The 57,671-nt window shown below is 38.2% G+C and carries 40 protein-coding genes (2 of these 40 cut by a window edge); 21 read left to right on the top strand and 19 right to left on the bottom strand.

From position 1 onward, the window contains the following. Positions 1-125, bottom strand: partial view of an ISAs1 family transposase gene (locus tag QX565_RS04635; RefSeq protein ID WP_007482973.1) — the beginning only. Its footprint begins 1,027 nt before the window's first position; only the first 125 of its 1,152 coding nucleotides appear in the window; it begins with the start codon at positions 123-125; its stop codon lies beyond the left edge, outside the window. A gap of 801 nt (positions 126-926) precedes the next feature. Here QX565_RS04635 and QX565_RS04640 point away from each other — a divergent pair. The 5 genes from QX565_RS04640 (at position 927) to QX565_RS04660 (ending at position 10,330) form a co-directional block, all read left to right on the top strand. After that, positions 927-2,099, top strand: a complete 1,173-nt coding sequence (locus QX565_RS04640; RefSeq protein ID WP_289291567.1) for a T9SS type A sorting domain-containing protein — start codon at positions 927-929, stop codon at positions 2,097-2,099. 20 nt (positions 2,100-2,119) lie between these two features. Continuing rightward, positions 2,120-5,521, top strand: coding sequence for a hypothetical protein (locus QX565_RS04645; protein WP_289291569.1), 3,402 nt, complete (start codon positions 2,120-2,122; stop codon positions 5,519-5,521). A 35-nt stretch (positions 5,522-5,556) separates the two neighbouring features. Beyond that, complete coding sequence (locus tag QX565_RS04650) at positions 5,557-8,787, top strand: DUF6443 domain-containing protein (protein ID WP_289291571.1); 3,231 nt, start codon at positions 5,557-5,559, stop codon at positions 8,785-8,787. Further along, the gene (locus tag QX565_RS04655) at positions 8,787-9,155 is read left to right on the top strand and encodes a hypothetical protein (protein ID WP_195351111.1); all 369 of its coding nucleotides are present in this window, start codon (positions 8,787-8,789) and stop codon (positions 9,153-9,155) included. The genes QX565_RS04650 and QX565_RS04655 overlap by 1 nt, the downstream gene beginning before the upstream one ends. A gap of 65 nt (positions 9,156-9,220) precedes the next feature. Beyond that, the gene (locus QX565_RS04660; protein WP_289291572.1) at positions 9,221-10,330 is read left to right on the top strand and encodes a hypothetical protein; all 1,110 of its coding nucleotides are present in this window, start codon (positions 9,221-9,223) and stop codon (positions 10,328-10,330) included. 63 nt (positions 10,331-10,393) lie between these two features. On the opposite strand, the gene QX565_RS04665 is transcribed toward QX565_RS04660, so the two are convergent. Further along, complete coding sequence (locus tag QX565_RS04665) at positions 10,394-10,957, bottom strand: RNA polymerase sigma-70 factor (RefSeq protein WP_002558789.1); 564 nt, start codon at positions 10,955-10,957, stop codon at positions 10,394-10,396. Positions 10,958-11,318: 361 nt separating this feature from the next. Between QX565_RS04665 and QX565_RS04670 the strand changes: the two genes are divergently transcribed. The 10 genes from QX565_RS04670 to QX565_RS04715 all read left to right on the top strand — a co-directional run bounded on the left by QX565_RS04670 (position 11,319) and on the right by QX565_RS04715 (position 25,369). Beyond that, positions 11,319-12,341 (top strand): FecR family protein, encoded by a 1,023-nt coding sequence (locus QX565_RS04670; RefSeq protein ID WP_289291573.1) that lies wholly within the window; start codon positions 11,319-11,321, stop codon positions 12,339-12,341. A 328-nt stretch (positions 12,342-12,669) separates the two neighbouring features. Then, positions 12,670-15,942, top strand: a complete 3,273-nt coding sequence (locus QX565_RS04675) for an RHS repeat domain-containing protein (protein ID WP_289291574.1) — start codon at positions 12,670-12,672, stop codon at positions 15,940-15,942. A gap of 12 nt (positions 15,943-15,954) precedes the next feature. Continuing rightward, the gene (locus QX565_RS04680; protein ID WP_289291575.1) at positions 15,955-17,130 is read left to right on the top strand and encodes a T9SS type A sorting domain-containing protein; all 1,176 of its coding nucleotides are present in this window, start codon (positions 15,955-15,957) and stop codon (positions 17,128-17,130) included. 43 nt (positions 17,131-17,173) lie between these two features. Continuing rightward, complete coding sequence (locus tag QX565_RS04685) at positions 17,174-20,569, top strand: DUF6443 domain-containing protein (protein WP_289291576.1); 3,396 nt, start codon at positions 17,174-17,176, stop codon at positions 20,567-20,569. Position 20,570: 1 nt separating this feature from the next. Further along, positions 20,571-21,113, top strand: a complete 543-nt coding sequence (locus tag QX565_RS04690) for a hypothetical protein (protein WP_289291577.1) — start codon at positions 20,571-20,573, stop codon at positions 21,111-21,113. A 262-nt stretch (positions 21,114-21,375) separates the two neighbouring features. Next, positions 21,376-22,404 carry a hypothetical protein gene (locus QX565_RS04695; RefSeq protein ID WP_289291579.1) on the top strand — a complete coding sequence of 343 codons (1,029 nt, stop codon included), beginning with the start codon at positions 21,376-21,378 and terminating at the stop codon, positions 22,402-22,404. A gap of 133 nt (positions 22,405-22,537) precedes the next feature. Further along, entirely contained in the window at positions 22,538-22,951 is a 414-nt protein-coding gene (locus QX565_RS04700; RefSeq protein WP_289291580.1) for a hypothetical protein, read from the top strand. 311 nt (positions 22,952-23,262) lie between these two features. Further along, positions 23,263-23,922, top strand: coding sequence for a hypothetical protein (locus QX565_RS04705; protein WP_289291581.1), 660 nt, complete (start codon positions 23,263-23,265; stop codon positions 23,920-23,922). 243 nt (positions 23,923-24,165) lie between these two features. Next, positions 24,166-24,747: a hypothetical protein gene (locus tag QX565_RS04710; RefSeq protein ID WP_289291582.1), complete on the top strand. Its 582-nt coding sequence runs from the start codon at positions 24,166-24,168 to the stop codon at positions 24,745-24,747. After that, positions 24,725-25,369, top strand: coding sequence for a hypothetical protein (locus QX565_RS04715; RefSeq protein ID WP_289291583.1), 645 nt, complete (start codon positions 24,725-24,727; stop codon positions 25,367-25,369). The genes QX565_RS04710 and QX565_RS04715 overlap by 23 nt, the downstream gene beginning before the upstream one ends. 754 nt (positions 25,370-26,123) lie before the next feature. Here the strand turns inward: QX565_RS04715 and QX565_RS04720 are convergent. From QX565_RS04720 to QX565_RS04775, 12 genes are all read right to left on the bottom strand, one after another. After that, positions 26,124-27,011: a beta-propeller domain-containing protein gene (locus QX565_RS04720; protein ID WP_289291584.1), complete on the bottom strand. Its 888-nt coding sequence runs from the start codon at positions 27,009-27,011 to the stop codon at positions 26,124-26,126. 66 nt (positions 27,012-27,077) lie between these two features. Then, complete coding sequence (lsrF, locus tag QX565_RS04725; RefSeq protein WP_025867106.1) at positions 27,078-27,950, bottom strand: 3-hydroxy-5-phosphonooxypentane-2,4-dione thiolase; 873 nt, start codon at positions 27,948-27,950, stop codon at positions 27,078-27,080. 34 nt (positions 27,951-27,984) lie between these two features. Next, positions 27,985-28,602, bottom strand: coding sequence for a DAK2 domain-containing protein (locus QX565_RS04730; RefSeq protein ID WP_289291585.1), 618 nt, complete (start codon positions 28,600-28,602; stop codon positions 27,985-27,987). Between the two features lie 12 nt (positions 28,603-28,614). Continuing rightward, positions 28,615-29,631 (bottom strand): dihydroxyacetone kinase subunit DhaK, encoded by a 1,017-nt coding sequence (locus QX565_RS04735; RefSeq protein WP_289291586.1) that lies wholly within the window; start codon positions 29,629-29,631, stop codon positions 28,615-28,617. Between the two features lie 31 nt (positions 29,632-29,662). Next, complete coding sequence (locus QX565_RS04740) at positions 29,663-29,977, bottom strand: hypothetical protein (RefSeq protein ID WP_002558803.1); 315 nt, start codon at positions 29,975-29,977, stop codon at positions 29,663-29,665. 37 nt (positions 29,978-30,014) lie between these two features. Then, complete coding sequence (locus tag QX565_RS04745) at positions 30,015-32,474, bottom strand: cytochrome c biogenesis protein CcsA (RefSeq protein WP_289291587.1); 2,460 nt, start codon at positions 32,472-32,474, stop codon at positions 30,015-30,017. 140 nt (positions 32,475-32,614) lie between these two features. Beyond that, on the bottom strand, positions 32,615-36,607 hold the full coding sequence (locus tag QX565_RS04750; RefSeq protein ID WP_289291589.1) for an SUMF1/EgtB/PvdO family nonheme iron enzyme: 3,993 nt from the start codon (positions 36,605-36,607) through the stop codon (positions 32,615-32,617). Positions 36,608-36,641: 34 nt separating this feature from the next. Beyond that, on the bottom strand, positions 36,642-37,379 hold the full coding sequence (locus QX565_RS04755; RefSeq protein ID WP_221650753.1) for a cupin domain-containing protein: 738 nt from the start codon (positions 37,377-37,379) through the stop codon (positions 36,642-36,644). Positions 37,380-37,440: 61 nt separating this feature from the next. Then, complete coding sequence (locus tag QX565_RS04760; RefSeq protein ID WP_221650771.1) at positions 37,441-38,535, bottom strand: chorismate transformation FkbO/Hyg5 family protein; 1,095 nt, start codon at positions 38,533-38,535, stop codon at positions 37,441-37,443. A gap of 23 nt (positions 38,536-38,558) precedes the next feature. Further along, positions 38,559-40,334 carry a YncE family protein gene (locus QX565_RS04765; RefSeq protein WP_221650752.1) on the bottom strand — a complete coding sequence of 592 codons (1,776 nt, stop codon included), beginning with the start codon at positions 40,332-40,334 and terminating at the stop codon, positions 38,559-38,561. Positions 40,335-40,354: 20 nt separating this feature from the next. Beyond that, a complete protein-coding gene (locus tag QX565_RS04770; RefSeq protein WP_370634154.1) occupies positions 40,355-41,155 on the bottom strand; it encodes an IclR family transcriptional regulator in 801 nt (266 codons plus the stop codon). Between the two features lie 254 nt (positions 41,156-41,409). Continuing rightward, entirely contained in the window at positions 41,410-41,913 is a 504-nt protein-coding gene (locus QX565_RS04775; RefSeq protein WP_002558810.1) for an RNA polymerase sigma factor, read from the bottom strand. 257 nt (positions 41,914-42,170) lie between these two features. On the opposite strand from QX565_RS04775, the gene glsA reads away from it, so the two are divergent. Further along, complete coding sequence (gene glsA, locus QX565_RS04780; RefSeq protein WP_289291590.1) at positions 42,171-42,989, top strand: lyso-glycine lipid O-acyltransferase GlsA; 819 nt, start codon at positions 42,171-42,173, stop codon at positions 42,987-42,989. A 35-nt stretch (positions 42,990-43,024) separates the two neighbouring features. After that, the gene (gene glsB / locus QX565_RS04785; RefSeq protein ID WP_221650750.1) at positions 43,025-44,023 is read left to right on the top strand and encodes a glycine N(alpha)-acyltransferase GlsB; all 999 of its coding nucleotides are present in this window, start codon (positions 43,025-43,027) and stop codon (positions 44,021-44,023) included. Here the strand turns inward: glsB and QX565_RS04790 are convergent. After that, the gene (locus tag QX565_RS04790; protein ID WP_289291591.1) at positions 43,995-45,323 is read right to left on the bottom strand and encodes a deoxyguanosinetriphosphate triphosphohydrolase; all 1,329 of its coding nucleotides are present in this window, start codon (positions 45,321-45,323) and stop codon (positions 43,995-43,997) included. The two genes, glsB and QX565_RS04790, sit on opposite strands and share 29 nt — an antisense overlap. Positions 45,324-45,463: 140 nt before the next feature. On the opposite strand from QX565_RS04790, the gene dut reads away from it, so the two are divergent. From dut to QX565_RS04810, 4 genes are read left to right on the top strand one after another with little or no spacing between them, the layout of a single operon-like run. Beyond that, positions 45,464-45,898 carry a dUTP diphosphatase gene (gene dut, locus QX565_RS04795; protein ID WP_289291592.1) on the top strand — a complete coding sequence of 145 codons (435 nt, stop codon included), beginning with the start codon at positions 45,464-45,466 and terminating at the stop codon, positions 45,896-45,898. Positions 45,899-45,926: 28 nt separating this feature from the next. Further along, on the top strand, positions 45,927-47,681 hold the full coding sequence (locus QX565_RS04800) for a tetratricopeptide repeat protein (protein WP_289291593.1): 1,755 nt from the start codon (positions 45,927-45,929) through the stop codon (positions 47,679-47,681). After that, positions 47,678-48,238, top strand: coding sequence for a lipoprotein insertase outer membrane protein LolB1 (lolB1, locus tag QX565_RS04805; RefSeq protein ID WP_221650746.1), 561 nt, complete (start codon positions 47,678-47,680; stop codon positions 48,236-48,238). Before QX565_RS04800 ends, lolB1 begins: the two co-directional genes overlap by 4 nt. Continuing rightward, on the top strand, positions 48,235-49,548 hold the full coding sequence (locus tag QX565_RS04810; RefSeq protein ID WP_289291594.1) for a murein hydrolase activator EnvC family protein: 1,314 nt from the start codon (positions 48,235-48,237) through the stop codon (positions 49,546-49,548). The genes lolB1 and QX565_RS04810 overlap by 4 nt, the downstream gene beginning before the upstream one ends. A gap of 411 nt (positions 49,549-49,959) precedes the next feature. Here QX565_RS04810 and QX565_RS04815 read toward each other — a convergent pair whose 3' ends face one another. The 4 genes in view from QX565_RS04815 to QX565_RS04830 are tightly spaced (at most 28 nt apart) and all read right to left on the bottom strand, a layout consistent with a single transcriptional unit that may run on beyond the window. Then, the gene (locus QX565_RS04815; RefSeq protein ID WP_289291595.1) at positions 49,960-53,574 is read right to left on the bottom strand and encodes a beta-sandwich domain-containing protein; all 3,615 of its coding nucleotides are present in this window, start codon (positions 53,572-53,574) and stop codon (positions 49,960-49,962) included. Between the two features lie 28 nt (positions 53,575-53,602). After that, positions 53,603-54,778, bottom strand: coding sequence for a glycoside hydrolase family 76 protein (locus QX565_RS04820; RefSeq protein ID WP_289291596.1), 1,176 nt, complete (start codon positions 54,776-54,778; stop codon positions 53,603-53,605). A 21-nt stretch (positions 54,779-54,799) separates the two neighbouring features. Further along, positions 54,800-56,599, bottom strand: a complete 1,800-nt coding sequence (locus QX565_RS04825) for a glycoside hydrolase family 2 protein (RefSeq protein ID WP_289291597.1) — start codon at positions 56,597-56,599, stop codon at positions 54,800-54,802. Between the two features lie 26 nt (positions 56,600-56,625). Then, a protein-coding gene (locus tag QX565_RS04830) for a beta-L-arabinofuranosidase domain-containing protein (protein WP_289291598.1) crosses the window boundary here: on the bottom strand, positions 56,626-57,671 show its 3' portion. It continues 1,018 nt past the right edge of the window; 1,046 of the gene's 2,064 nt are visible here — the last part of the coding sequence; its start codon lies off the right edge, out of view; its stop codon occupies positions 56,626-56,628.

Raw genomic sequence — 57,671 nt, forward strand, 5'->3', positions numbered from 1 at the left:
GACTGAGCACCACAGATGACAGCAGCAATGGATACATATATGATCGTTTCCATTTTATGTAACTTTTTACGATCCATCCGAGGGTCCTCTATTTGCTTACAAATGTCAATTATACCTATTTTCATGTCAATTACTGTTTAATATTACCATGTAAATATACGAAATATAAACGAAATAAAATAATACTAAATAATTAATATTCAATTAAATAACAATAAGAAAAGTACATATGCAATAGTAAATTATTTAATGCGTCGTTGTCTTGTGATATTTATTATTAAAACATCCGGATGTTCTGAATAAAAACATGCGGATGTTTTATATAAGAACATCCGGGTGTTTTGGTAGAAAACATGGGGATGTTTTTAGTCTTAAATTATGTAGCAAAGATATGCTAAAGTCAGTAGATATGCAAATAAAGAATAGCTGCTTTAGGAGGTCTAAAGTATATTGTTTTATATAGCTCTCATAATGAATGAATTTATAGAGAAAGATTATTTAGGGGAGGCTAAAGTGTTTCTTGTTTTTCAATCTTTTTCTAATTTAAAGAATAACCAGGCTAATATACACTGGAATGTTTATGACTGAACGGTAAGTCTTAGTACATCTTCGTAATGTGTCTTTAGGTTCGTTTTTCTGTAGAAATTGTTTTATATATGGCAAACATGGGATAGTAATTTATGTGATATGTTTTTTCGCAAATAGACATTCCTTTGGGCTTTTATAGTCCTTTTTCATAGAATAATTGTGAAACTTTTTTTTCAATTGTCCGGGTAACTTTCTGTTATTGTAACAGTTTTCTAAGATACTTTTCTGATTTATAATAGTTTACTGCATTCTTCTTTTGCTCTAATTTGTCCGGGTCAAATATTTGGTACTATTGTTCAATGCTCTTTACCTTTGTAAATAAAATAAGCTATCTATCTATGAGACTACTATTATTACCTTTTTTGCTACTATTTATTTCTGTTCAGGTGTCAGCCCAATCCTCTTTAAGAGCCTTCTCTAATTTGCCAAGATCAGGAGATTGTCTTGTTAAGCAACAAATCAAATACAAATCACCAGGGATGAAAGGTGTGGGAGTTTTGTGGGATTTTAGTGAGCAAGATATTGTCAATGACGAGTATAAGCTGAAGTATATTGCTCGTACTATGAGCTTAGATACTATTATAGGTGTAGAGCATAGAACCATGTATTATTATCAATCTACAGCAGATTCTCTTTTGTTGTTAGGATATGAAAATCCAACAACTTTGATTAACTATCGCAAACCTGAAACTTTACTTTGTTTTCCTTTTTCATATGGACGCTCTTTTACTGATTACTTCGATGGAATGGGGGATTATTGTAATAAACAGGCTATTCATGTACAAGGGAAATCTACAGTGATAGCTGATGCGATAGGGATGATGATTCTTCCGGGAGGAGATACCCTGAATAATGTTTTGCGAATACATACTTTTAAAAAGATGGTTGAAACAACGATTCCCTTCCTTACTGACAAAACCGTTAATGTTGATTCGATCCCTTTTTTTCTTAATCGGGATAGTGTCGATCTATATTTATCTAAGGATTCTGATCATTTAGAAATAAATACTTGGCGTTGGTATGCTGATGGTTATCGTTATCCTGTATTCGAAACGATAGAAAGTATGGTATGTAGAGGTGGTCAATTTTATGAACGTTTTTCGACTTCATTTTATTATCCTCCACATGAACAATATTATTGTTTGGATGATGATCCGGAAAATCAGATTAGAAGAGATCTAACTGATGAAGAACGGAAAAATCGTTTATGGGAAACTGTTAAAGAAGGAAAAAAAGAAGAGAATACTTATAAGGATGACTATGTGGCTTATAGCTTTTATATGGATGAAACAGGTAATTTGCATTTGAATTATTCACTCTCAGAAAATGCAAAAGTTACAATAATGCTTTATGACTTTCAAGGGCGGCAACTGATGAAGTCTGATACCGGATTGTTGCAGATGGGAGACTACCAGAACCAACTGTCGCTAAATAATTATCCTATTGGTGAATATCTATTGCAGATATTAGTTGGTGAAAAAATGTATGGTGAAAAAATATTAAAACGCTGACAAGTAAATACAATCAAAACATGAAACTACTATTAAGTAATAATATTAAAGTCTATTTAAGGCTTTGCTTTATGTTTACCTTTATTATAAGTGCAATTTCTTTGAAAGGTGAAAATCCACCAGTTGTACAAATAATCCCTGTATCACCCACAGCTGCATCTTTAGGTACTTTTGGGAATATTCCTATAGGCTACTATACCGGTACGGCTGAAATTTCGGTTCCTCTTTATGAGATTGAACTGGATGGAAAGAAATTTCCAATAAATATAGCTTATCATTCATCGGGTATAAAAGTTGCTCAGGAAGCTGGCTGTGTTGGATTAGGATGGGCTTTACAGGGATATGGATGTATAACAAAAGAAGTGCGTGGTTGGGATGATTTTGAATCATATCCTTTCGGATATTATTTTAATGAAAGTCTTCCTATTCCGGATGAAGAAAATAACTATGATACTTATAAAGGTTCTGCTCATGAATGTAAAGCTTACGCTTCTGGTACTAAAGACGGAGAACCAGATATGTTTCATTTTAGCTTTGGAGATTATAGTGGTACTATGTTTTTTCAGCGTATTGGTATTAATAATAATACGAAAACAAGGGCTTATCCTTTACTTACGAAGATTAAGGATAATCTTTATGTTGAGTATAATATTTCAGATAAAACTTGGAAGATTATTGACGGAGATGGGTATGCTTACTATTTTGGTACATATGAAACGACTGAATATTTTCAATATTCGTCTAATACAAATACTGAACTATCTAAAATAGGGCGAAACTTGATATTGGATTCCCCTAGATTTCCTCAACCAGAAACGGTGACTGCCTGGTATTTAGATTCTATAGTATCACCTCGGAAAAATAAGATAAAATTCGAGTATGGTGAAGATTATATTTATACGTTAAATCAAAGGCAAGAAACAATATATCATCTTTTAGAAGCTTCTCCGTATGTGTTTACGAGTTATCTAGCTCATGATATAGAGAACTATGTTTATTCATGTTCTAAAATAAATCAGAAGATTTTAAAGAAAATAGAAACAGAACTTTTGACTGCAGAAATTATAACTGATGACAGAATGGATATCGAATCAGCTAAATTTAGTGCGATTCCGAAGAAGGTAGCAGGGATACAAATCAAGGATAAGTTGAATACTCTATTGAAGGACATAATTCTTGAATATAAGTATACAGGGGTTTTGTCGGATTATAAAAGTTGTCGTCTTTTTCTTAAGAAAATTATCGATAGGGTTGATAATGAGCGGCATATGTATGAGTTCGATTACGATAGGGCATCTTCTCTTCCGGATAAATATTCGAATGCAATAGATTCTTGGGGATATTATAATGGGAAATCTGCTTCAGGAACGAAATGGGGGACTGCATCGCAACAATCATCATCACCTTACGTAAATAATATAACATATGTGCCAGAATTCAGGTTAAAGCAAAATAATCCGTTTTCATCGGATAGGGCGCCTTTTGATTTATCTTTTTTAGGTAGAAGTTTAGTTGTGAGTGATAAAGATATAACTTGTGGCATGTTGTCATCAATAAAGTATCCTACGGGGTTAATAACTCATTTTGAATATGAACCTCATGCTCTGTCTAATGGAAGTAACGTTACTGTTGAACCAAAGATGGTGGAATTAGGAACAGCCTATTATCGAAATTTTGTTTGGGAAGATCCAGAAGAAAATGAAGGACTCGAGGATTTATCAACCTATTTTTCTTTTGAATTAACAGAGAAAACGACTGTGACTCTTACGTGGATGGCTATTGTTTATGAATCTGTAGATGAGGACTATACATCTTTTTATAGATGTGCATTTTTGAAGGACGAATCAGGTAAAATAGTCAAGGAAATATCTCTTGAGAAAGACCAATTTAGTAAGGTATTTAAATTCGAATTAAGCCTTCCTATCGGGAAGTATACCGTTCATATTGAAGATGGGAATATTATAACAGGGCATAAATTTGGATTAACAGTCAAAGCTTATAAAAATATTTTAGTACCTAAAGAGTATGAGTTTGTTTCTAAAGGAGGAGGAGTTAGGGTAAAAAGGATTTATAGTACATTTGATCAGAAACAAGTCTTGGATAAAAAAATAATTTATTCTAGACAAGGTAAAAGCACAGGGATTTTAATGAGTAATCCCATTTTTACATACCCTTTTATTACTCGAAGTGTCGACTTTGAGGGTGGGTATAATCCGGGAAGCGTACCTCCACATATTGTTCCCATAACGGCTTTTTATGTATGTGGTCTGTCCTATCCATATACTCCTTTCAGTTTTTCGGCAATGGGCGCTCCAGTAGGCTATGATATGGTAAGAGTACGTGAGGCTGTAGTTGAAGGGTATACTGATTATTACTATTATAACACTCAAGATGAACCATTGTCAAGTACAGAAATGTATATACCTGGTTTTCCTACAAAAGGAGATCTTAGAAATGGGCTCTTGAAGTCTAAAATTGTATATAATGATGATGATTGGAAAGTGGAAAAAACTGATTATCAATATGCTTGTGATAAAAAAGAAATAACTAAAGCTTTTAAGGCATATACTCCTTTGGTTTTTTCAACGCTTGCTACTACTGATTATGAATATATGTATATGAAATTCTATGATGTGCCATCTGAAAGATGGGCTTTAAAAGAAGAGGTTATTACTACTTTTGCTGATAATGAGGCATCATCTGGGATGAAATCTAAAGTATATATATATTCGTATTCTAATGATTTACCTTCTTTTGTGGAGTATATAAATAGTGATAAAACGAAGAAACAGATTCGTTATAAATATGCAACAGATTATACTGATCCTCTATCATTAAAAATGAGATCTTGTAATCTGAAAAATATTTCTATCGAAACTCTCGATTTGAGAAATGAATTAGTTACAAAGGCAGAAAAAACTATTTATATTGATACTTTAGGAATGATTTTGCCTAAGACAATCTATAATTTACAACCATCTTCTCCTTTACCTTTGTCTAATTATAGCTCATATTACAAAAAAAAGTATTCGATAGATCTATATAATAAATATGGTAAAATATTGCAGCTTACAGGAGGGGATAATATATCTGTTGCTTATTTATGGAGCTATAAGGGCGTGTACCCCATAGCGGAGATACGTAATGCAACTTATGAAGAAGTCATCTCGTATCTTGGCAATGTAAATGAATTAGAGAATTCTCTTTCTCCGGTGATGGCTCCTGTTGAAAATTTACGTTCATTGTTAAAAAAATCTTTAGTTACAACTTATAATTATAAAGTACCATGGGGAATACAAATGATAATATCCCCTTCAGGAATGAAAATGACTTATAACTATGATCTATTTGGAAGACTGATGTCAATACAAGATCACGATGGAAAGATTGTTCAAAGTTTTATTTATAATTATAGGCAGTGATTCTTGATAGATAACTTTTATTGAATAAAATAAGTATGAAAATTATATATATATTGTTGCTTTTGGGGCTTTGTTTTTCTATGAATTCTTTTTCACAGGATAAGAGCCAGAACTATATTCTCTCTCGGACGATGATTGATGATACTGGTAAGTATATAGAGAGTATTCAATATTATGATGGATTGGGACGTCCATCGGTGGGTATTCAAAAGGGAATCACTCCTTTAAAATCTAATCTGATAACTTTGCAGGAATATGATGAGGCAGGGCGTCTTTTGTATAGCTGGCTTCCTTGTGTGAGTAAGAAAGAATTTTTGACTGCAATAGAATTTCCTGCAGCAGCTCATACGACTTATGATGATGATCAAGAACCTTATGAAGAGTTTACTTATGACTCTTCACCTCTAAATAGGCTCATTGCAAAAGCTGGTGCAGGTGAGAGACTGAAGAAACCTGTCGTAACCCGGCATTTGTTTAATGTTGCTACAGGTAATCTATGTTGTAAACTGTATCAAGTTTCATCAACAGGTGTTTTATTTCAAAATGGGAATTACGCTGAAGGAGAGTTGTCTATAACAGAAAATATAGATGAAGATGGCAACGAATCATATGTATTTATCGATAAGTTAAATCGTAAAATATTGAGTAGACAAATGCAGAAAACGGTACCACATGATACTTATTTTGTTTATGATTCTTGTGACAATTTGGTTCTTGTTCTTCCGCCAAGTTATCAAGATGAACCTGATTTGAATCTGTATGCTTATCAGTATAAGTATGATAATTGGGGACATTGTATTGAGAAGAAACTCCCAGGTTGCCAATCTATAAAGTATATATATGATCAGGCTGACAATTTAATCTTTTCACAAGATGGGGCACAGAGGGAAAAATTAGAATGGACTTTTTATCTATATGATAGTTTTCGCCGGTTGACCGTAAAAGGGATATGCAAGAATACAAATACCTCTTTGGCGAGTGAGGATATTGTGGTATGTTCGTTGGCAAAAAGTGGTGGCGAAATTGTAGCTTCTGGAATTGAAAATAGTGGATATAGTTCCAGCTTTGAACTTTCTTCTCCAGCTGTTCATCAAATAAACTATTATGATGATTACTCTTTTATATCACTTCCCGGTTTTCAAAATCGTAGCAAATTTCCTGTTCAAACTGTAGCTGCAAACGGCTTTCTGACGGGGGGAATAACTTTTGTTTTGAATAGTAATGTTAAATTATATTCTGCAACTTATTATGATATAAAGGGACGCCCTATCCGGGTTACTCAGGAAGATCATCTTGGAGGACATAAAATAACTGCTACTATTTACACTTTTACAGGTAAACCTTTGCAAGTTGTTAGTGCTAATCAATATTTAAAGAAGCCAACAAAAGCTGAAATTTATAAATATACTTATGATCATGCAGACCGATTGATAAAAGTAACCCATCAATTGGCACCTAATGCGCCTGTTGTTGTGCTGTCTGAAAATACTTATGACGAATTAGGGCGATTATCAACTAAAACTTATCATCGTAATGATTTACTTAAAAGTACATATACCTACAATATTCGTAATTGGTTAACTGGTATCACTGGGTCGAAATTTACTCAAAAGTTACTTTATAATGAAAAAGATGGAACTAATACTTCTTATTATAATGGTAATATTAGTGCTATGTTCTGGAAGTCAGGTGATGAATTATTGACTCGAAGATATAATTTTACTTACGATGGTTTGGATCGTTTGACTAAAGCTTCTTATCAACAGAGTGATGGTTTACTCGATATTTATGATGTTAGTTATCAGTATAATAAGATGGGTGGAATTACTCGTCTTGAACGTATCGGACTTTCTGCTTTGCCAAATTCGTTTGAATCAATTGATAATTTAGAGTTGGAGTATAATGGTAATCAACTAAAGAGTGTGAAAGATTTATCTTCCGGATTTGACCCACTCTACAGTGGTGCTTTTAATTTTGAAGATGGTGCATCTAAACTTCAGGAGTATTTTTATGATGCAAATGGAAATCTTATCAGAGATTTGAACAAGAATATTACTTCGATTCAATATAATAGTCTAAATTTGCCCTCACAAATTATTTTGCATAAGAGTGGATATATAGATTATCAATATAGTGCGGATGGAGTAAAGCGTCGTAAGGAATCGTATACTAAACTTGAAGAAATAGTCGATCCGTTTCCTGGTTTTCAGAGTATGGATAATTCTGCCTTAGTTCGGGCACATTATAAAGGATATACTTATACTGATTATTGCAGTAATTTTGTTTATGAAGATGGAGAGCTGAGTAAGATTTTAACAGAAGAAGGATATATCACTTTGAATGGAAATATGCCTGTTTATCATTATTATTTACGTGATCATCAGGGGAATAATAGAGTTGTCGTAGATCAATATGGAACAGTAGAAGAAGTGAACCATTATTATCCTTATGGTAGTTTGTTTGGAGAAGGGATAAGTACGAATAAACAAGCCTACAAGTATGGTAGTAAAGAGCTGGATAGGATACATGGATTAAATTGGTATGATTTTGGGAAAAGGTCTTATGATCCGGTTTTAGGTGCGTGGACTACCTTTGATCCGGCTTCTGAAGACTTATATGCATGGTCTCCTTATGTATATTGTTATGCTGAACCAATAAAACATGTTGATCCGGATGGTGAATTTGGGATAATCGGAGCATTGGTTGGGGGCGGTATGGATTATATGATCCAGGTAGCAAGTAACTATGCTACAGGTAATAGTAACCCATGGACAGATATAAATAAGACATCTATTGCAGTTTCTGCATTGTCTGGTGCTGCAGGAACAGGAATCTTTAATGCTTTAGGCAAGATTAGTAAAATAGCTAATTATGCTATGAAGAGCCATACTGCTGCAACTATTACAAAAGTTGGTAAACAGGTGGTAGCAGATGCAATAGTAAGTGCTGGAGGACAATATTTACAGGACGGTAAAGTTGATATGGGAAAAGTTGGTTTAGATGTAATTAGCGGACAAGCCGGTAGTATGACAGGAAATAAAACTAAATCAATGAAACAGTCTTCATCAGAAGCAAAAAACTTATATCGACAAGCGGATCATGATAAGAGGGTAGCGCGAGGAAACTCTTCGAGAGAATCTCGTATTCAGCGAGCTAAAGAGTCAATGGAAAAAGCACAAAGTTATGGAGATAAATCAGCGGAGGCTGCTGCTACAGCTGTTTCCACAGGGATATCAAAAGGCGTTGATAAAATAGTAGAAAAGTAATGAAGTTTGTAGAATTCTTGTTGAAATATCGGTTCACTATATGTCTAATTGGGATGTATTTATTGTGGTGGAATAGATATGGTGATGCTTATTTGGCGTTTCAATGTACGCTTTTTGTGATGGGTATGTATATCTTTAATTTTAATGTGGCCTATACCTATCGTGCTTTTAAATCAAATAGATTTAATTACCGTCTTGCAACGGCTGAATTAAATTGGCGCTACGTTTGCATTAGTACCCCTTTGGTAGTGGTAGCTTTTATTATATTTTTGTATGATTCGCCTTTTTGGATTTATACTTGGTTGGTAAGTGCTGGTATGATGGCAATTCTATTTGTTTATGATTTGATAGTTAATGGATTAAGATAAATATTTATAAGAAGATGGATATAAAACGGTTATTAATTAGCTCTTTGTTGTTTTTAGTCTCACATATGATATCTGCTCAAAATAATTATTCTCCGGGATATATTATTACCCTTGAACAAGATACTGTGCATGGTCTAATTGATTTGCGAACAGATAAAATGAATGCACGGTGTTGTGTGTTTAAACAGGATGCTGATGTATCTCCTACAGCTTATTATCCTGGTGATATTTGGGGATATCGTTTTGAGGATGAAGGAAAGTTATATATTTCACATTCTATTGAGTTGAAACATGATAGTGTTGCCAACCAACTTTTTCTTGAATGTCTGTTTCAAGGAATGAAGAATTTGTATTATTATGAGAATGATGATAATGAAGAGTTTTATTTTTTGGAGAGTCAGGGGCGATTGGTAAAACTGGATGCACCTGTGATAGAAAAGACAGAAGAGGATGGGCGTAAGTTTAAAAAAGAAGTGAATCGCTATATCCCGACATTACATTATGTTTTCCGGGACTCTTCGACACTCCATGATAAAATAGATCATACCCCTTTTACACATAAGGGGTTGATTGAGCTTGTGAGAACTTATCATGATACTGTATGCAATAGTGAAGACAAATGCATAACGTTGACGGCGAAGGAAGATAAGCCTAAACTCAGGTTGGCTGTAACTCCATATGCAGGGTTGTTGCATTATGTTTTTTTAGATGATTTAAAAGAATATGGTAATCCCGATCTGGCATATCTGGTAGGTATAAATGCAGCTATTTCCTGTCCTCGTTGGATGAGTTCACTCAGCCTGGTTGTCGATTTGTCTTTGTCTAAGCTATCGGCGAAAGATGCAGGCAAGGAGAGTAGTTATTCGAGTATACTGCTCTCTGGAAAATTAGGAGGATGTTATACTTATCCTGTTGGAGCGGTGCGTCCCTTTATTGGAGTCGGTGGAATTGTCAGTGGATTTTTGTCGGCTAAATACAAAGTAAGAGATATACGAATGGTACCTTTTGGAGGAGCTTTTCCTGGATATTATGTGAATCTGGGTTTACAGATTCCTGTATCTAAAAAGTCGAGACATGCTATAATGATTCGTGGGCAATTTGAGGGAACAAGAGATACGTTTTCACAACATAATGTTTTCACTGCCTGGTCTGGGGCTTTGGGGTATTCATTCTAATTGATTGTGATATGGTAAATAAATTAATCAATTTTTTTGGGATTAATCCATAGCAAGATTTGATTATAATCTGTGCTGTAATATTATTAGAAGCAATACAGGCAGATACTCTTTGAGTTCTTCTCTGAGTAATTCCATTGTTTTCTGTTTATATCGATTGATCGATTTTACACTAAGATTCATATCTTGTGCAATTTCGGCATGCGTTTTACCTTCAAAGAAGCTTTTGATAAATACAATGCGGTAGTTTTCGGGAAGGCGTTGCAGTGTTTTGTATAGCATATCATAAAGTTCGTTCAAAGTATATACACTGTCTGTCTCTGTGGCATAGATGGGAGACTGCTTTTGACAGAACTCATTGTAGTTCCATTCATATTCCATGTGTTTCAGGTGGTTGAGGCAACTGTTGCGCACGCATATTTTCAGATATGCGGTTGCTGTCTCTTTTTTTAATTCGATTGAATCCCGTTTATCCCAGAGAGAAACAAATACGTCGGAAACGAGGTCTTCACAGACTGTCATATCATTTATGAATCTCTTCGCATACAGACAGAAAGGAGCATAGTATTCTTCATACAGCTTTCTGAATTCTTTCTCGTTATTACTTTCGCGAAGGCGTATTCTCATTGCATCTGCTGTTAGGGTATTTATTATTGTATCATAGCCAAAGTCGTCACAAAAATAGTAAATAGTGCTTTGTAAAGGTACTGATTAGGACTGTTTTTTCAAAAATAGAAGAGGAGTTGTCCTTTGGAGGTGGTTTTAATTGTAATATAGATAAGGTGAGTATACATTGAAAAGCCGTGGGATATATATTTATGATTTTATGATTCTTAGAGAAAATTAGTTTTATGTTTTTATTAATTATTCGACAAGAATACAGTAAATTGGCATCCCAAATAGTAGATAGTTTAAGCAGACCAACGATTTACCCGATTATAATTTATCCGGTAATAGTTGAAAAACGAAAAAGATAACTTAAAAACAAATGGAATATAAAGATTCAGATTTATTTTTTCGCTATTGTAAAGGCTTATGCACTGAAGCCGAGCAAAAGAAGGTGGAGATCCTATTGAATGAGTCGGAGGAGCACCGAAGACTATTTCAGGACCTTCGGATGGCATTGGCTTTGGGAGATGACATCAGAGAGATGGAAACGATTGATGTACAAACTGCTTTTGGGAAAACTCAAAATCAGATAAGAAGAAAGAAGAATAAAAGATTGCAGCACCAATTGATCCGGTGTGCTGCATTTCTGGCTTTGCCCTTATTTCTCTCCTCTGTGATATTAGGTTATTTGTATTTTAATGAATCGTCGGATGAAAAAATACAATATGCGAGTATAACAGCTTCTACAGGTTCTGTGGTGCGTTATGAATTGCCAGATAATTCGGTCGTTTGGCTAAACTCGGGAAGTACACTTCGTTATCCGGTCATCTTTAGAAAAAATATACGCGAGGTGGATTTGCAAGGCGAAGCATATTTTGAAGTACAATCTGATAAAGAGCATCCTTTTTATGTTAATACTCCTTCGGGAGTGCGTGTGTTTGTAACCGGGACCTGTTTTAATGTCAGTTCCTATGAAAATGAAGGTTATGTTGAGACAGTGCTGGAATCCGGACATGTAAATGTACTTATACCCGGATATGAGGAAGCTGAGTCTTTACAGCCGGGTGAACGTCTGCTTTATGACAAAAAGGCGTCGCAATTTGTCAAATCTGAGGTTGATGTATTTGAGAAGATAGCCTGGAAAGACGGTAAATTGATATTTAGAGATACTCCTTTACCTGATATGTTGAAGAGATTGTCACGGCATTTTAATATTGATATCCAATTTAATAATATATCGGGGAAAGAGTATAAATATAGGGCTACTTTCAGGAACGAAACGCTCTATCAGATTCTCGATTATTTGGGTAAATCGGTTACTATGAAGTGGAGAATGGAAGAGCCGGTGCAACAGGCTGACGGAACGTTTACGAAGGAAAAAGTAATAGTGGATTTATATTGAGATTTTTATAGATGCTCATCGCCGAAAGGCGATGAGTTTTTTATTACTTTATTGGGTTTAATTTAGATAATTCTTTTGTTGATTTTAGTTCTGAATAGATAAAACTATGTATGATTAATGAATTGTGATATATCTTTATTTGATATATGGTTGTACCTATTCCTTTTGATAAAGAGGAGGCCTATATAGTTTTATTTGTCTTTTTTCTATAGTGAAAGTTTTATATTCTTGAAATAGATACTTTATTGATAATATTTGAGATAATGCAGATAATCATTTTGTTAAAAATTGCCTATTTTTACAATGGTTAATTTTAAATTTAGCGCTTATGAAAAGCCATTATTTATTTTGTATTATCCTATTAGGATCATTTGTATCCCCTTTATTGGCTCAAGGTGTTCCTTCACAATTCAGTTATCCGGTAAAACCTCCTCCTGCTCCAGAAGCTGCGAGTTTAGCCAAGTGTATTAATTTCCCGGTAGATTATAATACAGGTGTTCCCCGGATAGAAATTCCTCTTTTTGAGCTGAAAGGCCGTGAGAGTAGTTTGCCGCTTGTAATTAGCTATCATGCCGGAGGATTTAAGGCAAAAGAAGAAAGTGCTTATACAGGATTGGGCTGGTCGCTGAGTTCTGATTTTCAGATTGTACGAGAGATTAGAGGGCATGATGATTTTAGGCAATTATCCGGTTATTATTATAATGAGTATGAACGAGTCCCATTTGGGAAACTTACAAATTTTGATTTTGCTAATACTTATACCCCCTATAATCGTTTACGAATGCTTAATAATGAGATTGATACTCAATCTGATAAATATTATTATAGATTAAAGGGTAAGTCGGGTTGTTTTTATCTTCGAAAGTCCCAAAATGAAGGAATAACATTAGTTCCGGTACCTTATACGGGAATTAGATTTGAAGTAATTCTTCCTACAGGAACCTCTACTTTAGGATTTCGTGTAACGGATACGGATGGGACCGTTTATTTATTTGGGGGGACCACTACTACTATAGAAAAAAATGATCCGGGAACTCCTGGTATAGACTTAGGTACTTATATTTCATCATGGAAATGTCGTGAGATAATATCTCCTTCAAAGCTGGATACAATACAATTTTCTTATCGTCAACTTTCAAGTAGAGTTTCATATACATTTGTAGAGAGTTCCGAACTGTATGAAAATATGAGTATTCCTTTAGGGCAGCCTGATGGGTTAACTGAAGTACGTCGGGTCTTTTTTGCAGATGATATTTCAAATATGTTTCCGGGGAGTGCTGAAATAACACTAAAGGATATTCTTAAGAAAATACCTTTTCAGAATATAAATTATCCTCATGTGATCAATTATACTGTATCTCAGGATTATACGCGATTTATTTTTCCAGAATATTGTGAAGATCCTCCTGTATATACTGAGACCGATTATGTTGATAATACATATCAATTGGGCGAAATGCAATTTGTAAATGGTAAACGTGTTCAGGAACGTTTGGTACCCTCTGTTATTAAGTTTAATGGGAATAAATTGTTATTCAATTACAACACACTTTATGAATATCTGTCTTCTATAAAAATTGTAGATAGTTCGCAGCAACAAGTACGTGAAATAGCATTTACTCAAACTTGTGTCGGGCAGAAGGTGTCAGCAGAAAGAAATAGCCTGACTAACTATTTGGATAAGATTCAAATTGTTGGAAATCCCAGCGAAACTTATAAATTCGATTATTCAAGTATGCATGCTTTTAGCAATTTTACAATAGGTTGTGACTTTTGGGGAGGACTTCGCGGAACGACACACGATCGTACAGATAATGTAGATATAAATGTTCCTTTTATGCAAATAGAAACTCCACATTATTTAAGTAACAACTATTTAGATCAGATGCTTCTTAATTATTTTATAGGAGGAAATTATCTGCTTTATATGGAGATGGAAAACAATGTTCAACCACAATATGCTTTAAAAGGTCTATTGAAACGAATCACTTACCCAACTGGTGGATATACAGATTTTGAATTTGAATGTAATCGTATAGATGGAGGTTGGCGTACGATACCTTCGGGTGGCGCGCGAGTAGCTAGTATATTAAATTGTCAAGCTGACGGGACAGTTGCCAGTAGGAAATATTATGTTTACGGAGAGGATGGGACTGGTATTATTCGCGGTTTGCATGCTCCTTTCTCAGAATCTGAAAACGTTTTCTTATGTCGTCAAAATGTTTTGTATATAGGTGATACCCCCATTGATGAATATTACGATAAAACGTATTTGGATTATCCCACAGCACTTAAAACGGTTATTTATTCTAATGCTATTGAAGATTTGTATTATGGTAATGGAGCTCCTATCTATTACCAGAAAGTAACGGAGTATGAAGATGCGGTCGGTTCTAAATATGGGAAAAAAGAATATATTTATACTCCTCCCGAAGCTTATGGGTTCCATCTCCGCAGTCAGATCTTGGACACAAATCTGAAAAGTTTTCAGGAAGATTGGCGTCTTGGGAAAATTCAGGCAGAAAATACATATAAATATGAAAATGGTGAATACAAACTAATACATTCTAAAGAGTATAAGCACAAGATTTTCAACAGCGGTATTAAGATCCACAATCTTCAGTCATATAAACGTAATATTATATATATGACTCGTTATAATAGTACTTTGGATTCGTATATCCAGGCAGAGATAAGTGATCCTTTAACACTGTCTTACATAGAAAGGTATTTGCCGGTTGGTAATGGGCTTGTTGAGCATTTCCCCGAAGAAATAAATTCCGGTGATATTCTTTTGGAAAAGATTACAGAAACGACTTATGATGGTCCTCGCCAATTGGTAACAACTACGACTTATACTTATGATCAGCAAGCACAACTCAATACAACTACGGTACATACCTCGGATGGGCAAGTCCGTACACGTACTCGACGTTATCCGTATTACTATGGTACTGCTATTCCTTTTATACAAAGAATGATAACAGCAAATAATATTTCTGCTGTAATAGAAGAGGTTGAAGAAGATAGCATCACTTCTAAAGTAGTAAGTGGTATCATTTCCCGTTATAGGGTTGATAATCCCGGACAGGTAGAGTCTGTCAGTTTGTTGGGTTCGGGTGTACCAGGATATGTTAGTTCCACTGTCAATAAAAATAGTTTTGTAATGGCGCCGGGATATTATGAAAAAATGTCCTGTACTTATGATGAAGTGGATAACCCCGTACAGATCATAGATAACAGTGGACTTTCGACTGTTTATTTATGGGGATATAACAATCAGTACCCAATAGCTGAAATTAAAAATGCAAGCTACGAAGCTGTAAAGGTCCTTCTTACAGATGCCGTTGTTATATCTTTACGTAAATCTTTTGACGATGACTATATCTGTTCAAAAATAGATATGTTACGTCAACATCCTTCAATGAATAAAGCCCATGTTACTACTTTTATACATCAACCATTGGTTGGAGTAATACAAATAGTAAGTCCGGCAGGTCAAAGTCGATCTTATCATTATGATACTTTGGGGAGATTATGTGAGATTATTGATGTTGACGGCTTGGCTGTTCAAAAATATCAATATAATTATGGCCATTAATTTTGATATGTTATGAAAATAAGTATAAAAATATCCATTTTACTAATGGTTTGTAGGAGCTCTTTTGGGGATATATTAGCTCAGAACACTTTGGAAGTATGTAATAACTTACCACGACATGGAGATCGATTAGTTAAACAGCAAATAGCTTATGAGAAACCAGGTAGTGGGGGAGAAAATATAATATGGAATTTCAGAGATATAATACCTGTTGACGAATATTATAACTTAAATTATAATGTTGAAGGCATGCATTCTGATACTATTGTTGGTACTGAAAATCGTACAATGTATTATTATAGACTATATAGTGATTCTCTTTTATTATTGGGATATGAAAACCCTACAACTTTGCTTAATTATAGTAAACCAGAGCTTCTTCTCGTTTTTCCTTTCTTTTATGGATGTGTGTTGACAGACTATTTTGATGGTAAGGGAAAGTATTGTAATCGCTTAAATGTTCATATATGTGGGAAATCTACAGTGACAGCGGATGCTACAGGGGAATTATTACTTCCTGGAGGAGATACTTTACGAAATGTTGTGCGGATTCATGCACAGAAGAGGATGGTGGAAAGTATCGTACCCGTAATGGATAGATATTCTTTGCAAAAAGATTCCATATCCTTTGATTTAAAATGTGATAGTATTGATTTTAGATTACAAAAAGCTTCTACTTTTTTAAAAATTGATACTTGGTACTGGTACGCTGAAGGGTATCGTTATCCTGTATTTGAAACAGTTAAAAGCGCAATTTTTAGAAATGGAAAATGGTCGGACCATTTTTTAACGTCTTTTTATTATCCCCCACATGAACAGTATTATACGCTGAAGAATGATCCCGATAATCAGGTTATGCGTACTAAAACGAATGAAAAAGAGTATAATGGTAGGGAAAATACGGATATGCAATCTTATGATTGTTATAAAGATACTCATATTACTTATAATTATGGAATTAACAATTTGGGACAGTTGTTAGTCGATTGTATACTTCACGAAAAAGCGGAGGTATATTTAATTATCTATGATATGCAGGGACGCCAGTTGTCTCAACAGTATTCCTTATATAAGAAAGATGAAAAACAGTGCTCTATTATTCCAATGAATGATTATCCAGTAGGAGAATATTTGTTACGTATACAAGTAAACAATTTGGTTTATGGAAATAAAATACTGAAACGATAAATAGTTTTGAGTATATTTTTAAAATTCAATGAAAATAATGATTATGAAACATAATATATACATACCATTAATTTTATGGTCACTATTGTCAACGTCTCCCATTTTCTCTCAAAGTATGGATTATAACTTTGTTCGTGTTAGTACTATGCTTGATTCTGGAAGTACTGAGAAAATTTGTTATTTTGATGGTCTTGGGCGTCTTACCCAAGAAGTACAACGTGGATTTGCTCCTAACGGAAAAGACCTTGTTGTATTTCATGAATATGATTGTATAGGTCGGGATAGCCTTCATTGGCTTCCTGTGCCTATAGTAGGTAACGGTGAATATGTTTTACCATCCATATTAAAAGCGGCTTCTTCAACTTATTATCGTGATGAAGTGGCTTATTCGCATCCATCTTATGAGGCTTCTCCATTAAATCGTATTTTAAACGAACATGGTCCGGGAAATGCTTGGATAAATCACCCTGTAGGCACAGAATATCTTCTTAATGGAACTGATTATCCTTGTCCTCAATATAAATTAGAAGGAGATATTCCGGTATATTGTGGTAATTATCCTATCGGACAATTATCTATCGTGAAAACAATCGATGAAGATGGTAATGTATCTTATCAGTTTAAGGATAGCAAAAATAATTTGATCCTTTTACGACAGGTAAACAATGGTGAAAATTATGATACTCGTTATATTTATGATGTATATGGTAATTTACGTTGTGTTCTTCCTCCACAAGTAAGTGAAAGAGTCAGTGTAAGTGAACTAGAGCTATACGCGTATCGTTATAAGTATGATATACGTAATCGTTGTATTGAGAAAATTCTACCCGGGTGCGCTCCTATATATATGGTTTATGATCTTTCGGATCGTTTAGTACTTACTCAGGATGGGGAACAACGTAGAAAAGGACAGTGGATGTTTACTCTATCTGATGTGTTTGATCGTCCTGTTTTACAAGGACTTTGCAATGTTTTAGATATAGCTTCTATTTCTTCTACTAGAGTGGTTGCATCTTTTAATTATACATTACCTGAAGCGGGCTTTATGGGTACAGGTTATACTTTTGAGGGGATAACGCTTAATAGTACTGAAACTAAGCTTTTAAAGGTTTATTATTATGATTGTTACCACTTTTTAAGTCTTCCAGTTTTATCTAATAAATCCATTAATCTACTATATGATGAGGAAAATAGTTATGGTTCCCGTTATGTTTATTCAGAGAATGATGAAGTGTCGGGTAAGGGAAAATTGACAGGTACTCGTGATTTTCTTATAGATAATACAATGGGAGAAATTATAAAGGTTTTGTATTATGATGCTAAAGATCGTATAATTCAACAACGTTCTACTAACCATTTGGGTGGATATGAAGCCGATTTTTATCGATATACGTTTACTGGTAAGCTGCTGAAACATCACCATTGTCATTCAGTACCATACCAACCTGTTTTAAAAGAGGAATACACTTATTCGTATGATCATTCAGAACGTTTAAAAAGTATACGACACAAATTAGATGAGAATGAAGAAGTCATTTTATCAGAAAATTGGTATGATGAATTAGGACGTTTATGGGTAGAAAATATTCATGATGCACTTTGGGGTTGTAATTATTTTTACAATATTCGTAATTGGATAACGGGAATAAGCGGTCCGTTTAATCAACAGTTGTATTATACAGATAGTACTTCTCCTTGTTATAATGGAAATATTAGTCAAATGAATTGGGGAGTTGATATTGAAGAAGATGTGGTACGTAGTTATAAGTTTAGTTATGATGGGCTAAATCGATTAACGAAAGCTATGTATACCGAAGAAAACGCAGATGAGGATACAAATTATGATCCGGACTATACTGTTAATTATGGCTATGATAAAATGGGAAATTTGGTACTTTTGAAACGTTATGGGTTATCTGAGGTAATATCAGGCCAACTTTATTATGAACTTATAGATGAATTAACAATGGAATATACAGGTAATCAATTAAGGAAAATTACTGACGAATCTGCATTCGACCCAATTTATGAAGGTGCTTTTGATTATGTGGATTATGACTATTCGGGGGAGCAGGAATTTTTTTATGATTCCAATGGTAATCTGATTAAGAATTTGAGTAGACGAATAAATGAGATCCAATATAATTGTTTGAATTTACCTAATTATCTCTCTTTTAGTAACAATGGTGATATAATTCGTTATTCTTATAGTGCTGACGGAGTGAAGCTGCGTAAGGAATATGGTACTTCAACATATTCTTCTATATCTTTTCCTCTTTCTTCTTCATTACATATGAATTCTGCTAATTCTACGTTTTTTGTTATTCCATTGAATTCAGAGTTAGAGCAACAGAACACTTTTAGTGTAAATGAAACAATTGATTATTGTGGCAATATAATTTATGAAAATGGTGTTTTGAGTAGAATTTTACTAGATTGTGGCTATATTACATTTAAAAATGGTAATCCTATGTATCATTATTATATGAAAGATTACCAGGGAAATAACCGTGTAGTGATGGATCAAAATAGTAGTTTTGAACAGATAACTCACTACTATCCTTTTGGTGGTTTGTTTGGTCAAGGAATGGGAACAGCAGTACAACAATATAAATATGGAGGTAAATATTTAGAGCGAATGCATAGACTGGATTGGTATGATTTTGGTGCAAGGCATTATGATTCGGCAATAGGTCGTTTTCATACGATGGATCCATTGTGTGAGAAGTATTATTCAATGAGTCCATATGCGTATTGTGATAATAATCCGATAAACAACGTGGATTTAAGGGGAGATAGTATAACTACTGTTGTGACTTCAATGGTAAATGGTAATGTTGTAAATACAACATATTATTATGGACAAGATGCTCAAGGTAATTATGGATTCCTTGATAGTAGTGGTAATTTGTATTCTGGAGGGGATCAATTCGTTGTTGGTTTAACAACTGCATTAACTAAATTGAGAAGTGGAACTAAAGGTTTGGCATTGGCTGATGATTTGGTTAATTCAACTAATACTGTTCAAATAGGTAAGACAAGAGGTAGTCAAACAAATGCAGCAGATCCTAATGGGAAGTACATTATTTGGGATCCTACTTCTAACACAGGTGGACCTGATCAAGCTGGTAATACAACAAGACCTTCTTATATTGGACTCGGCCACGAAATGGCACACGTACAGGATGTCTGGAATAAAACTTATGATGCGTCTACTTGGACAACTATTGGAAACAAGACTATACCTAATGCAGAGAAATATGCAACTCATGTTGAAAATCAACTAAGATCAGAACATGGGCTCTCACTTAGAACTCACTATAGTCCAGGATACAACTCTACAAGGTTGCTTGATTCAAGAACGAATACAAGCTTATTTTATAAAACAATGGTAAGAATAGGAAATAGGTCTATACCAACAACCCCATATATTTACTAAAATGAAAACAAAGATCATAATTTTATTTAGTTTGTTAGCCCTAACAATGGGAGAGCTATCAGGACAAAATTGGAGTAAGATATCCAAGGAAATCAAGGAAAAGCAACTTGCAATAGAACCTCTAGCAAATAGAGATATAAATTGTTATTATAAATTAAGAGAAAAAACAAATATACTGAATGAGATGAAGCTTAATCATCCGATAGACACGATTTTTATTCTTCAAATACATAGAGAGGTTGACCTGTCTAGTTCATATTTAATGATTTGGAATAAAAACGATACATTATCGATTAATTCCGAAGATTTCGGGAAAACATTTCAAATTACAAATCAACAGACTTTTATAAGTTATATGATGAAATTGGTGGCCGATTGGAACCTTGATGAGATCAAAAAGGAAGAATTAACCAATGGTATACGTCCATCTGATGGAATTTTTGCTACCCGGATAATTGTTAACAGTAAAAAATGTCAGATTGATTGTCTTTATTTTAAGAATTTTTTTAACATGCAAAGAGATAGTATGGATTTTTGCAAATAGTTTCAGCAAGTTTGCTCATGTACGATGCTAAAGAGATCTGCTTCATTTGTTTTTTGAATATTTAAATTTGAGGAATTGGAGACAATTGTAGATATTCATTTGCACATTATGTTTGATGAGGCATAAGGGGATTACTATCAGAACTGCGTTCATGGAATGTATATTTTAGGCTAAATGGTTAATGTGGGATCAGATGGTGGAAAAAATCAGGTGAATTTGACGAAGATATGTTCTTTTATGGATTATATAATTAAAAAATGGAATGATGAAGATGATTGATATTATAAGTAGAAGTTGCCTATTCGTTGTGATATTATTGAGTAGTTGCCAGGTAAATATAAATCCTAATAAAATAGATGAAGAGTTATTAGATCATTTAAAACATTTGGCTAACACTGATTCATTATCTCAATTTACACAGATTGTAGGACTTACGTATTCTGATTTTTATTCTTATGTAATAATTGGAGATGGATCTTTTATCCCTGAATCAATAGAAGATCGAGAACCAACTGATATTATAGAATATAATGGTAAATATTTTTTGTTTTATTTGCAAGGTAAGCCAAAATTGCCTGGTAAAATAGTAGATAAAATATGGCCATATTTAGAAGGGACTCAATATAGTAATTTTACATGGTATTTTTTTAAATGTAAGTCGTGTGATAAAAGTATGTTTACCCGAAAAAGAGAACTGGAGAGTTATTATGATATAGAAGCTATACGTAATTTTCGTTGTTTAGAGGATGTAAAAGTAGATCCTTTAGTGGATATGACTATCTCGTCTGTTCGGATTTGTGGTAAGGATAACTCAGTATCTCTTTTTTCTGATTTATTGGAAATATATTTGTATATTGAGATTTACAATAAATCTGATTCTTCTTTCTATTTAGATTTATCTTCAAATATTAAGGGCCGTTTTTTACTTAAGAATGGTAATCAGCCGTTTGAATTTTCTGTTTCTAAGATTTATCTTCTGGATGTTTTCCCTGGGATTTATAATGTTCCTCCCTTTTCTCTGGAACAGGAGGGTAAAACAGGAGCTCCTATAAATTTAATTTTGAAATGTGATCCTTTAAGATTTGATGGAGTCTCTTATTGTGAATATCCCCTGAAGATATATTCATTATTACGTGATTCATTGTATTATATACCTCCTCTGGATAGTATTAATTTAGATACAAAAGTTTTAAATCGAAAGATTCATATAAATCTCCCTGAAACTATGCCATGTCTTTATAAAATTGGAGAGAAGGAGTATGTGTATCTTCGTGATAGTTTACTGATGTAGTTTAAATGTAACAGAAAGAATATAAATAATTAGGGATTACAGATATAGCCCCTTCTGTATCTGATGCTATGGACATTTTATAATTTTGTGGGAGCAGAATTTACGATTTAATACCTATATATGAACTTTTACCATGAAACAGAATTTATTTCTTTTCGTATCATTGATGCTTATTGCATTTGTTATTGTGTCATGTAAAATTGGTTTTGATACTCAGGTATATAGGTTTATACCTTCTATTGATTCAGATATTTATAGTGAAAATGAAATCAGGGAAAAAATCGTGGAGAGCGATGTGAAATCTATTATTTTAAGAAATGATTCAATTTTAGAATATTGGAAACGTTATGGAGGGATAGGTAGCTTAATGATGATTAAGTATACATTAATTGATAATGAATTAATTGTTTACCCTACAGATGTTGAAGGATATAATGTTCCTGATATATCTGATATGCATTTTTTGTATAGTCGGGATAGTTTGATTAATATAAAAACAAATGAGAAATATTATAATCAAAAATATCTTGATAAAAGGCAAAATTAACACGCATTTTTGGTCTTGCTAAAACTCTTAATTAGCAAAATCACATTAGTAAAGACTAATGGGGCTTTAGTTGTTAAATTTAAATGATCAATTTTGTGAAAACTAAGTTTTTTATTACATGTGTATGTATTTTTGTATCTTTCTGTATTAATGCACAAAAGGAATATGATGATAAATAGGGGAGTACTATTACATCCCATAACTATCTAAGTATGAGTGATAAATTCACAAAAATAATATTTAATAAACGAGATTTGCCAAGATCAACAGGCGATGCAGTTGGACGGTTATGGACTAAAAAATAATAATTTATGGATAAGTTACTTATTTGTTTATTTGCCTTTATTGGCATCACTTTTAATGGATTTTCTCAGACTGTAGATTCCTTGGTTAATATAAAGGGATATTATGTGACAAGATTTCTCAAAGATGAAATTATCTATTCTTATAATCAAAAAATAAAAAGAATCAATAACCAATCATATTCAATTCCAATTGATTATACAAGTATCTCTTTTTTTATTCCTTTAGATATTGATAATGTAGCAATTAATTGTAGTGAAAATGTTGCAAAGAGCATGCCCTTTGCAAATAACCTTAATAAAGATTCTATTTACTACTTACCTGTATCAAAACAAGTTGAAAAATACATCAAGAAAGTTTTCAACTTGAATCTAAATTTATCAAAAGGAATAGCTATTTTTTCTGCAACACAGAGAATCTCTCCATTCTATATTGATACAACCAATAATAAATACTTATATAAATGTATATTTGTAGATGGAGAAGCTTTAAGAACTAAATTATTAAACACTGAAGAAAAACGTTTTCCGCTTGATATAGATGTTGATTTTGTTAATAGAAAAGCACGGTTTATAAATTTATTTTTTATCGTCAAGGTTAACTCTTATTCAACAATTATTGATGTAGAGGGTCTGAAAGAGTGGGTTCCGTATTGTGATGAGGAATAGTTCAATAATATTCATAATATAGGTACTTTAATGCTAGAATTTGAGATAATACTGGTATTTATTATGATAAAAATTGTTCAATTTTACAATAATTAATTTTAAATGTAGGGCTAATGAAAAAATGTAATTAATTATATTTCAACGAACTATTTTATATTTTAAAGGGAAAACAAGAATATTATATGAAGGAAAATATTATCCATGTAAATAACTCATTAAGATTATGTTTTTAAAATTCGCTCAATGAAAAAGAATACTTATTGTTTATTGATTATATTGGTTATGCTGTGTGCTTGTCGAAGTACAGATTATTATAATATTACGGATAGGTATGAAGTAATTTCATCAACAAAAGAAGAAGAATTTGTTCGTTTTCGACCTTATGTGTCTGAAGATTCTATAACTATGAAGTTTAGGGTTTATGAAGTAGATAATGAACTGAATATATTGCTTGATTCTGTTATAAAGCTTACAAATGAATTTTATATGGAGAAAACGGGAAGGTATGTGGAAAATAATTTTTCTTTTCTTGTACAGAAAATGAGTAGGGATAGTGCGTCAATTGTAATTGAAAATGTTCCTGTTGGTAGTCAACAGTTTAATTATGGATGGCATAAAAATATTTTCTTTTATAAGGGAGCTTGTTTCTTCTGTGACGGCTTATATACGAATCGTCTGTTTAAAAAGACAAGAAAGTACTTTACTTTTCGTTGTGTTGACCCACGGAGATTTTTTGCGAATGATTTGGCCACTCATCCTTACTGCATTTGGCAATATCTTTATGTAAATAAAAGAATTCAATATGTCTATAGTGGTAAATGGTAAAACTGAATTGTGTGATACGAGTAAAGATATTATGAGAAGAAAGAACGTAAATAATATAGTATGGATTCTATTATTGGTATTGATGGCTTGTAATTGCAATAATTTATCAATAAAAGAAGACCCCAAATTAGAGATAGATAACGTATTTATGCTTGTCTCAGAGAAAGATACAACTTTAGTGACAGGATATGGGTATCTCTTTTTTAATTGTAGAGTGGTAAATCATGGTATAGATACTATAGTCTTAGGAAAAATTCCTTTTGATAAAGATCAAATGAACCAAGATCGTAATTCAGTGACTTGTTACCTTATTAATGGAGACTCTCTACCCTTGTTTTCTGAAAATTTATCATTTAGTGCTGAAAATACGACTATTTATCCAAATGATTCTTTAATTTTTACTTTGTCATTAAACTCTTTTGCAGGTACTAATTCGCGTTCAAAGTTTGATAGTATTTCTAATCTCATAACTCATATTGTATGGAATACTAAAACAGATCATTTTAAGTTTAAAAAAGCTGAGTCGTATGCTGTTAAACATATTATTCATAATGAATATGCAGAGGGATGGGGGATTAAAGCAGATATTCCTCAAGAATATTATCGAAAGTATTTGAGGTAGTATTGAGGGATCACTAAAGATTGGATAATTGGGGGTGTAAGAAGAAGTTTTGAGGTTGTTTAAAAGGTTGATTGCATCTAGCTTTATATTATGTGGATAGACTAAATGCTACAGACTGTGAAGATAGAAAACATTTTGATATAGGTATCTAAAAATATCTGGTAATTTTTATAATTTTACAACTTATGTTTTTGTTGAACAGAACCTTTGAAATATAGTTTGAATACTGTTATGTTGTGAAAATTTGGATATCTCCGAATGGAAGTGAAATCATTTCATAATTATTAAAATACTAAACTTTATGGAAGTACATCAGGAATCTTTTTATATATGGATAACTAAAATTCCTGTTGAAAATAAATGATTTATGAAGAAGCCATTATTTGTTTGTATTAATTTCGTCTCTTTACGTACTATATAAAATGAGATATAAAGAACTACTCCAAAGGTATAACGGGCAATGATAAATATGATAAGTTATTAAGAACTTTGAGATAAAAAAAAATGAATTTGGTGATATGCTTACTTTCGAGTAGGAATATATTTTCTCATAAAGTTACAGTTAAAGTCGTTTGTATAGGAAGTAGAGCATGTGGAGTATTCATTGCTAACCGTGAATGGGATTATCTGGAGAATATATTGAATTACAAAATTTTCAACCTGATTTTGTATGTTTTTGTAGCTGATGTGATAACTATAAGCTCCCCTTTTATTTAATATTCCGGGGAGTTTATAGTTATTCTGTTGTATAGGGTCAGTTTATCGTACTGACTGCTGATATCATTCCAAATGTTTGATTGTCGTTTAGGCTCCAGATCACTTCTCCTTTTTGGTTTATTTCGAAAAGTTGAGGACTGTTTGCTGCATTGGCGTCATGACTGTGCCCTTGCCAGTTGCATATATAAAGGTTATCATCAGCACTTTTACAAAGACCGGCTGTGAAGAAAAGCCGGACTCCTTTGATATCATTCTCATTATAACGCCGGATGATTTGACCGTCATTCGGATTGGTTTCGATTAAGGCATGCCCGTCACCACAAGCAATCCAATAGTTACCATCAGTTGACTCTAATGTAGTGAAGGGTGTACCTTCTACTTTGAAAGAGTTGATTAGTTTGCCGGAAGGAGAAATTTCACGTACTTCAGAGGTAGATATGAGAGGAATGAGGTAATTTCCACGCTTGTTTTTATTCAGTTGGCGAAACTGAGAGTGGGCGCGGTCAATCCCTGTTTCATATTCTGTACGGGAGAGAATTTTACCCTTCGGGCTCACTTCCATAATGACAGCCGGATGTCCTGTCCAAGCTAACAGGTAATTACCGTTGGATAACACGCGGGCAGTTTGCATTTCACAACCTTCAGGTGCTGTAATATTCCAGATCTCCTTATGATCCCGGTTGATTACTTTGGCACCTTTGGCGTAGGAAAATAAAATATTTCCGTCCGGAGTCGCAGCTACAGAGTTACATTCCCAACCTTTCTGTAAAGGATGTTCCCACTCTATTTGTTTTGAATCTTTGTCTATAATGACGATCTTATTCCATCCCGAACCACCTAATAATAATTTCTCAGCTTTGTTTTTTCCGGAGATATTAAGGAAGAGTGGGAGAGTAAAACATAGAAAAAATAATATTCTCTTCATAATGTATGTGTGTTAATTGAAAATTGGGAACCTGATTTGATCGATTCCCAATTCTCAATTAGTTGATTATTTAGATAAATCCTGGAACATTTCAAAACCTTGTTCCGGAGTCAATCCGTCATGCACTACAGCATGTACAGCCTGGATCATAGCCGCAGGCGATTCACTTTGGAATACATTGCGTCCCATATCTACCCCGGCAGCACCATCGTTGATCGCGTTATAACATAACTCAAGTGCTTCTTTCTCGGGGAGTTTCTTACCTCCGGCAATAACTACAGGAACCGGACAGGCTGCTGCCACTTTCTCAAATCCCTCGCAATAGTAGGTCTTTACAATGTTGGCACCGTTCTCAGCACAGATGCGGGATGCTAAGCCAAAATAACGGGCATCGCGTGCCATTTGTTTACCTACGGCTGTTACCCCCATCACGGGAATATTGTAACGACTTGCTTTGTCTACAGCTTTATACAAATTGGCTACGGTTTTTGCTTCGTGTGCTTCGTCACCAATAGCCAACATAACAGCCATGGCTGATACGTTCATACGGATAGCGTCTTCTACATCAATCAGTACATTGTCGTTCAGATCAGTAAGGATGGAAGTACCGGCATCAGAGCGCAGACAGATAGGAGTTTTTGTATTAGCAGGGATAACCGACTGTAAAATGCCTCGTGTACACATCAGGCAGTCTGCATATTCCATTAACGGGACTATATTCAAGTCAATACGTTCGAGTCCTGAAGTAGGCCCCATGATAAAACCGTGGTCGCAAGCCAACATAACGGATTTACCTGTTTGGGGGTTAAAGATACGTGATAAACGGTCTTTCATACCCCATGCTGCATTTTCTGCACCTTTCACGTGAAAGTGTTGTTGTTGAGATGCAATGTCTAAACCAAAATTTGCACCTTCTCTTAAATCATCTAAATCTGCCATTTCTTTATATTTGATATTTATTCGAAATACATTTTTACTTTATAGCTTCTGAGAATGAAGCGAACATACAACTCCAGGAAGCAGCGCCGCTATCCATATAGCCTATAGACCGTTCACCATAGTTGCGTGCACGTCCGAAATTAGCTTTAAGTTCAATTGTGGACTCAGCACCCGCCAAAGCTGCTTCGGCTCCTGCATTTATCAATTCTTTGATATCGTCTGAAGGGCAATTCTGAATAGCTTCGACAGCAGGTATCAGGGCATCCATCATTGTTTTATCACCTTTCTGAGCTTTAGTCTGCTTTTGTACGTTAGTAAGTCCGCCGGCGAACATGGCTTTTACAGCAGCCGCATCCAATTGTGTGCCACTTACATGATCACTCATGCCAAGGAAGAAAGCTCCCAGCAAAGTACTGGTTGAACCGCTTACTTGTAACATAACATCGAATCCCATGTCGTTCAGCATCGATTTAAATTCAGTCCCTTTCTCGGCAGTGGCAACAATAGCGCTCATGGCTGTTACGATCGCTTGTCCGTGGTCACCGTCACCAATAACGGCATCCAGCTTGGAAAACTCATCTTCACGTGCTTTGATATTTGCTAAAGCTGTGGTGAGCATTGTTTTGAAGTTATCAATAGTCAGTTGTGTCATTTTCTTTTGCTTTTATTTGCCAATAGTTGTCCAGTAAGGTGCGTTAGCACGTTTGTTCTTCAAATAGTCGATATGATCTTCGTCCAGGATACCCATAATCATTTGGAAACCTGCTTGTTCCTGTACGGTCAATATCTCCTGTATACGGCTTACAACTACTTGCAGACCACGTGCTTCCAGTTCCTTATAAGCTTTGCGGAATATGATATTCAGTTCCATGTGAGTAGTGGCACCTACACCGTTGATGATAAGCATCATTTTATCTCCGGCTTTGGGTTTGAGCTGCTGGCAAAGCAGGTCTACCATTTCGGCAGCTGTAGCATCGGCTGATACAAGCGGTTTTTGACCGCCACCACCTTCGCCGTGTTGGCCCATTCCTATCTCCATGATACCGGCAGGCAGATCCGTGATTGTTGCGCCATTCTGAGGATGGGTACAAGAACGCATAGCTACAGCAAGTGTGGCTACCTTATTGTTATATCGTTCGCCGATTTCGATAAGCTCGTCTAATGACTTGCCTTCTTCTGCTGCTGCTCCTAATATTTTATACAAAGGAACACAACCGGCCAGCCCACGACGATCTTCTGTGTTGGCATCAATTCCGGCACTGATGTCATCATGTGTCAATATTTGTTTTACTTTGATTCCTACACGTTCTGCCAACTGGCAAGCCATGTTTGCACTCATTATATCACCGGAGTGATTCAATACGACCAGTAATATACCTGCTTCACGTTTCATCAGCTGCAATGCCTGGAATACACGTTGTGCACCGGGAGCTGCAAAAATATCTCCTACTACAGAACAATCCAGCATACCTTCGCCAACGAAACCACTCAATGCTGGTTCATGACCGGAGCCACCTAAGGTGACAATAGCTACTTTACTTTCGTCCTTTGCATGGGCACGTACTACAATATTTTCACCTCCCAGTTTTACTTGATCGGCATAAGCCATTACATAGCCTTCCAACAATTCGGGAGTAATTTGTTCGGGGTTGTTGATAAATTTAGTTTTGATGTCTGACATGATGTTTTCCTCCTTATTTTGAGATTAGTTTTTATTTAATTTCCATTAGTTCGATAGAAATACCCTCTTCTTCTATGAAAGCAATAGTGAGGTGTTCATCGCATACGGCAGGGCCAAAAATAACCTTCTTACCTTTTAGCTCTTCTTCCAGAGAGGGTACTGTATAGGCAATGTGACCTTGCTTTTGTACCAATTCGGGCATACAACTGCCTTCTTCGAATTTAAGAAACTCGATTCTGTTAGGACTTTTGCTATAGTCTGTCAGCCATACGCTGAGCCCTTCATTAAAGAAGGCGCCTTCTTTGTGTTCGGTAGTGACGATACCTACGTGGTTGAATGTTCTCATAATTTATTCGTTTTAAGTGTTTATAATAACTATTGGTTTATGACTTGTTCGGATTTAACTCAGGATTCTTTTTCCAACTCCTGTAAGAGAAAAATGCTAATACAATAATAACAATTGAGGCAAAGTACAGGTAGATCAATATATTGTTTACATTGTCGTTCTGTCCATATGAGTGCATTCCGCTAAGGAAATAGTTGACTCCGAAGAAGGTCATTAATACGGATGAAAATGCGATGACTGAAGCGACATTGAATAACCAAAGGGTATTACAACGTTTTATCAGGTGCAGGTGGGTGACAATGGCATAAACAACCATAGTAATCAGTGCCCAGGTTTCTTTAGGATCCCATCCCCAGTAGCGTCCCCAGGATTCATTTGCCCAGACGGCCCCCAGGAAAGTACCGATCGTCATCAAAGCCAGCGCTACCAGCAATGACATTTCATTGATGATACTTAACTCTTTGATACGAATAATCAGCTGACTCGTTCGTTTCTTGCCGGCGAAGATCATCAAAACCATATTGGTTAATCCCATCAGGCAACTGACGCCGAAGAAACCATAGGCAGCTACAATAATGGCAACATGGAACATTAGCCAGGGAGATTTAAGTACCGGAACTAAGGGACTTATTTCCGGATCCATCCAGTTCAGACCGGATACAAAAAGAATGATACCACCGAACAAGGTAGCCAGTGCTAAAGTAATTGTATTGCGGCGTACAAACAGTAGACCGGCAAGAACCGTAGCCCAGGCCACATATACCATTGTCTCGTATGAATTGCTCCAGGGAGCATATCCGCCAATATACCACCGCATTCCCATACCGTACATGTGATAATGGAACACGATAAGCACCAGAATCCCCAATATCCAGACCATAGACTTTATCCAGCGTTTCTGCTGAAACTGTACGATGAATGTAAAGATGAGCAGCAGACCACCCAAAATAAGATAACCGATTTTACAATAGCGAAATACATCCATCTTATTATATTTCAGTTCAGACTGTATCTTTTTAGGGCTGATGTCGAGTGTTTTGTTTTTGGCTTGCTGGTAAGTACTGATCATGCCGGCAACTTCGTTGGCCTTTGTCCAGTCGTTACTTTTCAGACCTTCCTGTACCTCTTCCAGATACCAGTCCATAATACGGGCTACGAACATGGAGTCCTTTCCTGTAAAAGCCGAAAGGTCATCTCCGGGAGCATACCACTTATGGTTGGGATCATCTTCTTTTGGAAAGAGATTCAGCATCTGACGGTTGATAAGCTGGTGGAAGATGTTGATCTGTTCATCCAATTTCATCAAATCTTTGTCGAATCGGGTACGTTGGTTAGGCATTTTGTTATATGCTTCTTCCAGCTTCTCCTGTAACTTGTAGTAGCCGTTATTGTCAAACACTTCCGCGTATGCACATTGTTTGGCAGGCAGATTATAATAACTTGCTAACTCTGGATTGGATACGGCAATAAATGGTATGCGCATCCATACATCTGGCATCACCAGTAAACTGATAAGGAATTGGTCAGAGTTTAAACCTCCGATTTTATCCGATTTATGTAGCTTTCGGAGTATTTGGGAAGAAAAAGTGTTGATTGGCATGGTACGCCCACTATTTGACTGGATTGGTAAAGAACCAAAAACTTCGGCATGTGCAGGAGAAATTTTATGTTTCTGTACGATATCCATCATTGGGGAGTTATTCTCGTTTGCTCTGCTTTCAGAAGGAAAGGGCATAAAGAAGAGCAGACAGGCTATTATCTTAGTTGCAGTATGTAATTCTTTTAACCGACGGCTCAATGACATGAATCGGGTATTCTTGCCAATAAAGCATAGAACCAGTCCGATGACAAGCAAAAGATACCCTGTGTAAGTGATGTTGCGTCCTGCAACATCCCGGTTGACAGAGAGAATCGTACCTTGTTCGTCCGGATCATAAGATGCCTGAAAGAACCGGTAGCCCTTTACATCTAACACATTGTTCATAAATATTCGTTCGGGACGTGTTTCACCGTCCACATGTACTACAACTTCACTTTCATAGGAAGAGGGACTGGAAGAACCCGGATAGCGGGTCAACGTAAATTTCTTTAGTTCCACAGAGAAGGGTAAGGTGTGGATACTTGTGTTATTATCGGCGGAGCGAACGGCGATTTGGTTGCTCGTTTCTCCTTCGCGAAGATGAAGGATACCTTCTTCACTGAAAAGGAAAGAGGTAAAAGCACCCAGGAAAATGATGATAAAAGCAAAATGAGTGACTAACATACCCCATTTCCGGCTTTTAAGATATTGGCGCTTGATAACAATTGCTACAAAATTGATAACCATCAATAATTGAAGCAAAAAGAACAGAGGCGAATAGTAGATGACCGTTTTGGCTGTTGCAGTGCCATGGTATTTTTCAATGAAAGTAGCGGCAGCGAGTGCAACAGCATAAATCAGTAACAACACAATGGTTGTTACATAAGAAGAGAAGGGCTTGTGGAAATTTACTTTCATAGGAAAATCACTTTTAGAGTTGACAATTGATAACAGTTGGCAGCTGATAGTTGACAATTGACAATGAAGAGTTGACGGTAGACAGTGGGCAGTTGGCCTGCTCACTGTCAATTGTCAATTGTCCACTGTCAACTGTTTAATTAGTCTTCAATAATTACGCGGAATCCTACATTGAATACTCGCTGATGCGGGTAGTAGGCTTTACGGGCATAAGAAGTTGAGACTTTAGGACGTTCAATATAAGAACCACCACGTACTACTTTGAATTCCGAAGGATTCTTTACCTTTTCGGTGTAAGGATAAGGTATGTAATCCGAACGGGTCCATTCTGCTATATTTCCGTGCATGCTATATAATCCAAATGGATTGGCCTGGTAATTTTTAGAATCAACCTGGTTCATTGCTCCGTCATTGACACTCTCCTCTTTAGGCAGATAAGAGTAATATTTGTACCAGTATGAATTCTTAGACATTGGTTGTGGATTAACGCCACTTACAGCCATTTTATTGCAACTTTCGTCTGCAAAGTTCTCCAATTTACCAAAATCCGTATTGCTATTACCATACCAGAAATCAGAATCACTTCCTGCACGACACGCCCATTCCCATTGTGCCTCTGTGGGGAGGGTGATGTTGAGGCCGGTCTTTTCGCTCAGTTGTTTACAATACGCCATAGCATCTTCATAACTAACACGGATAACAGGTTGTTCCGGCTGGTTGGCAGGGTAACCGAAATGTACATGGTCTTTCCATAACTGGTCTACATAACGACTGTCGTGGTCGGGGAAAATGACATTGTATTGTTCATTGGTGATTTCTACTTCACCCATCCAGAATGGTTTTGCAATTTTTACTTTAGATACCGGACGATTATCAGCAGATCCGTTCCAGCTACCCATAGCGAATTCTCCGGCAGGAATACGAACGAAGGTGAGTTTAACTCCGGGAGCCAATACAACTTCTTTGCGTGTTTCCTTTTCGTTTGCCAGCATCGCTTTGATTGCGTTGGCATCGAAAGGCCAGTTTTTCACTTTTACATTCTTCTCTTTTACAGGAGCTGTTGCTGCCGGAAGGACCGGAGTAATTTCTCCTTTACCTTTCAGATAGGTTGCATAGTCAGCAATCTCTTTCTTCCAGTTTACTCCCATACCGTTGCCATATTTGTTGGTGAGTTCTGTACGGCGTTCAATCTGATCAAAACCCTGATATGGGAAATCTTTGATCTTATTAGCATTGAAGTAACCCTTATCCGGTGCATTGTAATCAATCCATGTATACAATGTTCTCCATTCTTTGTCAGTCAGCTTCACATTTGCATGTCCCTTTTTAAGGATACGGATTAATTCGCTGGTATTGGCATGATATTCATAGGGTTGAAGAACTGCCATATCAGCTTCCGGACCCTGACGATGAACATACGGATGTAGATTCAGATAAGAAGGACCATATCCACGTTCGTCTTTTGCACCGGCACGGAGGTCGAATGCTTTTTCGCCGTTATGACAGGCAATACAAGCACGGTCGAGAATCGGCTGTACTTCAAGATCGAATGTAAATGAACGGACACCACCTTCTGGTGCTTTTATAGAGTGTGGTGCACGTTGAGATGCAATTACACGCTTAGGCACAGGAATCTGGTTCTGATCTTCGTGACACCCGATACAGGAGACAACTTCACCCGGTTGTCCGGTCAACCAACTACGCATCAGCTGTATAGCAGCTCCGTCTTTATCAATCGGCTGGATGGAGATTGGCGTATTGGCTGGTATTTTGAAGATAACAGAACCGTCTTCTTCCACAGGAACTGTTCCGAGTTGACGTTTAATGTCCCATCCGCTCTGGATACCATGCCAGTTATGATCCGAAACAGTTTTCAGATATGCATACTCATAAGCATGCAGACGGAGTTCTTTTACAGTACCACGAGGTACATTACGCAATCCTTCACCTTCGTATATATCCTGGATAAATACAGTTGCTTCTTTTTCATTCAGTTTTACCCTGTCAGGTATAGCCGGAGGAGTAGTTGTCTTACGCACAACAATCGGACTGATGTATCCTTCGCCTTCCTGTTTCATCAGACAAGTTACGTTATCAAATACATCCACCAGATAAATACCCCATAAATCTTGTGGGTTCAGCTTGGCGGCTACCAGATAATATTTGTCATTCAATGGAGTAGGTTTGATGAATTGTGGCCATACGCCGTTTACTAATTCATCTTTAACCAATTCTACTATCGGACGGTTCCGATATGGAATTTCCTGAAGCATACCGGCAGTGCCTTTGCGGGCTTTGGTTGGGTCAAACAAAATTAAACGGCCGGAGCGGGCAACACCGTGGTGACCGGAAATAATACCTACAAAAGCAGACGCATGATTAGGCAGAGGTTGAATATCGAATGTACTGTTAGGGAAAGCACAACCGCTTCCAAACAGGGCTTTTTGTTCTGTTCCGTCCGGGTTCATATGCATTACAAAGCGGGAATAGTAGTGCATCAGGTCGGTATATTCCCAACGAGTATACATTACTCTACCATTATTCATGATAACCGGATTCCAGTTGGCATCCTGGTCAAATGTAAGGCGACGCATGTTTTTGGTTTTGGGATCATAAAGCACCATATTACCTACAGGATCAGAACCACTGACACAAGGTACACCTTGATAACCAATATTAGAAGTTGCTATCATACGCCCGTCAGGTAGATATGTACCGTCGTAGAATTCCAGATCCGGTTCTTCATTTTCTATTAGCATTCTGTGACCGGTACCGTCCAGCTTTACTTCATATATATTCCACCGATTGTCGGGCATGGTTGCAGTAAACATAACCCGGTCGCCATCCCAATGCATTTTAAGGTCTGCGATAGAGGATGAGTTCTGTGGTTTGTATATTTGACGCATCTGAATGTCACCACGCAGGTTAGACAATTCTACTATTTCAGCATTAAATCCACTACGGCGTGCAGATTCCTGATTGCTCCAGTTATTAGATTGTGTGCCTAAATCCGGAGCCATAGCTGTATGTGCCTTTGAACCCAGTTTGAAACGAGTAGCAACAATTTTGTCGCCATTGAGTAAAGGGTTACCAAGCAGAATGGCTTGCTTGTTTTTCAATGCTTTGCGGGCATTGGACAATGCTTGTGTGTCGCCTTTATAAATGCCGTCGAAACCTTTTTGAGAAAGGCTTATTAGTTCGTCGAGCAAAGGCTGGTATTTGGCTACATCAAACCCTTGCTGTTGTTTCATATCAGCGAATGCCAGTTTGATTGCATTTATATTCAGCCACTCCAATTCATTCTGTACCTCGTATACATTTTGCATTTTTTCAAATATCTCGAGGTATTTGTATATCTGTGTATTTACGTCTTGTTCGGTTGCTATTTGCCGTATGATGTTCTTGAAGTAAGAAGCATCTTTTATCTTACCAGCCAAAGCATCTACAATTTGTTTCTCAACAGAGGCATCGGGGGTGATTAACCAAGTATCCAGTCCGTCCATCTGACTGCTTAGCATCCCGATCTGATTCGGGTATTTTTCTGCCAGCTGATTGGCGATGTCTTTAGGCAATATATTCAATGCCTGAAAATATACACTACCCGTTCTTGAGTCATCGTCAATACCAACTTCTGCTTCAAAACGTACGTATTTACCTTTCACAGGATAGACCAATGTGCCGTTAGCATGGCAGAATACACCGTGCTCATAAGCTTTTCCGGCAATCCGGATGGGTTTGCCATTTGCGTTGATGTTCATTCTTGGTTTATCCCAGCCGGCTACGCCATATTCAAACGGAGTCTGGTCCAACCATACAGAAGAACCGTCGGCTGCAATCAGGCGGGCATTCCCCCATACTGCATGATCATAGCTGCTACCGTCAGGACCACCGGAGGTAACCAGTATCAGCTTATCGCAATTCTTCAAGTCCACAACAAAAGGCTCTGCCTTGTCATTGACTTTAATCCATTTGGATATGACTGGCATTCCTGCTTTTTGTAGTTGCGTACGCAATTCGGATTTGGCTTTTACTGAAGCATCAATCCATGTCTCTGCTTTCTTAGGCTTCGGCCCGGCAAATGCCGAGGCGGAAGCTGATAAGAAACAGAGTGTTATTAACAATATTTTGTTCATAAGGTTGATTCTAAGGTATTATGCTTTTCTACTATTATAATGCAGCTTTAGAATTCGAAAAACGAAGACCGGCATTGTCATGGTAAGTAGCCCATTCTGAAACAATTGCACCTTCGGGACCAGCCATCAGGAAGTGGAAGGTTGTCAAAGCTTTCAACGGAAGTACTTCGCCTACCTTTTGTACAACGAAATTCTTACTCTTGATAGGACCATGAGTGGCTGGGATTGCAGGGGCATTCGGAGTTTCATCTCCTACTTCAGAGAAGTTATAGGCCCATCCTTTTTCAACCATCCAGGATTCGTGTTTAGCAGGATATGTAGTAGCTACATGAGCATGTTCCGGAATCATTTGTCCAGGCAGCAGATAGATAGCATGTGCAAAGTATCTTTGTTCTGCGTTGTTAACCCAGAAAATACCACCCATACCTACGTTCTCAAAATCTCCTAGTCCGAAGTCTGTAACCCACATGTCTTTGGCCATTAATTCGGTGAAAGGAACATCATAGAATGCGAACATGTCTTTCATTGCTTCCATAGCAGCTTCTTGCTGGAATTTGCCGTCTTTGTAAAAATCGGCATTTGTGTACTTCTTAGAATAAGTCATTTCTTTTTTATTTTTACAGTTATTTTGATTACATTCATTTTTACATTGTTCGGAACATTGTCCGTTGGCACTGCAAGCTGACTCTGATGTAGACGTTTTGCCTGTGCATGCTACCATTGAGAGTAAAACAACTCCTAGGGTTACTGAATTTCTAAGTCTTTTCTTCATTTTCATTTATTTATTTGGTTAGTAATTTCTCCTCTTTTATTTATTGTGATGAGGCAGTGTCTTATTTTATGGCAATACCTTCAATTTCAATTAGCAATTCATCCCTACATACATCTGCACACATATAAGAAATAGGTATATTCAGTTGATAGTCATTCAGCAGCTTATATGCTTCCTGGTAATGTGACTTGTTTTTCAGGTACACACGCAATAACTTTAAATGTGCGTCTCCTGTTAGTTGGGCTATGTTTTCCATAGTGATGTGGAGTTGTCTTTCAAGACCTACTCCGGCCAGACTTTCTTCTCCCCGGATTGCGGCTGTACCGGATATATAAATGAGTTGTCTGTCATCAAACGTCATACTTTTGGCACGTTCAAACTTTGGTGTTGATTTTTGCTGATGAGCCGTTTCCAGTACTTGTGGTGAATAGGCATGAGCTGCTACCTGTAATTTATTATCAATAGGAGTGGCAAAACATTCCGGACGGGTAAATACAGCGGCATCAATATCTACCAAAACACCCCCTAGATTACTCCCGATACCTGTAGCAGCCGGATAACCCAAACTCCAGGTAGCCTGGTTGTAGAAGTTGCTACGCACATTATTGAACATCTGGTAGTGTTGATCGGCACCATCAAATCCTGTAATTTGTTCAATGTAGTTCCATTGGCGGATGATATTTTCAATGGGAAAATTTTCCTTATGCAAAACTTCACTTGCTAACCGGAAAACTTCAACGGATTGTTGTTGGGTATTGAAATTCAACACATCACTATGAAAGCCTCCTGCAAAGAGAAAACGTCCATCAGCATTTTCCAATGTGATGTAAGGAAAACCTTTATTGGGATGATACGTGATATGATCATTCTCATCTGCCTGATAACTATGTACTTCCATTGTAAGTCCGCCATCCAAAGCAGGTTGGGATACATAACTTAATACAGGTAACTTCTGGGTATAACGTTGTTGTATTTTGTCACTTAAAATGTTACGACGAATTACATATTCGTTGTTATCTGTCGGTGTGCCGAAAAATATTAGTCTGAATATGTGCTCGTTTTGAGGTAACTGTGCTAACAAAGTATCTGCCATTGTTCCGAAATCAGCAATTTCGGTGGTATATATGCTATATTTTATTTTATCACAATAATTCATGTTTTCCAATGGTGTCTTGTTTTTTATAAGGAATTTACGTATTCTGTTAGCGCTTTAATCTCTTTTTGAGAAACCTTTTTCTCAATACCGTGTTTATGTACCTTAAATACATCTTCCATCGTGGCTGCACGTCCGTCAAAAAGATAGGGGGCTGTGCGCCAGACTTCACGTAGGGTAGGGGTATCCCAACCTTTTTCGAACTCAATATCCTCACCGATACGGTGCATTTTCAGGTCTGTATAATATGGACCACTGTGGCACTCTGTGCATTTTAGTTTTTCAAATACCTTTCTTCCTTCTTTGGCCAGGTCGGATAACTCTCCATTTACCAGATAGGGGCTTGGAACAGGTTGGAGAGATTTCAGATAAGCATCCACACATACGGCATCTTCTTCGGTTATATCAAAGAACTGTATGAATTTAAAACCTGCACGTACCGCCCATTCTGCTGTTTCGCGTATGCCTGATATCATGCTTGGAGGGGTGGGATGACTGAATAAAAGACTTTTGCAGTTTTTAGAGTTACCTACTCCATCATTCATTAAATCCCAGTTCATACCATCTGTACGGGCATCTCCCGGATGGCAACCATTACAACTTTGCCAGTTTTGGAAACAATGAGAGGCATCATTAAAATAGCGTTCTCCCTTGTTTTCTATACTCTCTTCCCGGTCCGGATTCAGATTAACCGAGGTAATTTCAGTTGTTTGGGTATCTACGATATTCAGGATGTCAGCGAAGTAAGTGGGAATATAGAGTTTTCCGTTCTCCATTATCATTTTGCGCGGACCATTGCCTTTCAGTGGGATACGTTTACGCAGACCATACAGAAATCTCAAGTCATAATCCAGCATAGCTTTATCAGGATAGCTTAAAAATTTCTTCAGCATGGCTTTATGGTCGATAACGCTGATTTCATGTGTCCCGGAGTGAGTGATGAAGAGTGACTCGTCATTGCAGGCAATGCTCCAGATACCTGCTGCTCCACGTTCTGGTTCGTCGACTACAATTGCGCCGAGGAATTCCTGTTTTTCCACATCTATAATGCTGAAGGCACTGGTATTCATCCATCCTTGTTGCAATTGTGATGTGGGAACTGTAAAACGTCCTAAATTATGGGATACATATATATATTTACCGTCCGGTGTAATACAAATACCACGTAAAGCATTACTACCGTTGGCCAGTTTGATGTCTTTTACTTTGGTAAAATCATCCATTCTGATGACGGAAACACAAGCTGCCACATAGTCGAGATCTGCCCGTTGAGATGGCAAGTAATTGGTAACAAACAGATATTTGCCATCCTTGCTGAACTGTGCTGATTTAGGTTCACGCAACACATTAACCGAACGTACAACCGTATGATTTATCGGATCAATTTCTGATACAGTGTTCTGGAATTGATTACATACATATATATGTTTTTTGTCAGGCCCGAAAATAGGAGAACATGCACCGGAACCTGTTAGAATGGTAGCTTCTTTTTGTCCTGATTCCAATGATAAAATTTGCAAATGTCCGGTGGCTGCACTGGTAGTGACATATGCTTTATGGGTATCCAGAAGGATACCAGTTGGGGTTTCTTCAACAGGAATGGTGCGAAGTAAAGTTTTACCGTCCGGCGAAAAGAAACTGATTCGGCTTGTCCCCTTTTCTACAATAAGAATTTCACCTTTGGAATTTAAGGTAATGTCTGTAGGGAAAAATGGGGGAGTCCCCGCCAGAACGAAGGAAGCACAACCACAAAAGAATGCGGTGGCTAATGTTTTTTTTAATATTTGTTTGGGGGTATTCATAGTATGTATGTTTTATGTTTTTAAGACTGATTGTATCCTAATTCTTTGGAGATAGTTTGTGCGGCATCTTTTATACATTCAACTGAATTACGCACTACATCCTTAGATAAGCGGTCTTTGGGACCAGATATCCAAATAGCTCCGCATGGATAACTTGTGTAATTGAAAATAGGGGCACCTATGCAGAGTACTCCGCTTAATTCTTCTTCATTGTCCATGGCGTAGCCTAACTTTCGTACTTTTTCCAGCTCATCCATATATGCCTCAGGAGTAGTAATAGTACGTGCATTATAGCGTGTAAACTCCATTTGTGACAGATAATAGTCACGAACATTACAGGGGAGATAAGCCATGATAGCCTTTCCCGGTGCCGAACAATGTAGTTCAAAGGGTTTACCGGGTGATAGAACAAACCGGAAAGTGTGATGTCCTTGAGCTTGTTCTATGAAAATGCCTTTCTGGTCTCCTAACACTCCGAAACAGGCTGTCTCTTTTACTAGATCCCGCAAATTACGTAAATGTGGCAGGACTACCTCCAGCAAATTATGTTCATTTAATGATTTAAATCCAAGTGATAATAATTTGCGGGATAATTTATAATGTTTTGTGTCTTCATTATATATAAGGTATCCTAACCGGACTAAAGTATTTAAAATACGGTAGGCGGTCGTTTGCGAAATATCAAGTTCTGATTTGATTGCTTGTAGTGTTCTTCCTAAGGAATAAAGCGATAGGTACTCAAGAATCGCAATTCCTTTTTCAAGGTTTGGGACTTTGTAGTTCTCTTCTGCTTTTTCCATATATTCTTCTACTTTTTCCATATTTGGAACAATGTTTCAAATTTGTTGTCCAAATATAAGGAAACATTCGGATAAGCTTGATAACAAGTGGCTGAAAAAAAGTTAAATATGTTATGGAGTATATTCTGTGGAGTTTTATTAGGAGCTTTCTTTGAATTTGAGTATAAAAAAAGAAGCAAGAAGGAGTTTCTCCTACTTGCTTCTACTGTGAACACAACTAAAAATCTGCACTAAATTTTATATGGAAATCGACAATTATATAGTGTCGGCTTAGGTTATCTGAAATCTTTCAATTCTTCCTGTAATTTCTGGCGGGTGAAGAAGATACGACTCTTCACAGTACCAAGTGGAAGATGTAATTTCTCTGCTATCTCACGATATTTGAAACCGGAAACATGCATAGAGAATGGAACCTTATATTCTTTGGGAAGTGAATTGACAATGCGGTGCATCTCTTTTAAGTCGTAAGAGCTTTCTGTGCTCTCAAAACCTGATTCTTGCGGGAGACTCAAATGATAAAGGTTGTCTGTCTGATCAACAAATGTCTGGTCGCGAACGACTTTACGGTAATTGTTGATAAAGATATTTCGCATGATGGTATACATCCATCCTTTAAAATTAGTATCTGGCATATATTTATCCTCATTGTCTAATGCTTTTAATGAGGTTTCCTGCAACAAATCATTGGCTTCTTCTCGGTCGGTTGTTAGTTTGTATGCGAAACGAAGTAGTTCATCCTGAACTCCTATCAAATCTTTTTTGAAGCTTAAACTTTTCATAAACGTTGCTTTTTAAATTGTGAATATATCGTTGTTGTTTCGATGTTGCAAGTTTACGGCGTTTTGATGATTGAGACAGGGGTGAATTCGTCTTTCTTTCACCTAAAAACTATCAATTGATAGTTTTTAGGTGGTATATGATAGTTTTCAGGTGTTCTTTTTTCTCGTCAGAAACCTAAATCCTGTATTTTCTGCCAAATTATTGCAATTAATAGAAAAGAACAATTAATTTTGCACAATCATTTTATCTATAACGAATGACTGACGACTCTTTGTTTTTAATAGATATCGATAAGATTCTTCGGACAAAAGCTCCGAAGCATTATAAGTATATCCCTAAATTTATAGTTTCTTATCTGAAAAGGATTGTTCATCAGGAAGAAATTAATGTTTTTCTACGTGAGTCGAAGGATAAATTAGGAGTAGACTTTCTGGAAGCTTCCTTGGATTTTCTTGACGCCAAAGTGGAAGTAAGGGGAGAAGAGAATTTACCGGAAGATGGTTTATATACATTTGTGTCCAATCATCCGCTAGGAGGACAAGATGGTGTAGCATTAGGCTATGTTCTTGGTAAACACTATAATGGGAAAGTGAAATATCTGGTAAATGATTTGCTGATGAACCTGCGTGGACTGGCTCCTCTTTGTATTCCTATTAATAAGACAGGAAAACAGGCGAAAGATTTTCCGAAAATGGTAGAGGCTGGATTTAAATCAGATGACCAGTTAATTATGTTTCCGGCAGGACTCTGCTCAAGACGACAGAATGGCATTATCCGGGATTTGGAATGGAAGAAGACATTTATTGTTAAAAGTGTGCAGGCGCAAAGAGATGTAATACCTGTACATTTTGGTGGGCGTAACTCTGATTTCTTTTATAATCTGGCAAATATCTGTAAAACACTGGGAATAAAATTTAATATAGCTATGCTTTATCTGGCAGATGAAATGTTTAAAAACCGTCATAAGACATTTACAGTCACTTTCGGTAAACCAATTCCCTGGCAGACATTTGATAAATCTAAAACCCCTGCACAGTGGGCGGAGTATGTTAAGGATATCGTATATAAACTGTGATAAAGAGAAAAAGAACAACTACACTAACGAGGAATATGGAAGAGATTATTGAACCGATAAGCAAAGAACTGCTAAAGGCGGAACTTACGGAGGATAAGCGGTTGCGCATGACGAATAAAAGTAATAATCATATTTATATTACTACTTCACAAGATTCTCCAAATGTAATGAAAGAGATTGGCCGTTTGCGTGAAATTGCTTTTCGTGCAGCAGGAGGAGGTACCGGGTTGTCTATGGATATCGATGAATACGATACAATGGAGAATCCTTACAAACAACTGATTGTATGGAATCCGGAAGCGGAGGAGATTTTGGGTGGGTACCGTTATTTGCTGGGTACAGATGTACGTTTTGATGAAAAGGGGGCTCCGATACTGGCTACTTCCCATATGTTCAACTTCTCTGAGCAGTTTGTTAAAGAGTATTTGCCTACTACAATTGAGCTGGGACGATCATTCGTAACCCTTGAATATCAGTCTACCCGCGCAGGAAGCAAAGGCTTATTTGCTTTGGATAATTTGTGGGACGGATTGGGAGCGTTGACTGTTGTGATGCCAAATGTGAAATACTTCTTTGGTAAAGTAACGATGTATCCCAGTTATCACCGTCAGGGTCGTGATATGATTCTTTACTTCCTGAAAAAGCACTTTGGCGATAAAGATGGGTTAATCACTCCGTTGAATCCGTTGAAAATGGAGACTGAGGAGAAAGATTTGGCTACTATATTCTATGAGAAATCATTTAAAGATGATTACAAGATTCTGAATAGTGAGATTCGTAAGTTAGGCTATAATATTCCTCCATTGGTAAATGCCTATATGAGTTTAAGCCCTACAATGCGTATGTTTGGTACAGCTATTAATTATGAATTTGGAGATGTTGAAGAAACCGGCATTCTGATAGCTGTTGACGAAATTCTTGAGGATAAGCGTATGCGTCATATCCAATCATTCATCGAAAGTCATCCGGAAGACTGTAAGTTAACCTCGGGCGTCAATAAAGTATTTACACCGCAGGAAGACTGTTGCCGTTGATTTTGCGGTAGAGGTCCAGCGCAAAGACATCAGTCATTCCCGAAATATAATCAAGTACCGCCTGTATTCTTTCATAGAGTGCAGGCGCTTTTATGTTGTACTGACCCGATACGCGATTGATAAGAAGCTGTGAATAAGCTTTGTTGGGGGAGGTTACGGCATCGACCATGAGTTCCAGCAGGGTGCTGATAACCTGAAAACCTGCTAACTCTATATCAAGCACATCCCGAGAACGGTAGATCTTGTTAAAAGAGACTTCAGAACAACGCTTGTAGGCCTGTGCGGGGCGTTCGGAAATTTTTTTAATCAGTGGATCGGTGAAGTTACCGGCAAGAATGTCTGCTTCATGTTCCAGGAATATTCTTGTACATTCTTTTATCAGTAATCCTATGACCGAAGAACGTAGATAGGCAATTTGTTCGTTTGTATCACTGACGATGCTGAATGTTCTTCGGATATGTGCCTGTCGTTCCTCATTAAAATAAGCCAGCAGTAGTTCTTTCGTCTCCCCGGTGGTTAGAATTTTTAGTTTGTGGGCATCTTCAATGTCCATCATTTGATAGCAAATATCATCGGCTGCCTCAACAAGGTAGACCAGCGGATGACGGGCATATTTCAGAGGTTGTTCACTCAGTTGAATTAATCCAAGTTCATTAGCAATACGCTGGAATCCTTTTTCTTCACTGATAAAGAATCCAAATTTGGATTTTTTACCTGCCAGACTTGATGAAAAGGGGTATTTGACGATGGAAGCAAGCGTAGAATAGGTCATGGCAAATCCACCTTTACGGCGTCCTTCAAATTGATGTGTAAGGAGCCGGAAAGCGTTTGCATTTCCTTCAAAATGTGTCAAATCATCCCATTCCACCGGGAGGAGTTGATCTTTTAAGAACTGTCCTTTACCTTCGGAAAAGAAAGTGGAGATAGCCTTTTCACCGGAATGACCGAACGGAGGATTACCCAAATCGTGAGCAAGACAGGCGGCAGAAACAATGGATCCGATTTCGGGTAGGAAAGAGTCCTGTAATTCCGGTTGTCGGGAGAGTATTGCCTTTGAAACATCATTACCCAGTGACCTGCCAACGCACGAAACCTCCAGACTATGGGTGAGCCGATTGTGCACAAAGATACTACCCGGTAGTGGAAATACCTGTGTCTTATTCTGTAAGCGGCGGAAGGGAGCTGAGAAAATGAGCCGATCATAGTCTCTTTGAAATTCCGAACGGTTTTCCTGTCTTTCTTCATGAAACTCTTCCATCCCAAAGCGCTTTGCTGAGATTAATTTCCTCCAATCCATCATGGGTATTTATGATTTAGCTATTTACAATTTACGATTTGGGAGTACATAGTTCCCATATTCGCACATTATTTAACTGCAAATGTACGGAAATTCGATACAATTTATGTATTTTCGCCCGTTAAATAGTAAACAGACTGAATATGAACGTACAAGTTATCAATAAATCAAAGCATCCGCTTCCGGCATATGCTACTGAACTCTCTGCCGGACTGGATATTCGTGCTAATCTTTCGGACTCAATGACTCTGGCCCCTATGCAACGCTGTCTGGTTCCTACCGGATTATATATCGCACTCCCTCCGGGATTTGAGGCACAAGTTCGTCCGCGTAGCGGTCTGGCTTTAAAGAAAGGGATTACTGTTTTAAATTCTCCGGGAACGATTGATGCCGACTACCGGGGAGAGATCTGTGTGATTTTGATTAATCTTTCGACCGAACCATTTGTTATTGAAGACGGAGAACGAATTGCACAGATGGTGATAGCCCGTCATGAACAGGCTGCTTGGCAGGAAGTGGAAATACTGAATGATACGGAGCGTGGTGCAGGTGGCTTCGGGCATACGGGAAGGGGATAGATTACGAACTACAAATTACGAATTACGAATGAAAATAAAATTATTACTCCTTGGGGTGTTGATACTGATACTTGCTTCTTGCGGTTCTTCACAACGAGTAGGAAAGGCGGGTGCTGTTAAGCCTGCCCGGCAGTTAGTTACCCTCTCGGACGAGCAACAGCGTAAATATGACTACTTTTTCCTCGAAGCAACGCGATTGAAAACTAAAAAGGAGTATGATGCTGCATTTGATTTGCTGAAACATTGTCTGACCATTAATCCGCAGGCAGCTTCGGCCCTTTATGAGATTTCGCAGTATTATATGTTTTTGAAGCAAGTGCCACAAGGCCAGGCTGCTTTGGAGGCTGCGGTGGAAAGCGCACCGGATAATTATTGGTATAGCCAGGCACTTGCCAGCCTTTATCAACAACAGAATGAGAAAGAGAAAGCAATAGGATTGCTTGAGATGATGGCTACCCGTTTTCCGGGAAAAAGAGAATCGTTGTTTGCTTTGCTTGATTTGTATAATCAGCAAGAGGATTATGGTAAAGTGATCGGAACGTTAGATCGTCTGGAAGAGATAATGGGGAAGAATGAGCAACTCACAATGGAGAAATTCCGTATTTATCTGCAGATGAAAGACGACAAAAGTGCTTTTCGGGAGATTGAGAACCTGGTGAAGGAATATCCTATGGATATGCGTTATCAAGTAATCCTGGGAGATGTGTATATGCAGAATGGTAAAAAGCAGGAGGCATACGATATTTATCAGAAGGTACTTGCTACGGAGCCGGACAATGTGATGGCCCATTTTTCACTGGCTTCCTATTATGAACAAACCGGCCAACAGGATTTGTATAAACAGCAACTGGACTCTTTGCTGATGAACAAAAAGGTACCTGCAGATACGAAACTGAATGTAATGCGCCAGGTGATTGCCCAAAATGAACAGGCTACAGCAGACAGTACGAAGGTGATTTCGCTTTTTGACCGTATCCTGCAGCAGGACCCGGATGATGATCAGATTCCTATGCTCTATTCACAATATCTTTGGGCAAAAAACATGAAGGAAGCTTCGATTCCGGTATTGGAGCGTGTGGTCCAGATTGATCCGGCCAATAAAGCTGCCCGTCTGATGCTCCTTGAAGTAGCTGTGCAGAAGAATGATTTTGAACAGGTCATTAAAATCTGTGAACCTGGTGTAGAGGCTACTCCCGAAGCACTTGAGTTCTATTTCTATCTCGCTATTGGCTATAGCCAGGCGGAGCGTAATGATGAGGTACTTGCTATTTGTCAGAAAGCTTTGGCGAATGCTACAAATGAGAGTAAGAAAGAAGTCTTATCTGACTTCTATTCTATCATGGGCGATGTTTACCATAAAAAAGCGATGATGACGGAGGCATACAATGCGTATGATTCTGCATTGGTTTACAACCCTTCTAATATTGGTGCATTGAACAATTATGCCTATTATCTGTCTGTAGAACGCCGGGAACTCGATAAGGCTGAGGAAATGAGTTATAAGACGGTGAAAGCCGATCCTGGCAACGCCACTTATCTTGATACATATGCCTGGATACTTTTTGAGAAAGGGAACTATGCTGAGGCTCGTATCTACATTGATGATGCCATGAAAAGCGATGGGGAGAAAAGTGATGTGATAGTAGAACATTGCGGAGATATCTATTATATGACCGGTGATGTGGATGGCGCATTGAAATATTGGCAAGAGGCTCTTGATATGGGGAGTGAATCGAAAACGCTGAAAGAGAAAATTAAGAAGAAGAAATACATTGCAGAATGAGAAACGTATTCTATTTATTGTTGCTGGTAGTAATGCTTGCAGGCTGTAAAAGCACAAAGAATATAACTTCAAACGTGCCTGTCGCCGAGCCTTGTTACCTATCATCCAAACTGCAGTTAACTATACCCTCCGGCTCTGATGGGAGTATAACGACGGGGGGAACAATGAAAATGAAAGGAGGCGAACGTGTGCAGCTTTCCATTCTGATGCCTATTCTCCGTACGGAAATAGCCCGGTTGGAGATAACTCCCGACGAAGTATTACTTATCGATCGGATGAATAAGCGCTATGTCAGGGCTTCCCGGAAAGAGTTGGATGATATTCTGCCTAAGGACGCCCGGTTCTCTAAATTGGAGAAGTTACTTCTGAGTGCTTCACGCCCGGAAGGGAAAGCCGAGTTGAGTGGCAAGGAGTTGGGCATACCTTCACTGGAAAGAGCAAAAGTGAGATTATATGATTTCTCGTCCAAAGAATTTGCAATGACACCTACCGAAGTCTCGGATAGATACACCCAGGTGCCACTTGAAGAACTATTAAATATGCTGACTAAGTTATGATGAAACGTATCTTTGTAGGATTAACATGTATTCTGTTTCTGGTCATTCCGCTTTCTGCTCAGAGTAGCAGATTGATTAAAGAGCTGGAAAGTAAACGTGGCGAATTGCAAAAGCAGATTGCTGACACTGAATCATTGTTGAAGAATACAAAGAAAGACGTAGGAAGCCAACTTAATAGTCTTGCTTCATTAACGGGGCAGATTGAAGAACGCAAGCGATATATCCTTGCCATAAATAATGACGTGGAGGCTCTTCAACGCGAATTGTCTGTCCTTGAGCGACAGCTTCGTACACTTCAGCGTGACTTACAGGATAAGAAAAAGAAATATGAATCTTCCGTCCAATACCTCTATCGTAATAAATCGATAGAAGAAAAACTGATGTTTATTTTTTCGGCCAAGAGCCTGGGACAGACGTATCGCCGTCTTCGTTATGTGCGTGAGTATGCTACTTATCAACGGCTTCAGGGCGAAGAAATTCTGAAAAAACAGGAACAGATCAAGAAGAAAAGAGCAGAGCTGCTGCAGGTAAAGACTGCCAAAGAAAATCTGTTGAAAGAACGCGAAGGAGAGAAGCAGAAACTTGAAGATCAGGAAAAGCAGAAGCGTGAAATGGTGGCTAATCTGCAAAAGAAGCAGAAAGGGTTACAAAGCGAAATAAATAAAAAGAGACGTGAAGCCAATCAACTCAATGCCCGGATTGATAAGTTGATAGCCGAGGAAATAGAACGTGCCCGTAAGCGTGCAGCCGAAGAAGCGCGTCGCGAAGCAGAGGCTCGTAAAAAGTCAGAAGCTAAGGAAGGTAAATCAACATCAACTTCTTCCGGAACGGAGACAAAGAAAAAAGCGGAACCTCTGGAAGCTTATAGCATGAGTAAAGCGGACCGTGAGTTATCCGGCAACTTTGTCAGTAATCGTGGTAAGCTACCTATGCCGATTTCGGGTCCTTATATTATTACCAGCCATTATGGACAATATGCCGTTGAGGGATTACGCAATGTTAAACTCGATAATAAGGGTATTGATATTCAAGGAAAGCCCGGTGCGCAGGCTCGTGCTATTTTTGATGGTAAAGTTGCGGCCGTTTTCCAACTCAATGGGTTGTTCAATGTGTTAATTCGCCATGGCAATTATATCTCTGTATATTGTAATCTCTCTTCTGCATCTGTTAAGACGGGAGATACGGTTAGTACGAAGCAGGCTATCGGGCAGGTATTTTCTGATGCCTCCGACAATGGGCGTACTGTATTGCACTTCCAATTGCGTAAAGAGAAAGACAAATTAAATCCTGAACCTTGGCTGAACAGATGATGCCTGCCGTTGACGATTCCTCTCTTAGTAATGTAAACCTCCTTTCTCTGGTGGGAAGCATTGTTTTACATGTACATGTAAAGCTGCACGACATGCACATGTCGTACTGTCCCACATGCACATGTCGTACTGCTCCACATGTGCATGTCGTACTGTTAAACATGTACATGTAAAACAACGCTCCCTTACGAGCCATCTCTTGTTCCTCTACGACCTTACCGGGTTATGTCTCCCTTGCTACTCCTTTTAGCGTCTTTCTTCTGGCTTCCTTGTTTCAAGAGGAGCCATATTTGTGTTTCCGGTAGTTGGCGAACTCTCTATAAACCCGTTTCGCCGGTTAGTCTCGATAACGAGATAACCGGCGAAATATATAAAAGCCTGTTCCTATATAAGGATCTCTAAGAGGGCTTTCTATTTATAAACTTCAAATCCGTAAATGCGGGTGTCTTTCCCTTCATCGTCTTGCGTCGGATTGGTTACCATTAAGCGGATGTAACGTACTTTAACAGGTTCTGACAGTTGTCGTGAAACAACATTACGCTTATTATTGTTGAGCCTGTCCAGTGTTTTCCATTCTTCATTCAGATTATTCTTTCCTTGCAGGAAACACCCTTTCGTAACATATGTGTGACTCTCTTCACCTGCATTCACAAGTTTCCAGCCACTGATGTCTTGTGCCTCTCCTAAATCAAAATCCACATAGTTCGGAGTCATACCTGTATCACACCATTTGGTATCCTTATTTCCATCAATCATGCATTCCGGTTTTTCACGGTTGTTCATATAGCCTGAATAAGATATGATCTTCGCAGTTTTCAGCAAGTTTTCTTTCGGACTTTCCTGTGTAGATAATTTCTTGCCGGCTTCTTCTTTGATGGCTGTACGGAATAGCTGTGATGCAGTGTTCACAGCAGGCTGTTCTTCTTTGGCCAGTGTAGCGGCAAAGAGCACAATCTTGTCATTCTTTGGCAGGATAAAGCTTACTGCGCCTTTGGGAATATCGATACCGAATTTAAACATATACGTAAACTCGTATGCCTGATCTTCACCCGGAGCGTGACGGTGTGTACCTACATAAGCTATCTCGGCATCTTTTAGATACCCTTTGGTATGATTGGTATGTCCCCATTGTCCGATGAAACCGGTGTAAGAAGGAACGGTGATTTCCGCTTTGTTTTTCCCGCAGCAGAATGTAGCTGTATAATCATCATCCGTTGCAGCAGCCAGGAAGTATAAATGAGTATATTTATGTCCGTCGGGCAGATAGATCGTATCTCCTTTGCAGGTCATGCCGTTGAATGTCTCTTTCTCTCCCAGGCGGAACGGAATTTGATCTGCGAATATGGAATCCGGTAGTAGTTCTGCAGCGTATGAGTATCCGGACTCAAAATTCGCTTCTCCGCGGAATTCATTAAATGAGGCGCATTTGCGGTCATAATTTAGTGGCAGGTTCACATATTCCGGTTCAGATGCAGATTGTGCAGCACCTTTCAAACGCACTTTGAATGTCTTGACAGAATAGGGCTTAATAGTGACTTGCAGTTTGTTTCCATTGAAACTGGCAGCACCAATTGTTTTTTCTGTTCCGTCAGCTTCATTCGCATTGAGTATATCACCTGCGAATGACAAAGTAGCTTGCTGTGACTTTTCACCTCCGGTTTCATACACGCGCACTACATATTCATCTGAGCTTTCTGCTTTCTTGAGTGCTTTGATAATTACGTTGTGGTTGTCTGAGGTTGCAAAAGAGAACTCTTTGCCCAGTGTACCTTTGTGCCTTGTAGTCTGGAATGCTTTCAGGCGTTGGTTCATAAGTTCTGCCTTCTCTACGGTGGATGCATGATCCAGCTTACCGGAATGCCCTACAAGGCTATACGTGAAGTTGTGATGTCCGTAGTCCTGTTTGTCCTGATAAGCGTAGTTCCGACTCGTTTCCGGAGTATGGAGCAGCGTTAAACGGAGCGTATGGTTGTTGGGCTTGTCCCAGCCATATTTGCTGTCATTCAATATCGATACACCATAACTGTTGTCCTGGTTGGTCAGGTCGGCCCAGTATTGTGCATATACCTCGTAAGCGATATCGGTATTATTTCCACGTTTAACGCTTCCGATTCCTAAGTCATAAGTTGCTTCCGTATTCTCTATATTCAGAGGGAATTCGGCCTTTAGCAAGGCATTGGTTGATTGCCAGTCTATTTCATTGTAGAAATCGATCCGATCGGCACGACTTCCTTCATAGAGCCGGATGTATTGCTTAAACACCGATTCTCCGTGTGTCTTTTCAATGCAGATTGCTTTACGTAGTTCTCCGTTTTCTACCAATGATATTTTCACATTATCCGTGATAGAGATTGGTTCCCGGTCTATTGTTTCTTTTAGTACTTCCCAGGCTGGCCAGTGGTATGATTTATTTTGGGTGAAGAGGGCCAGTCGGATGGCTTTACCCTGTTTTACCAACTCTTTGTTCTGCGTCTTGTCGAGAAGCGAGGTGATATCACCTTTTTCATCCAATGTGATTTTATAGATGGAATTCTCGAGTGTGTTACTTGTTGTTGCAGCAAAGCGATTTGCCGTGCCGGAAGTACGTACATCGTACACTGCGTAGCCGGTAGCCGGTACTGTTGCTTCTATCAACAGATGTGTTTTTCCGTTTGTGTAGGATAGTAACTGTGATGCCACCTTTTTACCGTTGTTGTCATATACTGTGACACCTTTGGGGGCTGTGGGCAATTCCAGTTCTACTTCTGCTATGTCCTGTACCGGGAATCCTAATGCATTATAGAGTATTACCGGAATGCCCTTTACCTGTGTATCCATGTCTCCGGCTATTGAACGAATGGAAGAGGTAAGTACGCCGGAAAATTGTTTGAGTGAGATTAACTCGTCATTCCACGAAAACTCGTAGGCACGTGGAATACTTGTTCCGGTGAGGTCGTCATGGAACTGATGATAGATGAAACGTTTCCAGGCATCTGTTAGAGTTGCTCCGGGATATGCAGCTTTGTTGAGCCATTCGGCGGCTACGGCTGCTCTTTCTGCTGCATCTCCCAAAAGCTCATTCTGCCGGTTGTACAGTTTCATGGCTGCTTGTGAAGTATAGCAGCCTGTTCCATGTACGTCCATCAGTAACTCTCCGTTGAATACAGGCAATTCCGGATGATCCTTATAAGGTTGGAAGTCTTTAAACATCTGGTCGCTTGTAGCACTGATGATTTCGAGTGGCCCGTTTCCTTTTATTCCCTTTTCAACAGAACGTACGGAACCCAATGTGGGTGATCCGCCAATATCTCCTGTGCCGTAATAACGGTACACCATATTGAGTGGGGTACGTGTGGTCAGTCCTAACAGTTCCTTGTTCTCCGATAAATCCTCATCGTTCCATCTTTTGCCATAATCGTATCCGTGAGCCAGCATGACGGAAGAACCATCAATTCCCTGCCACAATCCGATGGTAAAGGGGTGTTTGCTTTTTCCGTAGAAAGGCTTGTTACGCCAGTCCAGCTTTTGTGATGAGAACCCGATGAGTCCGCAATGAGCTGCAATGGTAGGCAGTGTCCATCCGAAGCCAAAACAGTCCGGTAGGAAGATATCTGTACTTTCCACTCCAAATTCATTCCGGTAATATTCCTGTCCTAACATGACGTTACGAATCGCAGATTCGGTTGAGGGCACCAAAGCATCGTTAGCTTCCCAACTGGAGCCACTCACGTGCCAGCGTCCTTCCCGGATATATTTTTTCATTTCTTCGTATTGAGCCGGATAATATTCTTTCATCCATGCATACTTGACTCCCCCTTCGAAGTTGAAGATATAGTCAGGATACTGCTTTAGTAGAAGTAAGTTCTGGCTAATAGTATTCCATACATACTGTTTAATAGTCGTTTGGACATCCCAGTTCCATTGAGTGTCCAGATGTGCATCTGCAACCATGTAGGCTTTGGACTTTTTCTCCGGTTGCGTATTTTGGCTATAGGAGCCACTGCATAATAGTAAAGTCGATGCCAGTGCAACGATGTGTTTCTTCATTTCTGTCTGTTTTATGATTTATATATTCCTATAATTCGCTAATCTCCGAATAGAGCTCAATCATACAGGAGTTTTCCAGCAAGCTCTTGAACTGATCTTTTTTGTTGCCGGACCAGTCTCTGTTGAGTAATCCGTTTTCGTCACGTGTATATCTCCATGCGTAATCTACGTTGTCAATCATGGCCTTCACATAAGTGTCGTTCCGGTCAACAAGATAGAGTGCTTTCAGTCCGCGGAATAAGATAACGTTGAACCAGGGGCTGGAGGGATAGAATCTCATTTCTCCTTTCACAGTGGGCTGTGGTTTCAGGAAAAAATGGTAAGAACCTTCTGCCGTTTGTTGTGCTTCCTGTAAATAACGTTTGTCTCCGGTGGCCTGGTAAAGCAGTACACCGGCTTGTATCATTTGTCCGCTATTATATGTAAACTTAGCATAGCCGATCTTACCTTCCAGATTCTTGTTGTCCCAATATACGTGGTCGGATGGATCGCAAAGATTGTCGCGTGTCCATTGATACGTTTCTTTGGCTTGTTCCAGATACTTTTTATCTTTGGTCAGTTTGTACAGTTTCATACACAATACGGTGGCCGGAGCATTAGAACAGGTGTTTTTCGATTCCTTCTTTTGTTCACACCAGTAGATACCCCCTCCAAGATCGTTTGACCAGCCCGAGTAAATATATTTATGCAGGGCAATAGCCTTGTTCAGATATTCTTTGTTACGGGTCTGTTCGTAGTAATCACAGAAGTCGATGGCTACCCAGTCGTTATCGTCATAGTATCGGTCGTTCTGACCGGCAAAGGCCGGATAGGATTGATAACAATGGGGTTCCCGGGTGGTATCCCAATAGAGGTCAAGACCGGGTTTGATCTGTTTATCCATTAACTTCTTATACTTCTTATTGCCGGAAGTTTTGTATAAAGACACGCATCCCGATACCATGGCCGAGTAGGGCCATAAGAAAGATACTTCCTGCTGATGAACAGTAGATCCTGTGGCTGTATAGGTAATTTCCTGTTTGGAGTTTCTGGGGTATGTCTCCATGAGTAACCCGTGTTCTTTCACCTCATAACGGGTGAGGATGTTTTGTAACAAGGAGTCAGCACGTTGCTGGTATAACTTCCCGCCCAGTTGTGCCGAAAGTCCGGTTGGCACCAGCAGGGCTGATGCCAATAGAAGTATAGGTCCGAATCTATTTTTCATATCAGTAAGTATAAGTTTGTCTTATTTAGCAGGTCTGCTGGGTATTTTCTCAAAAATAGCTTTGATGCGTTTCATATCCATTTTGGGGCGACGGTCGTAGTAGTAAACGCCATTCTTCTCCTGTTCCACGTCTGTCAGCTGTGTATAGCAGAAACCGCATACATGTTTTGAAGCAATCAAGGCATCGATCTGTCCTTCAAGACGCTCGTAGAAGGCCTCTTCATCGGCAGGCATTCCACCGTAGCCCCATGAATTGTTGCGGTCCTTGGCTGCCATCCAGCCAATACCGCCAAATTCATCCAGCATATAGGGTTGTCCTTCATATACAGCCAGGTATTTTTTGTCCCGTGCATTACGATAAGGTTCTTGACCCTCTATTATTTTCAGTTCCTCAATCAGTTTCTCTTTCTCTTGTGTATAGTTATGCACGCTCCAGATATCTGTCAGTACATGATTGTCACCACTGGCATCGTTTACCGGACGGGTAGGGTCAATGGCTTTTGTGATGTGATATATATCCTGAATCAATCGTACATACGTATCGGGACCACCACCCCAGGTCTCGTTAAAAGGAGTCCACGTAACCAGTGACGGGTGATTACGGTCGCGTACAACTACTTCACTCCATTCGCCGATAAAATTGCGTACAGCCAGTTCATTGTTCACGTCCGCACCCCAACTTGCCGATTCTCCCCAGGTGATGTAACCTAACTTGTCTGCCCAGTAGAAATATCTTTCTTCAAAAACCTTCTGATGTAAGCGCGCACCGTTGAAACCGGCTTCTTTTCCCAGTTGGATGTCATGTTTTAGTGCTTCATCTGTCGGTGCAGTCCATATTCCTTCAGGGTAATATCCCTGATCGAGTACAAGGCGTTGGTAGTAAGGTTCATTGTTTAGGTAAAAAAGTCCGTTGGCAGTATGTACTTTGCGCATGCCTGCATAAGACTTTACTTCATCGATGAGATTGCCTTGTACGTCCTTAACACGATAAATAATATCATATAAATAAGGGGTTTCAGGAGTCCATAACTTCATGTTTTTTATGGGTAGAACGATAGTAGCACTATTGGCACAGGTTACTGTCTTTTTGCCTACTGCCTTTTGTCCGTCCATAAGGGTCACCTCCAGGGTTCCATTGGACTCGTTGTAGAATTCTGGTTCTATGATGAGTTGCTTTTGGTCAATATCCGGTCGGATAACTGCTGTTTTCAATCCTGCCGGAGCTACGGCTTCCAGCCATACTGTCTGCCAGATTCCGGTGACACGGGTATAGGAACATCCACCGGACTGAAAATTATTGCATTGTTTACCTATTGTCTGTAACCCCGAGCGTTGATCGTCTTTCACGAATACAACCAGATTGTGGTTTTGTCCGGGTTTTACGAAACGGGTCAGATCTATACTGAACGAAGAGCTTCCACCAAAGTGCCGCCCGATGAACTGGCCATCGATAAATATTTCAGCCTGATAATCTACAGCACCGAAGTTGAGGAATATTTTCTTTCCATCCCAGTTTGCGGGGACGGAGATTTGCTTCTGATACCACATTTGATTGATAAAGTCCGTATGTTCCACGCCGGATAGTTTGCTTTCGGGACAGAAAGGGACTGTAATGTTCTGTGCAAATCTTTCGGATTGTTGTAATTGGCGGTCTTTGCCGGAGTTACCGAAGTCGAACTGGAAAGTCCAGGTTCCGTTCAGATTAATCCATTCAGTTCGTTCAAATTGCGGACGAGGATACTCCGGACGTGGCGTATTATTACTAAATCCACCGCAAGTGTTCATAAGAAGCAGCAATGCTGCTATCCAAAGTTTGTTCATGGTCTTTTTGTTAGTTTATTAGGGTTTTACTCTTTTAGGTTTGGGAAAGCAGAGATTCTTAACCGGGCAGCGCCCATTGGTATAAGTGTTATCTCTTCTTTGGCGGCTTTAGGAGCATCTATCTCAGGCAGTACACCACAAAGTCCGTATTTGTCTAATGTCCAGGAAGGTACTTGACGGCCGGTTGCTTTTACTTCCAGTGGGACACTGGCGGTTGTAAACGGAAAGTCATCCGACGGCCATTCTTTATGTATGACTTTGAAGTTCTTCAAAGGATCTTTAGAATCAAGCACCAGTGCGTAGTTCCACGGACTTTTCGAGAATATTTCATAGGAAGGCCATTTCTCCGAATCTGCCCCTTCCTGCCAGCGGGAGTCGTATATTGCGGTAGCGCGGCTGTCTTTCTTAACATACTCTTCATCTATTTTCAGTGATAGGGTAAGAGGACCATAATTTACACTGACGCTGTTCTTATTTGCCTGCCAGGTACGTATTGCGAGTTGCATCGGTAGCTTTAGGTTTACTTTGTCTCCGTCTTTCCAAATGCGGTTGATACATACATATTTCCCCGGAGTCGGATCAATATTTACTTTCTTTCCATTAATCGCAACTTCTGCTTGATTACTCCATGAAGGTATGCGCAGATAGAGTGGGAATTTAGTATCTTTTGACGTATTGACAGTAAAATCAATCTCTTCTCCAAACGGATAGTTTGTTTGTTCATCGATCGTTATTTCCTGGCCATTGGCCACTTTTAGAGTTGCTTTACAAGCTGCATACAACCCAATGGCGGCACCGTTATCAGGGGTTGCCAATACAAGATATTCACTGTAGTAAGGCCAGCCTTGTGCATGATTGTGCTGACAGCAACGGCTGCTGAATGGGTTCATGGCAAGAAAAGGTCCGCTATTATCAATACCCGGATGATGATTTTGGGCATCACTGACTGTATGATTCGGACAAGTGAGATATCGTAATGCCTTAAAATCAGGCATTACAGCGGCCGGGTATGTGTTGAAAGCCACTTCTTCACAATGTTCAGCCCAGAAAGGGTCACCTGTGATGCAAAGCA

The organism is Bacteroides sp. 41_26, from assembly GCF_949740115.1.
In the GTDB taxonomy this organism is placed as follows: Bacteria; Bacteroidota; Bacteroidia; order Bacteroidales; family Bacteroidaceae; genus Bacteroides; species Bacteroides nordii.

Bases quoted from the DNA above. Each gene is read 5' to 3' on its own strand.
- QX565_RS04640 (WP_289291567.1), top strand. From the start codon at position 927: ATGAGACTACTATTATTACCTTTTTTGCTACTATTTATTTCTGTTCAG.
- QX565_RS04645 (WP_289291569.1), top strand. From the start codon at position 2,120: ATGAAACTACTATTAAGTAATAATATTAAAGTCTATTTAAGGCTTTGC.
- QX565_RS04650 (WP_289291571.1), top strand. From the start codon at position 5,557: ATGAAAATTATATATATATTGTTGCTTTTGGGGCTTTGTTTTTCTATG.
- QX565_RS04655 (WP_195351111.1), top strand. From the start codon at position 8,787: ATGAAGTTTGTAGAATTCTTGTTGAAATATCGGTTCACTATATGTCTA.
- QX565_RS04660 (WP_289291572.1), top strand. From the start codon at position 9,221: ATGATATCTGCTCAAAATAATTATTCTCCGGGATATATTATTACCCTT.
- QX565_RS04665 (WP_002558789.1), bottom strand. From the start codon at position 10,957: ATGAGAATACGCCTTCGCGAAAGTAATAACGAGAAAGAATTCAGAAAG.
- QX565_RS04670 (WP_289291573.1), top strand. From the start codon at position 11,319: ATGGAATATAAAGATTCAGATTTATTTTTTCGCTATTGTAAAGGCTTA.
- QX565_RS04675 (WP_289291574.1), top strand. From the start codon at position 12,670: ATGAAAAGCCATTATTTATTTTGTATTATCCTATTAGGATCATTTGTA.
- QX565_RS04680 (WP_289291575.1), top strand. From the start codon at position 15,955: ATGAAAATAAGTATAAAAATATCCATTTTACTAATGGTTTGTAGGAGC.
- QX565_RS04685 (WP_289291576.1), top strand. From the start codon at position 17,174: ATGAAACATAATATATACATACCATTAATTTTATGGTCACTATTGTCA.
- QX565_RS04690 (WP_289291577.1), top strand. From the start codon at position 20,571: ATGAAAACAAAGATCATAATTTTATTTAGTTTGTTAGCCCTAACAATG.
- QX565_RS04695 (WP_289291579.1), top strand. From the start codon at position 21,376: ATGATGAAGATGATTGATATTATAAGTAGAAGTTGCCTATTCGTTGTG.
- QX565_RS04700 (WP_289291580.1), top strand. From the start codon at position 22,538: ATGAAACAGAATTTATTTCTTTTCGTATCATTGATGCTTATTGCATTT.
- QX565_RS04705 (WP_289291581.1), top strand. From the start codon at position 23,263: ATGGATAAGTTACTTATTTGTTTATTTGCCTTTATTGGCATCACTTTT.
- QX565_RS04710 (WP_289291582.1), top strand. From the start codon at position 24,166: ATGAAAAAGAATACTTATTGTTTATTGATTATATTGGTTATGCTGTGT.
- QX565_RS04715 (WP_289291583.1), top strand. From the start codon at position 24,725: ATGTCTATAGTGGTAAATGGTAAAACTGAATTGTGTGATACGAGTAAA.
- QX565_RS04720 (WP_289291584.1), bottom strand. From the start codon at position 27,011: ATGAAGAGAATATTATTTTTTCTATGTTTTACTCTCCCACTCTTCCTT.
- lsrF (WP_025867106.1), bottom strand. From the start codon at position 27,950: ATGGCAGATTTAGATGATTTAAGAGAAGGTGCAAATTTTGGTTTAGAC.
- QX565_RS04730 (WP_289291585.1), bottom strand. From the start codon at position 28,602: ATGACACAACTGACTATTGATAACTTCAAAACAATGCTCACCACAGCT.
- QX565_RS04735 (WP_289291586.1), bottom strand. From the start codon at position 29,631: ATGTCAGACATCAAAACTAAATTTATCAACAACCCCGAACAAATTACT.
- QX565_RS04740 (WP_002558803.1), bottom strand. From the start codon at position 29,977: ATGAGAACATTCAACCACGTAGGTATCGTCACTACCGAACACAAAGAA.
- QX565_RS04745 (WP_289291587.1), bottom strand. From the start codon at position 32,474: ATGAAAGTAAATTTCCACAAGCCCTTCTCTTCTTATGTAACAACCATT.
- QX565_RS04750 (WP_289291589.1), bottom strand. From the start codon at position 36,607: ATGAACAAAATATTGTTAATAACACTCTGTTTCTTATCAGCTTCCGCC.
- QX565_RS04755 (WP_221650753.1), bottom strand. From the start codon at position 37,379: ATGAAGAAAAGACTTAGAAATTCAGTAACCCTAGGAGTTGTTTTACTC.
- QX565_RS04760 (WP_221650771.1), bottom strand. From the start codon at position 38,535: ATGAATTATTGTGATAAAATAAAATATAGCATATATACCACCGAAATT.
- QX565_RS04765 (WP_221650752.1), bottom strand. From the start codon at position 40,334: ATGAATACCCCCAAACAAATATTAAAAAAAACATTAGCCACCGCATTC.
- QX565_RS04770 (WP_370634154.1), bottom strand. From the start codon at position 41,155: ATGGAAAAAGTAGAAGAATATATGGAAAAAGCAGAAGAGAACTACAAA.
- QX565_RS04775 (WP_002558810.1), bottom strand. From the start codon at position 41,913: ATGAAAAGTTTAAGCTTCAAAAAAGATTTGATAGGAGTTCAGGATGAA.
- glsA (WP_289291590.1), top strand. From the start codon at position 42,171: ATGACTGACGACTCTTTGTTTTTAATAGATATCGATAAGATTCTTCGG.
- glsB (WP_221650750.1), top strand. From the start codon at position 43,025: ATGGAAGAGATTATTGAACCGATAAGCAAAGAACTGCTAAAGGCGGAA.
- QX565_RS04790 (WP_289291591.1), bottom strand. From the start codon at position 45,323: ATGATGGATTGGAGGAAATTAATCTCAGCAAAGCGCTTTGGGATGGAA.
- dut (WP_289291592.1), top strand. From the start codon at position 45,464: ATGAACGTACAAGTTATCAATAAATCAAAGCATCCGCTTCCGGCATAT.
- QX565_RS04800 (WP_289291593.1), top strand. From the start codon at position 45,927: ATGAAAATAAAATTATTACTCCTTGGGGTGTTGATACTGATACTTGCT.
- lolB1 (WP_221650746.1), top strand. From the start codon at position 47,678: ATGAGAAACGTATTCTATTTATTGTTGCTGGTAGTAATGCTTGCAGGC.
- QX565_RS04810 (WP_289291594.1), top strand. From the start codon at position 48,235: ATGATGAAACGTATCTTTGTAGGATTAACATGTATTCTGTTTCTGGTC.
- QX565_RS04815 (WP_289291595.1), bottom strand. From the start codon at position 53,574: ATGAAGAAACACATCGTTGCACTGGCATCGACTTTACTATTATGCAGT.
- QX565_RS04820 (WP_289291596.1), bottom strand. From the start codon at position 54,778: ATGAAAAATAGATTCGGACCTATACTTCTATTGGCATCAGCCCTGCTG.
- QX565_RS04825 (WP_289291597.1), bottom strand. From the start codon at position 56,599: ATGAACAAACTTTGGATAGCAGCATTGCTGCTTCTTATGAACACTTGC.